This is a genomic window from Streptomyces sp. NPDC001530 (assembly GCF_042894545.1).
In the GTDB taxonomy this organism is placed as follows: domain Bacteria; phylum Actinomycetota; class Actinomycetes; order Streptomycetales; family Streptomycetaceae; genus Streptomyces.
In genome coordinates, this window is the sequence record NZ_JBIAVS010000011.1 from 224,961 (window position 1) to 282,631 (window position 57,671).

The 57,671-nt window shown below is 68.5% G+C and carries 40 protein-coding genes and 8 pseudogenes (2 of these 48 cut by a window edge); 23 read left to right on the forward strand and 25 right to left on the reverse strand.

The features are described from left to right. Positions 1 to 1,122: the 3' portion of an XRE family transcriptional regulator gene (locus ACFY0T_RS23940; RefSeq protein ID WP_388874024.1), read on the forward strand. The gene continues 42 nt to the left of window position 1, outside the view; the window shows 1,122 of its 1,164 coding nt (coding positions 43-1,164); its start codon lies beyond the left edge, outside the window; the stop codon is at positions 1,120 to 1,122. 609 nt (positions 1,123 to 1,731) lie between these two features. Here ACFY0T_RS23940 and ACFY0T_RS23945 read toward each other — a convergent pair. Together ACFY0T_RS23945 and ACFY0T_RS23950 are read right to left on the reverse strand one after the other, a co-directional pair. Then, positions 1,732 to 2,685: pseudogene (locus ACFY0T_RS23945) on the reverse strand (IS481 family transposase). 150 nt (positions 2,686 to 2,835) lie between these two features. Then, entirely contained in the window at positions 2,836 to 4,044 is a 1,209-nt protein-coding gene (locus tag ACFY0T_RS23950) for a serine hydrolase domain-containing protein (RefSeq protein ID WP_388874027.1), read from the reverse strand. A gap of 530 nt (positions 4,045 to 4,574) precedes the next feature. On the opposite strand from ACFY0T_RS23950, the pseudogene ACFY0T_RS23955 reads away from it, so the two are divergent. Beyond that, positions 4,575 to 5,402: pseudogene (locus ACFY0T_RS23955) on the forward strand (MFS transporter); the annotation flags it as partial. Positions 5,403 to 5,532: 130 nt separating this feature from the next. Next, entirely contained in the window at positions 5,533 to 6,234 is a 702-nt protein-coding gene (locus ACFY0T_RS23960) for an SDR family oxidoreductase (RefSeq protein ID WP_388874030.1), read from the forward strand. A gap of 6 nt (positions 6,235 to 6,240) precedes the next feature. Here the strand turns inward: ACFY0T_RS23960 and ACFY0T_RS23965 are convergent, their stop codons facing one another. Next, positions 6,241 to 7,611, reverse strand: coding sequence for a VWA domain-containing protein (locus ACFY0T_RS23965; protein ID WP_388874033.1), 1,371 nt, complete (start codon positions 7,609 to 7,611; stop codon positions 6,241 to 6,243). Continuing rightward, complete coding sequence (locus tag ACFY0T_RS23970) at positions 7,608 to 8,468, reverse strand: AAA family ATPase (protein WP_388874036.1); 861 nt, start codon at positions 8,466 to 8,468, stop codon at positions 7,608 to 7,610. The genes ACFY0T_RS23965 and ACFY0T_RS23970 overlap by 4 nt, the downstream gene beginning before the upstream one ends. 141 nt (positions 8,469 to 8,609) lie before the next feature. Here ACFY0T_RS23970 and ACFY0T_RS23975 point away from each other — a divergent pair, with 141 nt between their 5' ends. The 3 genes from ACFY0T_RS23975 (at position 8,610) to ACFY0T_RS23985 (ending at position 11,775) form a co-directional block, all read left to right on the forward strand. Continuing rightward, positions 8,610 to 9,179, forward strand: a complete 570-nt coding sequence (locus ACFY0T_RS23975; RefSeq protein WP_388874039.1) for a TetR/AcrR family transcriptional regulator — start codon at positions 8,610 to 8,612, stop codon at positions 9,177 to 9,179. Between the two features lie 173 nt (positions 9,180 to 9,352). After that, positions 9,353 to 10,138 (forward strand): cyclase family protein, encoded by a 786-nt coding sequence (locus ACFY0T_RS23980; protein WP_388874042.1) that lies wholly within the window; start codon positions 9,353 to 9,355, stop codon positions 10,136 to 10,138. After that, the gene (locus ACFY0T_RS23985) at positions 10,135 to 11,775 is read left to right on the forward strand and encodes a thiamine pyrophosphate-binding protein (RefSeq protein WP_388874044.1); all 1,641 of its coding nucleotides are present in this window, start codon (positions 10,135 to 10,137) and stop codon (positions 11,773 to 11,775) included. Before ACFY0T_RS23980 ends, ACFY0T_RS23985 begins: the two co-directional genes overlap by 4 nt. 80 nt (positions 11,776 to 11,855) lie before the next feature. Here the strand turns inward: ACFY0T_RS23985 and ACFY0T_RS23990 are convergent, their stop codons facing one another. From ACFY0T_RS23990 to ACFY0T_RS24000, 3 genes are all read right to left on the reverse strand, one after another. Continuing rightward, positions 11,856 to 12,881, reverse strand: coding sequence for an alcohol dehydrogenase (locus ACFY0T_RS23990; protein WP_388874047.1), 1,026 nt, complete (start codon positions 12,879 to 12,881; stop codon positions 11,856 to 11,858). 695 nt (positions 12,882 to 13,576) lie between these two features. Next, entirely contained in the window at positions 13,577 to 14,068 is a 492-nt protein-coding gene (locus ACFY0T_RS23995; RefSeq protein WP_388874050.1) for a cupin domain-containing protein, read from the reverse strand. Between the two features lie 304 nt (positions 14,069 to 14,372). Beyond that, the gene (locus ACFY0T_RS24000; protein ID WP_388874053.1) at positions 14,373 to 14,804 is read right to left on the reverse strand and encodes a MarR family winged helix-turn-helix transcriptional regulator; all 432 of its coding nucleotides are present in this window, start codon (positions 14,802 to 14,804) and stop codon (positions 14,373 to 14,375) included. Positions 14,805 to 14,909: 105 nt separating this feature from the next. Between ACFY0T_RS24000 and ACFY0T_RS24005 the strand changes: the two genes are divergently transcribed. After that, the gene (locus ACFY0T_RS24005; RefSeq protein WP_388874056.1) at positions 14,910 to 15,770 is read left to right on the forward strand and encodes an SDR family NAD(P)-dependent oxidoreductase; all 861 of its coding nucleotides are present in this window, start codon (positions 14,910 to 14,912) and stop codon (positions 15,768 to 15,770) included. A 27-nt stretch (positions 15,771 to 15,797) separates the two neighbouring features. Beyond that, positions 15,798 to 16,589 carry a maleylpyruvate isomerase family mycothiol-dependent enzyme gene (locus ACFY0T_RS24010; RefSeq protein WP_388874059.1) on the forward strand — a complete coding sequence of 264 codons (792 nt, stop codon included), beginning with the start codon at positions 15,798 to 15,800 and terminating at the stop codon, positions 16,587 to 16,589. Positions 16,590 to 17,053: 464 nt separating this feature from the next. Here ACFY0T_RS24010 and ACFY0T_RS24015 read toward each other — a convergent pair whose 3' ends face one another. Both ACFY0T_RS24015 and ligA read right to left on the reverse strand, forming a co-directional pair. After that, the gene (locus tag ACFY0T_RS24015) at positions 17,054 to 18,532 is read right to left on the reverse strand and encodes a glutamate--cysteine ligase (RefSeq protein WP_388874062.1); all 1,479 of its coding nucleotides are present in this window, start codon (positions 18,530 to 18,532) and stop codon (positions 17,054 to 17,056) included. Between the two features lie 628 nt (positions 18,533 to 19,160). Next, positions 19,161 to 21,248, reverse strand: a complete 2,088-nt coding sequence (gene ligA, locus ACFY0T_RS24020) for an NAD-dependent DNA ligase LigA (RefSeq protein WP_388874065.1) — start codon at positions 21,246 to 21,248, stop codon at positions 19,161 to 19,163. Positions 21,249 to 22,040: 792 nt separating this feature from the next. On the opposite strand from ligA, the gene ACFY0T_RS24025 reads away from it, so the two are divergent. Continuing rightward, a complete protein-coding gene (locus ACFY0T_RS24025; RefSeq protein WP_388874068.1) occupies positions 22,041 to 22,787 on the forward strand; it encodes a phosphotransferase family protein in 747 nt (248 codons plus the stop codon). 75 nt (positions 22,788 to 22,862) lie between these two features. Here ACFY0T_RS24025 and ACFY0T_RS24030 read toward each other — a convergent pair. After that, positions 22,863 to 23,048 (reverse strand): annotated as a pseudogene (locus ACFY0T_RS24030) (IS5/IS1182 family transposase); the annotation flags it as partial. Between the two features lie 75 nt (positions 23,049 to 23,123). Here ACFY0T_RS24030 and ACFY0T_RS24035 point away from each other — a divergent pair. After that, a complete protein-coding gene (locus tag ACFY0T_RS24035) occupies positions 23,124 to 24,239 on the forward strand; it encodes a hypothetical protein (protein ID WP_388874071.1) in 1,116 nt (371 codons plus the stop codon). A gap of 14 nt (positions 24,240 to 24,253) precedes the next feature. Here the strand turns inward: ACFY0T_RS24035 and ACFY0T_RS24040 are convergent. The 6 genes and pseudogenes from ACFY0T_RS24040 to ACFY0T_RS24065 form a co-directional block, all read right to left on the reverse strand. Next, positions 24,254 to 24,532: pseudogene (locus ACFY0T_RS24040) on the reverse strand (transposase); the annotation flags it as partial. A 196-nt stretch (positions 24,533 to 24,728) separates the two neighbouring features. After that, positions 24,729 to 25,517, reverse strand: coding sequence for an ABC transporter ATP-binding protein (locus tag ACFY0T_RS24045; RefSeq protein ID WP_388874074.1), 789 nt, complete (start codon positions 25,515 to 25,517; stop codon positions 24,729 to 24,731). Beyond that, positions 25,514 to 26,410 (reverse strand): nitrate ABC transporter permease, encoded by an 897-nt coding sequence (gene ntrB / locus ACFY0T_RS24050; protein WP_388874077.1) that lies wholly within the window; start codon positions 26,408 to 26,410, stop codon positions 25,514 to 25,516. Before ntrB ends, ACFY0T_RS24045 begins: the two co-directional genes overlap by 4 nt. After that, complete coding sequence (locus tag ACFY0T_RS24055; RefSeq protein WP_388874080.1) at positions 26,407 to 27,642, reverse strand: ABC transporter substrate-binding protein; 1,236 nt, start codon at positions 27,640 to 27,642, stop codon at positions 26,407 to 26,409. The genes ntrB and ACFY0T_RS24055 overlap by 4 nt, the downstream gene beginning before the upstream one ends. A 1,368-nt stretch (positions 27,643 to 29,010) precedes the next feature. Next, entirely contained in the window at positions 29,011 to 31,980 is a 2,970-nt protein-coding gene (locus ACFY0T_RS24060; RefSeq protein ID WP_388874083.1) for a hypothetical protein, read from the reverse strand. Continuing rightward, positions 31,977 to 32,861 (reverse strand): hypothetical protein, encoded by an 885-nt coding sequence (locus ACFY0T_RS24065; protein WP_388874086.1) that lies wholly within the window; start codon positions 32,859 to 32,861, stop codon positions 31,977 to 31,979. The genes ACFY0T_RS24060 and ACFY0T_RS24065 overlap by 4 nt, the downstream gene beginning before the upstream one ends. 488 nt (positions 32,862 to 33,349) lie before the next feature. Here ACFY0T_RS24065 and ACFY0T_RS24070 point away from each other — a divergent pair, with 488 nt between their 5' ends. Together ACFY0T_RS24070 and ACFY0T_RS24075 are read left to right on the forward strand one after the other, a co-directional pair. Beyond that, a complete protein-coding gene (locus tag ACFY0T_RS24070) occupies positions 33,350 to 33,499 on the forward strand; it encodes a hypothetical protein (RefSeq protein WP_388874089.1) in 150 nt (49 codons plus the stop codon). A gap of 1,297 nt (positions 33,500 to 34,796) precedes the next feature. Further along, positions 34,797 to 35,147, forward strand: a pseudogene (locus ACFY0T_RS24075) (long-chain fatty acid--CoA ligase); the annotation flags it as partial. A gap of 111 nt (positions 35,148 to 35,258) precedes the next feature. Here the strand turns inward: ACFY0T_RS24075 and ACFY0T_RS24080 are convergent. From ACFY0T_RS24080 to ACFY0T_RS24090, 3 genes are all read right to left on the reverse strand, one after another. Beyond that, complete coding sequence (locus ACFY0T_RS24080; protein WP_388874368.1) at positions 35,259 to 35,681, reverse strand: hypothetical protein; 423 nt, start codon at positions 35,679 to 35,681, stop codon at positions 35,259 to 35,261. Between the two features lie 724 nt (positions 35,682 to 36,405). Next, positions 36,406 to 37,443 carry a chitinase gene (locus ACFY0T_RS24085; protein ID WP_388874092.1) on the reverse strand — a complete coding sequence of 346 codons (1,038 nt, stop codon included), beginning with the start codon at positions 37,441 to 37,443 and terminating at the stop codon, positions 36,406 to 36,408. 743 nt (positions 37,444 to 38,186) lie between these two features. Then, complete coding sequence (locus ACFY0T_RS24090) at positions 38,187 to 38,666, reverse strand: DUF6194 family protein (protein ID WP_388874349.1); 480 nt, start codon at positions 38,664 to 38,666, stop codon at positions 38,187 to 38,189. A gap of 47 nt (positions 38,667 to 38,713) precedes the next feature. Between ACFY0T_RS24090 and ACFY0T_RS24095 the strand changes: the two genes are divergently transcribed. Next, the gene (locus ACFY0T_RS24095) at positions 38,714 to 39,463 is read left to right on the forward strand and encodes a MerR family transcriptional regulator (protein WP_388874095.1); all 750 of its coding nucleotides are present in this window, start codon (positions 38,714 to 38,716) and stop codon (positions 39,461 to 39,463) included. Between the two features lie 27 nt (positions 39,464 to 39,490). On the opposite strand, the pseudogene ACFY0T_RS24100 reads toward ACFY0T_RS24095, so the two are convergent. Beyond that, positions 39,491 to 40,309, reverse strand: a pseudogene (locus ACFY0T_RS24100) (helix-turn-helix domain-containing protein); the annotation flags it as partial. A gap of 182 nt (positions 40,310 to 40,491) precedes the next feature. On the opposite strand from ACFY0T_RS24100, the gene ACFY0T_RS24105 reads away from it, so the two are divergent. Further along, positions 40,492 to 41,229: a VOC family protein gene (locus tag ACFY0T_RS24105; protein ID WP_388874098.1), complete on the forward strand. Its 738-nt coding sequence runs from the start codon at positions 40,492 to 40,494 to the stop codon at positions 41,227 to 41,229. Positions 41,230 to 41,448: 219 nt separating this feature from the next. Here ACFY0T_RS24105 and ACFY0T_RS24110 read toward each other — a convergent pair whose 3' ends face one another. Continuing rightward, complete coding sequence (locus tag ACFY0T_RS24110) at positions 41,449 to 41,715, reverse strand: hypothetical protein (protein ID WP_388874101.1); 267 nt, start codon at positions 41,713 to 41,715, stop codon at positions 41,449 to 41,451. Further along, positions 41,712 to 41,870 carry a hypothetical protein gene (locus ACFY0T_RS24115; RefSeq protein ID WP_388874104.1) on the reverse strand — a complete coding sequence of 53 codons (159 nt, stop codon included), beginning with the start codon at positions 41,868 to 41,870 and terminating at the stop codon, positions 41,712 to 41,714. The genes ACFY0T_RS24110 and ACFY0T_RS24115 overlap by 4 nt, the downstream gene beginning before the upstream one ends. 639 nt (positions 41,871 to 42,509) lie before the next feature. Between ACFY0T_RS24115 and ACFY0T_RS24120 the strand changes: the two are divergent. Continuing rightward, positions 42,510 to 42,665, forward strand: a pseudogene (locus ACFY0T_RS24120) (DUF4291 family protein); the annotation flags it as partial. A gap of 259 nt (positions 42,666 to 42,924) precedes the next feature. Here ACFY0T_RS24120 and ACFY0T_RS24125 read toward each other — a convergent pair. Next, entirely contained in the window at positions 42,925 to 44,238 is a 1,314-nt protein-coding gene (locus ACFY0T_RS24125) for a vanadium-dependent haloperoxidase (RefSeq protein ID WP_388874107.1), read from the reverse strand. 816 nt (positions 44,239 to 45,054) lie between these two features. On the opposite strand from ACFY0T_RS24125, the gene ACFY0T_RS24130 reads away from it, so the two are divergent. Together ACFY0T_RS24130 and ACFY0T_RS24135 are read left to right on the forward strand one after the other, a co-directional pair. Then, a complete protein-coding gene (locus ACFY0T_RS24130; RefSeq protein ID WP_388874352.1) occupies positions 45,055 to 45,570 on the forward strand; it encodes a DUF4291 domain-containing protein in 516 nt (171 codons plus the stop codon). A gap of 228 nt (positions 45,571 to 45,798) precedes the next feature. Beyond that, the gene (locus ACFY0T_RS24135) at positions 45,799 to 46,905 is read left to right on the forward strand and encodes a serine hydrolase domain-containing protein (protein WP_388874109.1); all 1,107 of its coding nucleotides are present in this window, start codon (positions 45,799 to 45,801) and stop codon (positions 46,903 to 46,905) included. Here ACFY0T_RS24135 and ACFY0T_RS24140 read toward each other — a convergent pair. Then, entirely contained in the window at positions 46,886 to 47,335 is a 450-nt protein-coding gene (locus ACFY0T_RS24140) for a hypothetical protein (protein WP_388874112.1), read from the reverse strand. The two genes, ACFY0T_RS24135 and ACFY0T_RS24140, sit on opposite strands and share 20 nt — an antisense overlap. A gap of 311 nt (positions 47,336 to 47,646) precedes the next feature. Between ACFY0T_RS24140 and ACFY0T_RS24145 the strand changes: the two are divergent. From ACFY0T_RS24145 to ACFY0T_RS24160, 4 genes and pseudogenes are all read left to right on the forward strand, one after another. After that, positions 47,647 to 47,703: pseudogene (locus ACFY0T_RS24145) on the forward strand (hypothetical protein); the annotation flags it as partial. Between the two features lie 9 nt (positions 47,704 to 47,712). Then, positions 47,713 to 47,943 carry a hypothetical protein gene (locus ACFY0T_RS24150; protein WP_388874371.1) on the forward strand — a complete coding sequence of 77 codons (231 nt, stop codon included), beginning with the start codon at positions 47,713 to 47,715 and terminating at the stop codon, positions 47,941 to 47,943. Between the two features lie 887 nt (positions 47,944 to 48,830). Next, a complete protein-coding gene (locus tag ACFY0T_RS24155; RefSeq protein WP_388874115.1) occupies positions 48,831 to 52,589 on the forward strand; it encodes a HAMP domain-containing protein in 3,759 nt (1,252 codons plus the stop codon). A 65-nt stretch (positions 52,590 to 52,654) separates the two neighbouring features. Further along, on the forward strand, positions 52,655 to 55,063 hold the full coding sequence (locus tag ACFY0T_RS24160; RefSeq protein ID WP_388874118.1) for a SpoIIE family protein phosphatase: 2,409 nt from the start codon (positions 52,655 to 52,657) through the stop codon (positions 55,061 to 55,063). Positions 55,064 to 55,388: 325 nt separating this feature from the next. Here the strand turns inward: ACFY0T_RS24160 and ACFY0T_RS24165 are convergent, their stop codons facing one another. Beyond that, complete coding sequence (locus tag ACFY0T_RS24165; RefSeq protein ID WP_388874121.1) at positions 55,389 to 56,288, reverse strand: trypsin-like serine protease; 900 nt, start codon at positions 56,286 to 56,288, stop codon at positions 55,389 to 55,391. Between the two features lie 298 nt (positions 56,289 to 56,586). Between ACFY0T_RS24165 and ACFY0T_RS24170 the strand changes: the two genes are divergently transcribed. Beyond that, positions 56,587 to 57,456 carry a helix-turn-helix domain-containing protein gene (locus tag ACFY0T_RS24170; RefSeq protein ID WP_388874124.1) on the forward strand — a complete coding sequence of 290 codons (870 nt, stop codon included), beginning with the start codon at positions 56,587 to 56,589 and terminating at the stop codon, positions 57,454 to 57,456. A gap of 205 nt (positions 57,457 to 57,661) precedes the next feature. Then, on the forward strand, positions 57,662 to 57,671 hold the 5' portion of the coding sequence (locus ACFY0T_RS24175; protein ID WP_388874127.1) for a maleylacetate reductase and hydroxyquinol 1,2-dioxygenase domain-containing protein. Its footprint extends 1,931 nt past the window's final position; the window shows 10 of its 1,941 coding nt (coding positions 1-10); its start codon is at positions 57,662 to 57,664; its stop codon lies beyond the right edge, outside the window.

The following is a 57,671-nucleotide window of genomic DNA, read 5'->3' on the forward strand; positions in this document are numbered from 1 at the left end:
GCCCTCCGCCACAGCATGATCATCGCCGGATGTGCGGTCGCGGACATTGCCGTCGAGATGCGCGCTCGCTTCCGGATGCGCCCGCGGGAGGCCTGGCGGCACGCCCACGGTTGGACGCTCCAGGAGACGGCGGATCGCATCACCGAGGCGAGCAACGGACGCCCCGGCGAAGCGGTCGCTGCCGACGCGTCCCTCGTCGGCAAATGGGAGAAGTGGCCGGGCCCTTCTTCCCGTCGGCCGGGCCTGTCCGCGCTGTTCGCGATGGCCGATGCCTTCGAATGCCGAGTCGAGGACCTCCTGGATCTCGATGACCGGAGCGCTCTTCCCGATGCCGACTTACGTGTAGTGAGCCGCCGGCCGACGGATGCTGAACATGTCCCGCACGCCGTCACAGCTTCGCCGGTCGCCCCGGTACCCGAGCCAACGGGTACCGATCTGGTGCGTCGTGCCGCCGACGAGTCCGCCACGTGGGCGCAGTGGGCAGAAGCCTCGAACGTCGGCGACATCGCGCTCGAACAGCTGATGGCGGAGACACGGGCTCTTGCTTCCGACTACCTCACCTTGGATCCCGTTGAACTCTTCGTCCGGACGCGGTCCTTGCGCGATCGCGTGTTCAAGCTGCTCGAAGGCCGTCAGTACCCGCGCCAATCGACTGACCTCTTTGTCTCTGCCGGCTACTTGTGCGGACTGCTGGCGTGGATGTCTTCGGACTTGGGCCAGCTGCGGGATGCAGACACGCAGGGGCGCGCCGCGTGGCTATGCGCGGAACTTGCAGGGCACAACGTCTTGGGTGCCTGGGTTCTCTCCACTCGGTCCAAGGTGGCGATCTGGGACCGGCGCTTCCGTGACGCGATCAACTACGCACGGCGTGGCGCCTCTTATCGGACTACGGGTACGGTCGCAGTGCTCCTGGCCTGTCAGGAGGCCGATGGCTGGTCCGAGCTTGGCGCTCGGGACGAGGCTTTGGCGGCCCTAGCGCGCGCTGCGGAGGCGCGGGACGCCATCACCGGCGAAGACGACATCGGAGGCATCTTCGCGTGCCAGCCGGCCCGGCAAGAGAACTACGCATCGGCCGCCCCGCCGATGCATTGCGAGCGGCGGACGATGCGCTCTCCCTTCTGACGGCTCAGCCCGTGCGTGCGTACGGCACCGAAGCGCAGATCCACATCAGCAAGGCAGCGGCCCATCTCGCTGGCGGCGAGGCCGAAGGTGCGCTGGAAGCGCTTGCGCCGGTGCTCGCGCTCCCGCCCGACCACCGTCTCGCGCCCGTCACCCGGCGCCTGGGCGAACTGCCCGTCGACGCCGCCCGCACATACTCCGGTTGTTGCTTGTCGTCTGGCTTGTCGCTTGTCGGCTCGCAGGTCAGAGCCAGTATTAAGCGGTCCGTGCAAGGTGCTGGCTCTGTATGGGTGGGAAGGCGACAAGCGACAAGCACCGGATGTTGCCAGGGCTCAGGTCCGGCGGGTTCATATGGCGTCAGGTCTGTCAGACGCGTCTGACGCGTCAGGGCCGTCAACCGGACGGTCCACGGCGCGCCTGAGGGCGGCAATCCAGGGCGGGGGACTCATGCCGCACGGCCTGGAATGCCGTCCTGAGGGCCTTCCAAGGAGCAGACGGCCGCAGCGGGCAAGCCCCGCCGGGCTGCTCCGGGCCGTGAGGGCATCCCAAGGCTTTTCAGCAGGGGGCGGACCGGCTGAGCGCACCCGCATCCTGCCCGCCTGAACAGCCGTCCTAGATGTATTGCCCAGTGAGGTTGGGGACGCGGCTGGCGGGTGGTTGGCCTTTCAGCGCAGTGTGTCCGCGGTGGTGATTGTAGGTGTGCGGCCACTGCGGGAAGGCGTCGCGTCGTTCCTGTTCCCTGTGGTAGATGCGGGCGTAGGCTCATTCGTCGAGCAGGGTGCGGTTGAGGCGTTCGACCTTGCCATTGGTCTGGGGCCGGTAGGGCCGGGTTCGCTTATGGGCGATCCCGGCCGCCTCGAGCGTGGCATGCCAGTCGAATGAGCGGTAGCAGGAGCCGTTGTCGGTCAGCACGCGTTCGACGGTGATCCCCGCGCTGGTGAAGAACGCCTGGGCCCGTGTCCAGAAGGCGGTGGCGGTCTCCTTCTTCTCGTCCGCGTGGATCTCGCTGTAGGCGAGGCGGGAGTGGTCGTCGACGGCGGTGTGGATGTAGCTGTAGCTGGCGTGCGGCCGCTTCTTGCGGCCTGCCTGTCGGCCGAGGACCTTGTGTCCGCCGCCGTCGGGGATGTTGCCGAGCTTCTTGATGTCGACGTGCACCAGTTCGCCTGGCCGGTCGCGTTCGTAGCGGCGTATCGGGTGGCCGGTGGCGCGGTCCAGGTGGGACAGACGGGCCAGACCGTAGCGGGCGAGGACGCGGTGCACGGTGGACGGCGCGAGCCGCAGCAGGCCTGCGATGCGGGCTGGGCCCCACCGGCGCAGGACACGGACTTTGATGATCCGTCGTTCGGTGCGGGTCGCGGTCCGCCGTGGGCTGGCGTGCGGGCGGGAGGAGAGATCCCTCATCCCGGCCCCGCCGAAAGCCCGGTAGCGGGTGGCCCACCGCTGGGCAGTGGTGGGAGAGACCTGGAAACGCTCAACCGCGCGACGCAGGGTCCAGCCGTCATCGACGACGCAGCGGGCCAGACGCAGACGGCCGGTCTCGGTCAGGGGTGCATTACGGTGTGGCACGAGGGCCTCTCTGGTCGCCGGTGCAGATGTCGCAATCCACACCAGGCCAGAAGGCCCTCACTCATTTCAAGATCCCTCAGCCGAGACCTGTATCATCCGTCCACAACCTCCTTGGACAGAACACCTAGCCCGCGCGTCGTCCGCCGCTCATTACAGGATCAGTGGCTTCTCCGGGGCGAGATGATTGGCGATCGACACCAGGAGCGCGGTGCTGAAGTTCTTGGCGGTGTCGCTGCCCATTCCCTGCGTCGCGGCCGTCGCGATCGCGATCTTCCTGGAGGGCAGATAGGCGACCGATCCCTGGTAGCCGGCGAACGACGGATTCTGCAGGAGCCAGGTGTTCTGCACGGCCAGCCCCAGGGCGTAGGACGTCCTCGGCGTCACCTTGGCGACGGGGGTGATCTGCACCTTGTGCGACTCGGGCGTGAGCAGCTTCCCCTCGCCCCACGCTGCCACCGACTTCCCCATGTCCTCCAGCGTGCCCGTCATGACCGCTCCCGGGGCCAGCGTCCATGACGGGTCCCAGTAGGTGGCGTCCTCGAACACATCCCGCTCGTTGTCGAAGGAGTGCAGCACCGGGGCGGGGATCTCGGCCGTGGACGGGTTGTCGGTTCCGGTCAGACCGAGGGGCTTCAGGATTCCCTCGCGCATCACTTCCGCAAGGGGCCTCTTCCTGACCTTGGAGATGATGTCGCCCAGGATCACCCAGTTGGCATGCGAGTAGGCGAACCCCGACCCGGGCGGTTTCTGGAGGGGTTTGGAGAAGGAGAAGCCCAGCAGTGCCTCCGGCGTCCAGTGCCGGAAGGGATTCTTGTAGAGCGCGGCGATGAACTCGGGGTTCTGGACGTAGTCCGCGTAGCCGGAAGTGCTGGAGGCCACCATCTTCAGGGTGATGTCCTTCGCGTGCGGCAGGTCGGGTAGCCACCGGGAGATCTTGTCGTCGAGCCGGACCGCGCCCTCGTCGACGAGCTTGAGCAGTTCGGTCGTCAGATACGGAATGGCGACCGCGCCGATCCGCAGGTGCATGTCGGTCGTCGCGGGGATGCCCGTCATCGTCTCTCCGGAAGCGACGCTCGTGACCTTCTCCCCGTCGATCCAGACCCCGGCCATGGCTGCGGTGAGCTTGTACTTCTTCAGGGAGTCGGCGACCTGCTTCTTGATGAAGGCCTCGCTGTCGGCGGGAATGCAGCTGCCGCCCTTGGAGATCTGGTCGGGCGTGCAGGCCTTCGGCGCGCTCTCGGCCTTCGTGGCCACCGTGGCGACACAGCCCGTGAGCGAAGCGCCCAGAAGCCCCAGGGTCAGCGGCAGGCATATGAGGGCGGTTCTTGCGGTTTGACGCGTGGCTTCGGGTCGACGCACGGCGGAGCCTCCATACGGGTCGAAGGCTGCGATTCCCCCACGTCGCACCTGCGGGCTTCGTTCCGGATGCTAGCCGCCGGTACCGGCCGTCGCGCTCCGGGCGACCCCGTTCGGGTGAGGCGGCTTCGCGGGATCGTGAGGCCGCCCCGGCCGTGGCAGTGCCCTGTCCCGGGACGCGTGTCGGGATTCGACCGGCCTTCTTCACGTCGAGGTGTGCCATTCCGCTACGGCGAGACCGCCGAGTCCCACCAAGAAGCCGTCACCCACGCGTCGCTCCCGATGTGGGCGTGACAGTTTGACGACAACTCCTAGGCCTGTCCTAGAGAGTTGAGGGAAAACAGCGTCCGCAGCGTCCGGTGGGCGAGCATCACCCCGCCTCACCTGCACCATTCGTGCGGACGCTAAACAAAACGTTTAGCGTCCGCCAGCGTCCGGCCACCCTAAGCTACTAAGAGCCGCTTTCCGCAGGTCAGGGCGGCTCTTAGTAGAGGCGGGGTTGCGGACGCTGCGGACGCTGGCACACGAGCCGGGTGACGCTCGCCGCATTGCTCGTCCTGCTCCTGCTGCCGATCTCGCAGGGGCACGAGTGGGGCTGGTCCTCCGGGCGCACCATCGGCCTGTTCGCCCACCGGCCCGTCCTCTTCACGAACCTCGCCGGTCTGTTCCTCGGCTTCGCGATGTTCGCCCAGTTCATCGGCGTGGCGTACTTGGTGCAGATGCCGAAGGAACTCGCCGGGTACGGGTTCGGGGCCTCGGTGCTGCGTGCCTGCGTCGAGTACCTGCTGCCGACCACGGTCGTATCGCTGTTCGCCGCGCAGTTCGGCGGGCTTCTGGTCGGGCGGATCGGGGCACGGTTCACCCTCGCGACAGGTGCCGTGTTCGGTGTGCTCGGCTTCGTCTGGCAGACCGCGGCGCACGACTCGTCCGCCTCGGTGATCCTCGCGGGCCTGATCGGTGTGGCCATCAGCTTCGGGTACGCGGCCATGCCCGCGCTCACCGTGGCGAGCGTTCCCCACCATCAGACCGGCATCGCCAACGGCCTCAACTCCATCTCCCGCTCCGTCGGCAGCGCGATCGCCAGCGCGGTGATCACTTCGTTGCTGGCGTCCAAGACCATGGAGAACTTGCCGGTGGGCGCGCCCGCGCTGCCCGCCGAGAGCCAGTTCACCCTCAGTTTCGGGATCGCCGGTGTCGCGTTCGTGCTGATCGTGGCCGTAGCGCTGTGGGGCCTGACCAGGGGTGCGACTCACGAGTACACGTTCGAGGGGAAGGGTGTGGCGGAAGCGGAACCGGTGGTCGAAGAAGCGGGGGAGACGCAAGCCGTCACGACCGGGAAGGTGCAAGCCGCCACGAGCTGACCTGCCCTCCTGAATCTGGCGCTCGCCTTGCTCGATGAGGATCTGGCGCTCGCCTTGCTCGATGGAAACCGATCGGTTTACTCTTGTGGAGACAGGTAAACCGATCGGTTTCTATCTCGGGAGAAGTCCCATGACATCCATCGAAGGCTCAGTCGCCTTGGTCACCGGCGGCAGCCGCGGCATCGGGCGGGCGCTGGTGCAGGCCCTGTACGAGCGCGGCGCGAAGAAGGTGTACGCCACCGCGCGCGACCCGCGGACCGTCACGCACCCCGACGCGGTGCCGCTGGCGCTGGAAGTGAGTGACCCTGCCTCCGTAGCCGCGGCCGCCGAGCAGGCACAGGACGTCACCGTCCTGATCAACAACGCGGGCGCGTCCGTGAACGCGAACTTCCTGGACTCACCCGTGGAGGACGTCCGCCGCGAGTTCGAGACGAACTTCTACGGCCCGCTCCTCGTCACCCGCGCCTTCGTCCCGATCATCGAGCGCAACGGCGGCGGCCACATCCTCAACGTCCACTCGGTGCTGTCGTGGATCGGCATCCTGGGCTCCTACAGCGCCTCCAAGGCCGCCTTCTGGTCGCAGACCAACTCCCTGCGCCTCGACCTGAAGCCGCGCGGCATCGAGGTCACCGGACTCCATGTCGGCTATGTCGACACGGACATGGCCGCACACGTCGACGCGCCGAAGTCCACGCCCGAAAGCGTGGCCGCCCAGGCCCTCGACGGCATCCAGTCCGGCGCTTTCGAGGTACTGGCCGACGACCTCACCCGGCAGGTCAAGGCCTCACTGTCCCAGGACCTGGCCGTGATGTATCCGCAGCTGGTCGCATAAGCCCGCTCAGACCGGCAGCAGGCGGCCGATCAACTCGCCAAGCTGCCGGGCGTTGCGGCACTCGTGCATCTCGACGAGTTCGGCGTACGAGGGTGCGGCGGAGTCGCCCGTGCCCCACTGGGAGTACGACTCGGGGTTCAACCAGTAGACGCGGCGGGCCCGTTCGGCAAGGCTCCGCACGGCCGGCAGATTCGGGTCGCTCATGTTCGTACGGGCGTCGCCGAGGACGAACACGGTCGTACGCGCACCCACCGCGTCGGCGTACCGCTCGGCGAACTCGCCGAACGCCACGCCATAGTCACTGCTGCCGTGCCAGCCCGTCAGCGTCGCCTCCGACCGGATCCGGGCGCCGAGTCCCTCCGGGTCGGCCGCGCCGTGCACCAGCAGCCCGGTCACCTCGTCGATCCGGTTGACGAAGGCGAACACCCGCACCTTGCTGAACTGGTCGTGCAGCGCCTGCACCAGCAGCATCGTGAAGTCCGAGAAACCGGACACCGAGCCCGACACATCGCACAGCAGCACCAGTTCGGGCCGGACCGGGCGGCGCCGGCGCAGCACGGGCCGCATCGGCACCCCGCCCGTCGACAGCGACCCGCGCAGGGTCCGCCGCAGGTCGATGGTGCCGCGCGCCGCACGCCGGCGGCGCGCGGCCAGGCGGGTGGCCAGCTTGCGCGCGAGCGGCTGAACCACCCTGCGCAGCTCGGCGAGTTGGTCGCGTCCGGCGAACAGGAAGTCCACTCGGTCGGCGGCCGGGGCCACCGCCCGCCGTGCGATCTCGTCCCGGCCGCGCCGCTCGGCGACCCGGCGCCGCGCCTCCGTGGCGACCAGCGCACGGAAGGCCTCGATACGCTGCCGGATTTCGTCCTCGAGCAGCCGGTCGGTGAACCCGGTCGTCCCGCCCTGTGCGCGGACGGTGTCGCGCACGCGCGCCATCAGCGTCTGCGGACGGAGCCGGTCGAGCGTCTGGTACGACGACCAGCCGTCCGAGCCCGGCGACGACCCGTATCCGCCGAAGCCGTCCACCGCCTCGACCGCCAACTGGGCCAACATCTGCTGGTCGCCCGCGGTGAGCGCGGCCGCGAGCCGGTCCCGCAGATCCTCCCGGTCGGCGGGCGCTTCGCTGTCCGGCGCCCCGACGCGGCGCGGAAAGTACACGTCGAAGACCGGATCGAACACACGTCGCTGCCCCGTGCTGTGCAGCAGCGTGGCGGCCAGCCCCTCGCGCAGCCGCTCCCGGTCCGCCAGGCCGAGCGCCTCCAGCGCCTGCGCGGCGTCCACGGTCTCGCCCGTGCCGATCCGGACGCCGTGCGAGCGCAGCGCCCCGACCAGGCCCGTCAGCCGCTCCGCGACACTCGCAGCCGGCGCGGGAGCGCTCACAGAGCGTCCAGGTCGAGCTTGGCCGCCGCCTTGAGGACGTCGTCCTGATGCTTGAGGATCACGCCGAGGCTGTCGCGTATGACTGTCTCGTCGAGGGTGTCGGCCCCGAGTGCGAGCAGCGTGCGCGCCCAGTCGATGGTCTCGGCGACCGACGGGACCTTCCGCAGATCCATCTCGCGCAGCGCACCCACCACCCGCACCACGGACTGCGTGAGTGCTTCGTCCAGGCCCGGCACCTTCAGCCGTACGATGCGACGCTCCAACTCCTCCTCCGGGAAGCCGATGTGGAGGAAGAGGCAGCGCCGGCGCAGCGCCTCGGACAGCTCGCGGCTGGCGTTCGAGGTGAGCACCACGAAGGGGCGGCTGGTCGCGGTGATCGTACCCAACTCGGGGACGGTGACCTGGAAGTCGCTGAGCACTTCGAGCAGCAGGCCCTCCACCTCGACGTCTGCCTTGTCGGTCTCGTCGATCAGCAGCACCTTCGGGTCGTCGCCGCGGATGGCGGTCAGCAGCGGCCGCGCGAGCAGGAACTCCTCACTGAAGATGTCCGTGCGCGCCTCGTCCCACGTCTCGTCCCGGCCCGCGCTGATGCGCAGCAGTTGCTTGGCGTGGTTCCACTCGTACAACGCCCGTGACTCGTCGACCCCTTCGTAGCACTGCAGCCTGACCAGCCGTGCTCCGGCGACCTGCGCGACGGCCTTGGCGAGTTCCGTCTTGCCGACCCCTGCGGGGCCCTCCACCAGGAGCGGCTTGCCGAGGCGGTCGGCCAGGAAGATCGTCGTGGCGACCGCGGGCGACGCCAGATAACCCGTCTCGGCGAGGCGTACGGAGACATCGTCGACGGATGTGAAGAGCAACGGAGCCTCCAGCGCGGCGCAGGCGAGATCGGACACACTATCTAAGCGCTTGTTCACTCTGCCTGTCACGTGTGACGACGCCCACCCAAGACGGTATACCGATCGGTTTCCTTGCCTCTTCCTGCGAGGTAACCTGACCCCATGGCCACGACAGACAAGGCGTCCACGAGGGACCGGCTGCTGGACGCGGCGGCCGAACTCACCTACCGCCAAGGCGTCTCCATCGGCATCGACGCGCTGTGCCGGTCGGCCGGCGTCTCGAAGCGGTCGATGTACCAGCTCTTCGACAGCAAGGACGACCTCCTGGCGGCGAGCCTGGAGCGACGGATCCCGTTGTACGAGGAGCAGCTCACGCCCGGTCCGCAGGATCCCGCCACGCCGCGCGAGCGCATCCTGGGCGTCTTCGAGCGGCTGGAGAAGTTCTCGGCGCAGCCCGAGTACCGCGGCTGCCCCTTCCTCGCGGCGCTGGTCGAACTCAAGGACCCCGAGCACCCGGCGAGCGCGGTCGCCGGTGGCGCCAAGCAGCGCCTGAAAGAGATGTTCCGCACCGAGGCCGAGCTCGGTGGTGCGCGTGACCCGGAGTTCCTCGCCCGGCAGTTGATGCTGCTCTTCGACGGCGCGAGTGCCCGCGCCGGCGCCCGGATCGAGACGCTGGACGGGCTTACCACGACGACCGCGACAGTGCTGCTGGACGCGGCGGGCGTCGAGTAGTCCCTCGAAGTGGTCGAGTAGTCCCGCGAATTGGTCGCGCAGTCGGCGAATTGGTCGCGCAGGGTGCGGCCCCACGCCCACCGGATTGCTCACCGCGCGCATGGCGGACACCTGTTCACGACACGGGCCCGGAGGGAGACTGACCCCGCAGCCCGCCGTCGCAGGAGGCCGTCATGCCCGACCTGTCCGTCCTCGCCGCTTTGATGTCCGGCCTACGCAGTGGTGCGATCGAAGTCGTCGACCTCACCTCCCCGTTGTCGCCGTCCACTCCGGTGATCCAACTGCCGGCCGAGTTCGGTCAGACGGCGGTGTTCGAACTGGAGGAGATCAGCAGGTACGACGACCGGGGTCCGGCCTGGTACTGGAACAACTTCCGCAGCGGTGAGCACACCGGCACGCACTTCGACGCCCCGAACCACTGGGTGACCGGGAAGGACCTCGCGGACGTCGCGTCCGTGCCGGCGCGCCGCCTGATCGCACCCGCCGCCGTGCTGGACTTCACCGCCGAAGCGCAGGAGGACCCGGACTTCCTCGTCGAGGTGGACCACGTGAAGGCGTGGGAGGCGGAGCACGGGCCGTTGCCCGACGGCGGCTGGCTGCTGTTGCGCACCGGCTGGGACGCCCGCTCGCACACGCAGGAGGAGTTCCTCAACGCCGACGAGAACGGCCCGCACACCCCTGGTCTGTCACCGGAATGCGCGCGGTGGCTGGGGGAGGAGTCGCCGGTGATCGGCCTCGGCGTGGAGACGGTGGGCACCGACGCCGGACGTGCGCATTCCTTCGACCCGGCCTTCCCGTGTCACTCGTATCTCATGGGCAGTGACAAGTACGGGCTGACGCAGTTGCAGAACCTTGCGGCGCTGCCGCCGACGGGCTCCGTCGTCATCGCGGGGCCGCTGCCCATCGTCACCGGGTCCGGGGCTCCCGCCCGGGTGCTCGCCCTGGTGGAGCGGTCGTGAAGGTCGCCGAAGCCGTCGGCCGGGCGCTGTCCGCGGCCGGGGTCGACCATGTATTCGGCGTGGTCGGGTCGGGCAACTTCCACCTGACCAACGCCATGGTGGCGGCGGGTTCACGGTTCGTCGCCGCACGCCACGAGGGCGGTGCGGCGACGATGGCCGACGCCTACGCCCGGATGAGCGGCAAGGTGGCCGCGCTGAGCGTGCATCAGGGACCGGGCCTGACGAACGCGATGACCGGTATCGCCGAGGCGGCCAAGAGCCGTACGCCGCTGCTCGTACTGGCCGCCGAGGTGACCGAGCCGAGGTCCAACTTCCACATCGACCAAGAGGCATTGGCGCGAGCGGTGGGCGCGGTCACGGCACGCGTGACGGCGGCGGAGGACGCCCTCGAGCAGGCCTGCGCGGCCGTACGAAGGGCCCTGCACGAACGGCGGACCGTGCTGCTGAACCTGCCGTTGGACGTGCAGGCCCTGGAGGTGGGAGACGATGCTCCGGTCCTGGCCGCGCCGCCGCCCGCACGGGCCGCGGCCGAGCCGAAGGCGGCCGAAGCGGCAGCGTTGGTAGGGATGTTGGAGGAGTCACGGCGGCCGGTCTTCGTGGCGGGCAGGGGATCGAGGACGCCCGGCAGCCGGGACGCGCTCGCGGCGCTCGCCGATCGTTACGGTGCGCTGCTGGCGACCTCGGCCGTCGCCCGCGGACTGTTCCGGGGCGATCCCTGGTCGCTCGATGTGTCCGGAGGGTTCGCCTCGCCCCTGGCGGCTGAGCTGATCCAGGGGGCCGACCTGATCGTAGGCTGGGGCTGCGCGCTGAACATGTGGACCATGCGGCACGGCCGGCTGATCGGTCCGGACGCGACCGTCGTACAGGTCGATGACGACGCGTCGGCACTCGGCGCGCACCGAGAGCTGCACCTCGGCGTCACCGGCGACGTGGAGCTGACGGCGCGCCGCGCCCTCGAGATGGCCGGTGGGCACCGCGACGGCTACCGGACCGCCGACATCGCAGCGGCCATCGCCGCACGGGTGCGCTGGCGGGACGAACCGTACGAGGACGAGAGCAGCCGTGAGCGGATCGACCCGCGGACGCTGAGCATCGTCCTCGACGACATCCTCCCCGCCGAGCGGGTGGTCGGCGTGGACTCCGGCAACTTCATGGGCTACCCGAGCATGTACCTGTCGGTGCCGGACCAGGACGGGTTCTGCTTCACCCAGGCGTTCCAGTCGATCGGCCTGGGGCTGGCGACCGCGATCGGTGCGGCGCTGGCGCAGCCGCAACGGCTTCCCGTGGCCGCGCTCGGTGACGGCGGTGCGCTGATGAGCGCCGTCGAACTCGACACGGTACGCCGGCTCGGGCTGCCGATGGCGGTCGTCGTCTACAACGACGACGCGTACGGCGCGGAGGTGCACCACTTCGGGCCCGACGGACATCCCCTCGATTCGGTCACGTTCCCGCCGACGGACATCGCCGCCGTGGCCCGCGGCTACGGCTTCGAGGCGGTGACCGTGCGCACGCGCGCGGATCTGAAGGCCGTGGAGGACTGGGTCGCCGGACCGCGGTCCGTGCCGTTGCTCATCGACGCCAAGGTCGCCGGTGACCGCGGTGCCTGGTGGCTGGAGGAGGCGTTCCGTGGTCACTGAGTCCCTGGGGGGAGGGGCGTAGGACCGGCGGGATCTGCTTCTGAGCCCAGAAGTGCGAGAGGCGGCAAGGTTCGGGCAGGTCACTGGGTGGTGAGGACCATCCGGAAGCGGGCGGTGCCGGAGAGCATTTTTTGGTAGGCCTCGCCGGCTTGGTTGAGGGGCATGATCTCGGTCATGGGGCGGATGTTGTGCAGGGCGCTGAACGCCATGGTGTCCTGAACGTCCTGTGCGGTGCCGGAAGGGTGGCCGTAGACGGTTCTGCCGCGCATGAGCAGCTGGACCGGGCTGATGCCCAGGGGTTCGGGAGCCGCTCCGATGGCCACCAGCTCGCCGCGGTGGGAAAGCCCGTCCACGGTTGCTGTGATGGCGTCGGAGTTGCCCGCGGTGGCCAGTACGACCTTGGCGCCGCCGAGGGATTGCAGTGCGTCCGCGACGGGAGTGCCGGCCGTGCTGTCGATGTAGTGGTGGGCGCCGAGCTGCTTGACGAAGTCGGCTTTGTCGGCTCCGCGGGCGATCGCCACGGTTTCGAAGCCCATCGCGGCCGCGTACTGAACTCCCAGGTGGCCGAGGCCGCCGATGCCGAGCACGGCGACGAGGTCGCCGGGCCGGGCGACACTGCGCCGCAGTCCGTTGTACGTGGTCACACCCGCGCAGGCCATGGGCCCGGCGTCACTTGCCGCCAGTGCGTCGGGAATGCGGGCCAGGGCGTCTACCGGCGCGATCATTGTTTCGGCGAAGCCCCCGTCGTATGCCCATCCGGGCACCTTCAGGTTCTCGCAGACGATGAAGTCGCCCTGCCGGCAGGGCGTGCAGTAGCCGCAGCTGCCTCCGAACCAGCCGACCGCCACCCGGTCGCCCACCTGCCAGCCTTGGTCGCGTGCTCCCTCGCCGAGTTCATCGATCCGCCCGGCGATCTCGTGGCCGGGGACCAGCGGGAATTGGACGCCTGGCAGTCCGGCGTTGACGAAGAAGGCGTCGCTGTGGCAGATCCCGCAGGCTTCCACGGCGATCCGTACGTGGCCGGGGCCCGGCTGCGGCACCTCACGCTCGGCGATCTCGAACGGCCCGCCGGCCGTGACCACCTGCGCGACTCGATAGGTATTCATCTGTGTCTCCGGGATGAGTACGAAAGCCCTTGAACCAGCACATCAGCTCTGGGCCGATCACGCGCGCCGAGCGGAAGGGCCGAGCACGCGCGCGGAGCGGACGAGATGAGGGATGAGCTCGGTCGTCCAGTGAGGGGAGGACGTCGCGCGTGACGCCGCAGTCGCTCGTTGGCCTGCGTTGTTGCTGTCCTGCGCGGCACGGCAACGAGGTGTGCCCCGCCGCAGGCGCGGCGGGGCACAGGGTCGGGATCTTCACAGGCCTTGACGGGCCTTCTCCCTCCGGTGTTCTTTCCCAGCACTCAGTTGACGATGACGTCTCCGCCCGGGTCGGGTCCGGGTCCGGAGTGGAGGTCTTGCTACCGGTACTGTCGGTGTCCGGGTCGATGCTGTCCGTGCCGGGGTCGCGGTAAGTGGGGTGTCCGGCGTGAAGGGCTCGCTACCGGTGCTGTCCGTGCCCGTCCCGCCCCAGGAACTTGTCTGTGGGGGAGTCCGTCGACCGGGTTCGGCGGCTCGGTGAGGCCGGGATGGCCGTGGTGGGCGCCGGACCGGCTGCGTGAGTCGGATCGACGGGCGCTGCCAGCTCGGAAACGGCGGACCGATCGACGTGGTTGGTGATTGCCGCCTATGCCCAGCTCACCAGGCTGCCTGCCGCTGCCATCGGCCGTCGCTTCCCATGCCGTTGACCATGCTGTCCACTAGGGCCTGTCCGAGGGAACCGGGTAGGAGCTGGTCCGGTGACGGCTGCGGAATTCGGCCAGCAGCTCGTCGGTCGCCTCGGCCCCGGCGCTCACGGCGGCGTGGACGTCGCGGAAGTAGTTTTCGTAGCCGGCGGGGGTGTAGAGGCACAGGGCGCGTGCGGGGACCGGGCCCGCGTTGCGGAAGCCGTGCGGGGTGCCGCGGGTGGCGGCGAGCAGATGTCCTGGTCCGGCCGTCACCTCGCCGTCTCCGGTGTGCAGCGTCAAATCGCCCTCAAGAACGTAGAAGTACTCGTCGTGTCCGTCGTGCACGTGTGGCCTGGCACCGATGGTGCCGGGGGCGAGGCTGAACTCCTCGAAGGCGAAGTGCCCGCCCGTGTGCTCGCCGGTGAGCCGGAAGAAGTGCGCGACACCGGCGACGTCGATGAGTTCACCGTCCTGGGGGCGGCGCAGCAGCGGACGGGCGGGAGTGTGGGCCTGATGATCGGTCATGGGGGCATTGTGGCCTAGAGACTGACCGGCGAGTCATGAGCGGAGCCAGAGGCGGGGCCGCGTGCGGGGGTGGCCTGCGCACGGATTCCAACTCAGGTTGAGGTTCGGTCTTGGAGGACGAGACGCTGCTGACCGATGTATCGGATCCGGTCTATCGGATTCGGTCGCGGACTTCCCGAACTTCGGCGAGGCCACTCGGCCAGGGCAGGAACAAGAGTGCGGCCGTGGGCTCCTCGTCGTCCGATGCCTCGGCGGCCCACACATCAGCGGGGAGCGGGCGCATCCTCCGCGTCGCCGGGCGGTGTCAGTTCGGCGACGCGGAACCTGCCACGAGTTGGAGCAGGTCGCGCAGCGTCTCGCGCTGTCGGTCGTCCAGGGCGTGGAGCGGCTGGGTGGCGAACGGCATCCGGGTGCGCAGGTCGGCAGCCACGCGCAGGCCGGTCTCAGTGGCGGCGACCAGCTTGACCCGGCGGTCATCGGGCGCGGGGTGCCGTTCGACCAGTCCGCGGCCTTCCAGTCGGTCAATGATCGTGGTGACGTTGGACGGCTCGGCATGCAGGTACTCGGCGATCCGGCGCATGGGCACCGGCTCCTCTGCCGCGAGCAGCGCCTTGGCCTGCAGCGGGGTGAGCTCGTGCTCGGCCGCCGCCTGTTCCGACTCCCGGGCGTACCGGCGGTTGATCGCGGCGAATAGGGCGACGATCTGGCGGGTGATGTCATCGGGTCGGTGGGCCATCGCTCCACTCTAGTGATTGGCTTGACAGTGACAGATATGGGTCACCATAGTTATGGAGAATATTAGTCATTGACCATAACTATTTGCTCGGGAGCGAGACCGACGATGGCCACCGGAACCCCGGCTCCAGAGAAAACCGTCCTGATCACCGGCACCTCCTCGGGCATCGGCCTGGCCGCTGCCATTGCCGCGGCCCAGGCCGGCTGGAACACTGTCGCGACCATGCGCGACACCTCCCGGGCCGATGCCCTGCTCGCCGCCGCCGACGCGGCCGGAGTGGCCGGACGGATCCAGGTACGGCAGCTGGACGTCACCGACCCGGACTCCGTGGAGGCCGCCGTCGCAGGCATGATCGCCGAGCACGGGCGCCTGGACGCCGTGGTCAACAACGCGGGGGCCGGGCACCTGGGCACCCTCGAACAGGAGACGATCGCCGACGTCCGCCAGGTACTGGAGGTCAACTTCTTCGGCGTACTGCATGTCACCAAGGCCGCACTGCTGCACCTGCGCGCGACCGGTGGGCGGGTGGTGACCGTCACCAGCGTCGGCGGCGTCGTCGGCCAGCCGTTCAATGAGGCGTACTGCGCCGCCAAGTTCGCGGTCGAGGGCTTCATGGAGTCGCTCGCGCCGGTCGCCGCGACCACCGGAGTGAGCGTCACCGTGGTCGAACCGGGCGCGGTGGCGAGCGAGTTCGTCAGCAACGTCGGCTTCGATCCGGCCGTGATCGATGCCGCAGGCCCGTACGCGCCCGCTCTGCGTGCCTACATCGAGCGGACCCGGAACACTTTCGCCAACGCCGCACAGTCCCCGGCGGACGCCGCCGCACCGATCATCGAGGCGCTCAGCGGGGACCGGCCCGCCTTCCGGATCCAGACCTCGGAGGCGGCCCGCGCCTTCGTCGGCACCAAGCTCGGCGACCTCGACGGCTCGTCCGTCCTGGCCCTGACTCGCAGCTGGGTCGCCTGACCCCGCAACCCAGGAGGACGACCCATCATGAGTACACACCGACCGGCACATCCCACGACGGCGCTCGACCATCGGGAGTCCGTCGCGGCCGAGACCGCCGCGTTCGTGGCAGCGGTCCAGGGCGCCGATCCGACGACCCCGGTCCCGTCCTGTCCCGGATGGAACCTGGCCGATCTGGTAAGGCACACCGGCAGTGTGCAGCGCTGGTTCGCCGTGCTGTTGCGAAAGGAGATCCAGCAGCCGCCGACGAGCAGGGACGTTGACCTGCAGCTCCCGCCGCGGCCGGAGGACTATCCCGCCTGGCTGGCCGCGAGCGCGGTCGAGGCCGCCGGGGCGTTCGCGGCCACCGCCCCGGACACCCCGATGTGGGCCTGGGGAGCCGACCAGCACGCCCGGTTCTGGGCCCGCCGGATGTTGTACGAGACGCTGGTGCACCGGGTGGACGCCGAACTCGCCCTCGGACGGCGGCCGATGGTCGACCGCGCGCTGGCGGTGGACGGTGTGGACGAGTTCTTGGTCAACCTGCCTTTTGCGGCCTTCTTCGCACCGGACACGGCACAGCTGCGCGGGACCGGCCAGACCATCCGCTTCCGCTGCATCGACGGCGGAGACGACTGGCTGGTCCGTCTTGAGCCGGACCGCTTCGGCATCGCAACGGATGGCCCTGCCCGGGAGACCGCCGCCGACGCCACCCTCCGCGGCGCCGCGGCCGACCTCCTGCTCTTGCTCTACGGCCGACTGGACCCTATGGACGACCGCTTCGAACGCCACGGGAACCCCGCCCTGCTGGACCGCTGGTTCGCCAACTCCGCGTTCTGAGCCGACCCTGCCGGAGCGGTCAGAAGCACGTGGTGCCACCGGCCCGCCCGGCCATGCCCGATGAGGACGACAAGGAGTGGTGAACTGTGAGGTCTGGTTGCCCAGGCTGCCGATGCCCAGGTAGATGACGTCGGCGCGGTGGCCGCGCAGGGCGCCGGGGCGGCAGTTGGCACTGGCGTGCAGCAGCAGACGACCGCGGGGGTGGCTGATGAGAACGGAGTAGGCGGTGCCGGTCTTCCACGCACGAGCACGGGCTGGAGGGACCAGCGGCTCATCGACGGTGCCGGGCAGCGATCGCCAAGGCTGTGCACTGAGTCCAGAAACGTCAGCGCGAAGCTGCCGTAGGTGAGGGTGTCGCCGTGGCCGACCACTCGCAGCTGCGGCTCGGGCGCTGCTGGTGCCCGCCCCGGCCACGCGAGACCGGGCCGTGAGACGTACCGGGGACCTCCGTCGGATGACCTCCGTCAGTCGACCGGCCATGTGTGGACCGGGGCGTTGAGGTGCATGTAGTCGATGTACTGCTGCGTCATCCGCCGTAGGGCCTCGTGACGGCCGGCATGGGTGGAGTCGTCGATGTGGTGGAACATCTCCTTCTGCCAGACCGCTCCGTTGCGTCCGGTGACGCACCGCTGCTCGATGATGCCGAGCAGCGGCTCCCGCCAGGCTTCGTCCATGCCGGAGTGCTCCAGGCCCTGGTGCGCCAGCGGCAGCAGACGCCGCAGGACGAGTTCGGGCACCGGCACCTCGCCCATCCCCGGCCAGTACAGCCGCGCATCGATGCCGTGCCGCGCCGCCGTGTGCAGGTTGTCCTCGGCGGCCGAGAAGGACATCCGTGACCACACGGGCCGGTCTTCCCCCACCAGGGCTCGGGTGAGCCCGTAATAGAAGGCGCCGTTGGCGAGGGTGTCGGCGACGGTCGGGCCGGCGGGCAGCACACGGTTTTCCACCCGCAGGTGAGGTCTGTCGTGGGCGATGGCGTAGACCGGGCGGTTCCAGCGGTAGATGGTGCCGTTGTGCAGGGTGAGCTCGGCCAGCTCGGGGATGTCGCCGCGGTCCAGCGTCTCCGCGGGATCCTGCTTGTCGCACAGGGGCAGCAGCGCGGGGAAGTAGCGCACGTTCTCCTCGAAGAGGTCGAAGACGCTGTTGATCCACCGCTCTCCGAACCACACTCTGGGCCGCACCCCCTGCACCTTGATCTCCTGTGGGCGGGTGTCGGTGGCCTGCTCGAACAGCGGGATCCGGGTTTCGTGCGACAGCTCCTTGCCGAACAGGAACGGCGAATTGGCCGCCAGCGCGACCTGGACCCCGGCGATCGCCTGCGCGGCGTTCCAGTAATCGGCGAACTCCTCCGGGGACACCTGGAGGTGGAACTGAGTGCTGGTGCACGCGGCCTCGGGAGTGATCGTGTCCGCGTAGGTCCGCAACCGATCGACCCCGTCCACCTCGATGAGCAGGTCTTCGCCCCGAGCCGCGAAGACCTGCTCGTTGATCAGGCGGTAGCGCGAGTTCTCCGACAGCGCCGTCTCGCCGACGTCCTCCTCCCGCAGGGTAGGCAGAATTCCGATCATGATCAGATGTGTGTCGACCGACCTGGCGCGTTGCTCCGCGTGATTCAGCGCGGCGCGTATCTCGGACTCCCAGGCGTCGGGGCCGCCCGCCGTCAGACGTCGGGGCGGAATGTTGATCTCGAGGTTGAACCGGCCCAGCTCGGTGGACCAGGCCGGGTCCGCGATCGCCTCGAGCACATCGTTGTTGCGCATCGTCGGCTCTGCCGCGGCGTCGACCAGGTTCAGCTCGATCTCCAGCCCCACCTGGGGCCGCTCCGACTCGAACCGTGACTCGCGCAGCATCAGCGCGAAGGCGTCGAGGCACCCCTGCATCTTGATCCGGTACCGGCGGCGGTCCTCGCGGGTGAAGACCAGCGCCGGGACGTCCCGTCCCATCGGCCCTCCCGGATTTCCCTCCTCGGACACCCCTCAACCCCAGCGTCGCACCACCGGGCGGCCCTGACCAGGCGGGACGGGGATCGCCGTACGGGCTGATCGCCAGGGCCATGGCCGGGCGACGGGACCTGAACGGCTGTTGCACCAGGTCCGACGCCGCCGCCGAAAACGACCGGTGAGATCGACGGGGACATCACGGTCGACTCCACCAGCGTGCGTGCGTACCAACATGCGGGCGGCACGCGCACTGATCCGCCGCCGGCCCCGGCGTCGAACGCTTTTTGCGAGAAGCCACGGCCGTGCTCCACGTCCTGAGCGGAGAAGCTGCGACCTTCGGGACTCCGGGACGAGAAACCGTGTATGCGGCTCGGCTCGGAGAACGCGGAACCCCGGCTGGACGGGGGAGGCCAGCCGGGGCCGCGGGTAGTGACGGGCGGAGCGGTGGTCGTCTCTCGGCGAAGGGCCCACAGGGCTTCCGCCGGACGACTGTCCCCATGGGGCTAGGGGGAGGCCTGGGGATACTGTCCCCTCCGCAGCCACGTATAGGTGAACGGTCAACCGACATCGGTTGTTCCCTGCCTACGCGCCGGCCGTTGTGAGGTGGGGCATGCCGCCTTGTGGCATGGGATCAGTCGATGAAGTCGGCGACGAGGGTGGCGAATTCGTCGGGGGTGGCCAGGCGGATGCCGAGGTCTTCGGCCTTGGCGCGCTTGGATCCGGCGCCCTCTCCGGCGACGACCAGGGTGGTCTTCTTGGAGACGCTGGAGGAGGCGCGGCCGCCCGCGCGTTCGATGAGTTCGTTCATCTGGTTGCGGCTGAGCTTTTCCAGTGTTCCGGTCATCGCGCCGGTGACGACGACCGTCATCCCGGCGAGCGGCCCACCCATCGGCTCTGCGGTTTCTCCGCTGCTGTCGGCGTCGCCCGCAGTAGTGACTGGCGGGGTGGCGCCGGGTTCGGTCATGTTCACCCCGGCCGCGGCGAGTTTGTCGATGAGCGGGGCGAGTTCGGCGAGTTCGGCGACGATGGACGGCGCCTTCTCGGTGCCGATGCCCTCGACCTGCTGCATCGCTTCGGCATTGGCCGCGCGGATGGTGTCCATGGTCGCGAAGTGCCGGGCGATGCGGCGGGACATGGAGCGGCCGGTGCCACGGACGCCGAGCGCGCACAGCACCCGCGACAGCGGCTGCGCCTTGGCGGTGGTGATGGCGCTGAGGAGGTTGTCGGTGCTGGTTTCCCCCATGCGTTCCAGGCCCAGGAGTTGGTCGCGGGTGAGGGTGAACAGGTCGGCGAGATCGGCGACCAGACCGGCCTCGACGAGCTGGACGACGCGGGTGTGGCCGAGGCCCTCGATGTCGAGTTGGTCGCGGCCGGTGGCGTAGGAGAGGGCGGCGACCAGGTGGCAGTTGCGGCCGTTCTCGCAGCGCCAGCGCTGCTCGCTGGTGTCGATGTCGGAGCCGCAGCGCGGGCACACGTCGGGGAAGGCGATCGGCTGCTCGTCGCCGGCGCGCAGGTGGGCGACGGGGGCTTCGATGCGGGGGATGACGTCGCCGGCGCGGTGGACCATGACGTGGTCGCCCAGACGCAGGTCGCGGCGGGTGATGTCGGCCGGGTTGTGGAGGGTGGCGTAGGTGATGGTGGAGCCGTCGATCTCGACGGGTTCGAGGACGGCGCGCGGGGCGATGATGCCGGTGCGGCCGACGTTCCACTCCACCTCCAGTAGCCGGGTGATCTTCTCCACGGCGGGCAGCTTGTAGGCGATCGCCCAGCGCGGGGCGCGCGATCCGGATCCGGCGGCCTGCTGGTCGGCGGCCAGGTCGGCCTTGATGACGATCCCGTCGATCCCGAACGGCAACTGGGCCCGCAGCGCGGCGATCTCCTGCACGCGCGCGAGGACCTGCTCGGCCGTGCCGGCGGTGCTGCCGGGTACGGCGGTGGTGGCGGTGGTGTGCACGCCGAGCTCGGCGGCCTGCGCCATCAGGTCGCTGTGCGCGCTCTCGCCCAGCCGGGCCGCGAGCACTGTCTCCGTGTCGGGCAGGGGGAGCAGGCCATAACCGAAGAACGTCATCGGCACTGTGTAGGCGCGGTCCTTGGCGCGCAGCGTGCCCGCCGCGGCGTTACGCGCGTTGGCGAACGGCTGCCCACCGTGCGCGGTGCGGACCTCGTTGGCATGCTCGAACTGGGCGGTGGTCATCAGGACTTCGCCGCGCACCTCCACCGTGACCGGCTCGGCCAGCTCCCGCGGCAGGCCCTCGACGGTGCCGATCGCATGCGAGACGTCCTCCCCGGCCGTCCCGTCGCCACGCGTGACCAGCCGGGTGAGGCGGCCGCGGGTGTAGCGGGCGGCGATCGCAAGTCCGTCCAACTTCGGCTCCACGCTGAATCGTTCCGCCTCGTGGCCGATGCGGCGGGCCAGGGAGGCGGTCCAGGCGGTGAACTCCTCGGGCGAGAACACGTTGTCCAGGCTCAGCATCGCCACCGTGTGCGGGACATCGCCCTCGACGGCGCCGCCGGCGACCTTCCCGGTCGGCGAGTCGGGCAGCACCTCGTCGGGGTGATCGGCCTCCCACACCGCAATCCCTCGTATCAGCCGGTCGTAGGAGTCGTCATCCAGCACCGACGTGCCGCCCGCGTAGTAGGCGGCCGACGCCTTCACCGCATCTTCGACCGCCTGCGCGTAGGCGGCGGCATCCACGATCACTGCAGCAGGTGTTGTCATGCCCGCCATCCTGCCTGCCACCACTGACAACGCCCCGGCGCGAGCGAGCGGTTGTCCTCGCCGGGTCGCAGGTGTCGGAGGCGCCTCGCACCGCTCGTTCGACGCGCGGGCTTTGGTGGCGGTTCAGCTCATGCCTCGTCAGGGCCTGCTCCAGGACTACCTCAGGGCCTTCGGCCTCGCGGGGGAGCTACTCCAAGCGGACCTTCCTGCGCGACGCCGTCGCTGCCCGGCCGCGTCCCGCCGCACTGATCCCGTACCCCGTCCCCGGCCGCCTGCAGCGACGGCCCAAGCGGCGGCGATCACCACCCTCTCGCCCGGCGGCCGAAACCCCACCCGCCTCACAGGTATCAACCTCGGCGTTTCGGCCATCGACCGCTGCGGAGATGTCCTGGCGGCGCAAGGTCGATGGCTTCTGCATGAGCCGTGGATCGCTCCGCCATGCGGATCAACTCCGGTCTCAAACACGTGTGTTCGATATCGAGGCATAGGTCGTTGACGTCGATGCCACCCCGGCAATACCCAACGCGATCGACGATGGAGCTCAGTTGACCTCTGCAGACACCCAGGAGCCGACTTCAGGATCGGTTCCCCCACCTCCGACCCGCTGAGACCAGGTACTCGGGCGAATACTCCGTGAATCCGCTAAGGACTCCTAACAAAAGTGGTGGGCTTGACCTGGTCAGAGGTCGGTGTCGTGCACGAGGCCGCCGGGTAGCGGGACGCGGTCAGCCGCGTAATCGCACGCGATAAACCTGGCGACGTCGGCGATCATCCCCGGGATACTGGTCGCCCATGGATGAGGTCAAAGTCGTCGTCGCCCATTCCGAGCGCGCGACTCTGCGCGTCGGTGACGTGTTCTTGAAGGTGGACGCCGATCAGGCGCGCATCGACGTCGAGGTCGAGGCGATGTCCCTCGCGCCGGTCCCGACCCCGGAGGTCCTGTGGCGCAAGCCGCCCGTGCTCGCGATCGCCGCACTCCCGGGGACGACGCTTGGGCGCCTCGGCGGGCCGTCGACCGGGTCGCCGGCGGCGTGGGCCGCGGCGGGCGCCGCCATCCGGAAGCTGCACGAAGCGCCCCTGCCGCCCCTGCCGGGCCGGGCCGGCCGGAGCATCGTCGCGCTGGTGGCGGAACTCGACGACGAGTGCGATTTGCTCGTGACGAACGGTGTCCTGCCCGCTGACCTGGTCACCCGCAACCGCCAGGTCGCCGAGGCCGCGCTCCGGCCGTGGACTCCGGCGTTCACACACGGCGACCTGCAGATCGCGCACGTCTTCGTCGACGGCGACGAGGTCACCGGCATCATCGACTGGTCCGAGGCGGGCCAGGGTGATGCCCTGTACGACCTCGCCACCTTCACGCTCGGACACGAGGAGCACCTCGACGACGTCGTCGCCGGCTATGGCACCGACATCGACCTCGACGTGATCCACGCGTGGTGGTCGTTGCGAAGCCTGCTGGTGGTTCGCTGGCTGATCGAGCACGGCTTCGACCCGTTCGCGCCAGGCTGTGAGGTCGACGTGCTGAGATCCCGGATGTGAGGCTGCGCGGGCCCGACTGCTACGTATGCGTTCTGACGCATCGAGCAGGCCATCCCCTGGGGCGATCGCCCGCCCTCACTCTCGACAAAGTGCGGTGCGCAGTCCTCGCCAGCAGATGACGGCGCAGCCAAGGGTGACGAACGCGTGGTGGATGTCGTCGCGGATCTCCCAGCGGATACGCAGGCGGCGGAACCAGTGCAGCAGCGCGATCGCTCCTTCCACGACCCAGCGGTACACGCCCAGGCCGGAGCCGTGCCCGGTGCCGCTCCACTCGAAGCCGGGGCCGCTTCGCCTTCGACAACCCGATCAACCGGATCGTCATCGAGTGGCAGTGAGGTGGACGCCAGCCAGATAGTTCGGCGGTTCCCGCTGGTCGCCCGTCCCCGGCCCGCCTGTCTGCCGCTGGTCGAGCGGGTCCGGGAGATCGGCGCCCTAGCACGAGATGCTGAACGCGATGGCCGCTTGGCGCTGGCCACTGCGGCGTTCAACAAAGCCGCGCTGCTCGCGAGCGACTGCGACCTGCCCGAGCTGGCCCGCACCCTGTGCTGGCGACTTTCCGAGGCGTACCTGCGCACCCAGCCACTGGGTGCGCAGGTCGCTCGATACGGGCTGGAACCCCTCGTCAACTTAGCTCGGCTGCTGTGTATCCGTTCCGGCAACGGGGAAGCCGCATACGACCTCCTGGACACTCTGTTCCAAGCGGTGAAGTCCCGGTCGGATGCTGTGATCGACGGGCTAACGGTGTCTTTCGAGCACATCAGCGGGTCAGAGGACGATCACCGAGAGCTGCAGCAGTGGCTTTGGGCCGTACTGCTGGCCGATGGTGCCCGCGCCCTAGCCAGCGCCGGCCGCTGGACGGATGCGCTCGCCCAGCTCCAGCGGCACAAAGGGATTGGCAAGCGGATGCTCGACGGCCGCCAGGTCGCGGTGATCGCCATGGTCACGGCAGGCCATGCCTTCGAAGCCGTCACCTTCCTGGCGGAGACCGTCGCTGGCGAACCGTGGGAGAATGCCGTGACGGCCTGCCTGAACGTGATGTCCCGACGGCAGGCCGCCATGTCGGTCGGTGGGGATCTCGCCACTATGCTGGACTGCTATCAACAACTCGACCGCACAGCGGAGTTGGCCGTCTTTCACACCCGGTTGGGCCTCTCCGTCATCGACGTTGCCGACGGTGTCGACCAGTCGGCTGCGCATCGAGTCGCGGCGGAACTCGTTGGTCAGACGGTGGCTTCGGGAGATGGGTACGCGGCCCGCGACGTGCTGGCCCACACAGGCTGCTCCACGCTTCTGACGAGTCTCCAGGCCCAACAGCTCGGTCGGGCGGTGGAAGCCAGCGCGCTCGGCCGAGGCGGCATACCCGCACAACTGCGAACTGACTTGATGACTGCACTCGACACCAGCGAGGGAGTGCTCGGGCGCACGTTGGCCGCCACATCCGGTACCTCATAGTGTCCTGCGCCGGAGATCCGTCGGCAGAACCGGGCGAGGCAGCCGAGGATTTCTTCGGCTGTCTTGGTCCAGATGAAGGGCTTGGGGTCTTCGTTCCAGTTCTTGACCCATGCGCGGATGTCGGCTTCGAGGGCCTGGACGTTCTTGTGTGCGCCGCGGCGGATCATCTGGTCAGCGAGGAAGTCGAACCACCGCTCGACCTGGTTGATCCAGGAGGAGCTGGTCGGGGTGAAGTGCATGTGGAACCTGGGGAGTTTGGCCAGCCACGTCTTGATCGCGGGGGTCTTGTGCGTGCCAAGAGGGATCGACGAGCCGGAGCAGCACCCCAGCCGGCTGCCGGGCTCCGTAGGATTGACGGGCCCGGCCAGCGGGATCGGAACGGTGGGTGTGAGGTGGCCACAGGAGGTGATCTCGGCCCACGAGGAGGCGTCAGGTCACCGCAGACCGAGACCACCACCTGCAACCACCTCACACCCCGGCTATCCCTGGTTATGCGACAGCCGCCTGGTCGCCGAGCAGCAGGCCGGCCAACTCCTCCTGGATACCGGCGTATGCCGGGTGGCTGCTGATCGTCGCGCGGTCCCGAGGGCGCGGGATCGGCACCGGGATGATCGTTTGCACCGACGGCTGCGGCGGATTGGACATGACCACGACCCGGTCGGCGAGCAGAATCGCCTCGTCGAGCCCGTGCGTGACCATGAGCACCTTCTCGGTCTCCGACTCGTTGCCCCACAACTCGACAAGCTGCTGCTGCAGGCGCGAGCGTGTGAGCGCGTCCAGCGCTCCGAACGGCTCGTCAAGCAGCAGGGTGCGGGGTCCCACGGCGAAGGCCCTGGCGACCGCGGCGCGTTGGGCCATGCCACCCGAGACCTGACCGGGGCGCTTGTCGCGGTGCTCCCACAACCCGACCGCGGTCAGATACCGCTCCACCATCTCGTCGGCCTTGGCGCGTGACCAGTCCGGCCGTGCCGCCCGGACGGCCTCGCGCACATTGGCGAGCAGGCTCAACCGGGGCAGCAGGGAGTAGTTCTGGAACACCATCGCCCGCTCGGGCCCCGGCCTCGTGACCGGCTTGCCGTCCACGACGATCTCACCCTCATCGGGACGGACCAGGCCGCCGACCATGTTGAGCAGCGTGGACTTGCCGCAGCCCGAGTGCCCGATGAAGGAGACGAACTCCCCTTCCTTAACGGTCAGGTCCACACCCCGCAGAACGTGCTGCGCGGGCGCTCCCCTCCGCTTGAACGTCTTGTGCAGTCCGCGGATCTCGACTGTCACGACTGAACCTCCTCGATGGCGACCTTGCGCGAGAGCCGTACGAGGATCGCGTCAAGGATCAGGCCGACAAGACCGATGAGGACGATCGCGGCGACGACCGAGCTGAGGTCCCCGGCGTTGTACGAGTCCCAGACGAAGAACCCGATGCCCGAGTTGCCGGACAGCATCTCCACCGCAACGATGACCATCCAGGCGATGCCCATCGACAGCCGCAGACCCGTGATGATCGACGGCAGGGCGTTGGGTATGAGCACATGCCTCATATAGGCAAGGCGGCCGAAGCGGAAGACCCGAGCGACGTTGCGGTGATCCTGCGGGATCTGTGCCGCGCCGGCCGCGGTGTTGATCAGCGTGGGCCACAGCGCCGTAATGAAGATGACGAACACCGAGGCCTGGGACGCGTCCTTGAACACGGCCAGCCAGATCGGGAACCAGGCCAGCGGCGATACGGGTCGCAGGACTTGGATCACCGGGTTGAAAGCGAGCCAGGCCCGGCGGCTCGCGCCGATCAGCACGCCCGCCAGCACACCGACCACGGCGGCCAGCGCGAAGCCGGTGAACACGCGCTGCAGCGACGTGCCCAGATGGAGGCCGACACCCTTGTCGTTCGGGCCGTTGTCGTAGAACGGATCGGACAGCAGGTCGATCAGGGTCCGGGCCCCGTCGAGCGGGGCCGGGACGTCGGTCGAGCGGGATGCGGCCAGCTGCCAGAGCAGCACGACGGCCGTGGTACCGAGCACGGCCCATCCGAAGCCGCGGGCCAGCTCGGCGAGTCGGCCACCCCAGGCGCCTGTTGCGGGCGCCCGGGAGGTAGGGGGGCCAGGCGGCCCCGGCTGGGCGTCGGTCGCCACAGCCGGTTCCGACTGATCCGTAGGCGTCAGGGAACGGGTCACTTTCGCTTCGCCTCCTCCTTCGGCTTTGTGGGGTCGAAGGTCGTGCCGTCGAGCTTCACGTGGAACGGGCTCATGTCGTCTCCCGGGACGTCGATGCCCTCCTTCTTCGCGACCTCCTCGTACAGGTCGCGCAGGATGATCTCGTCAGCGATCTTGGTGTAGGGCAGGTCGCCCTTCACGAGCCCGAAACGCTGGTACTGGCTCAGGAACCAGATCGCGTGCCCGCGCCGCGGCGCGGAGGTCTTGCCGTCGCGGAAGAACATCATCTGGTCGCCGCTGAACTTCTTCTCGCCCAGGTCTGCGCCCAGCTCGTAGGTGCCGAGCAGTCGGCCCTCGATGTCCTTCGGCGGTGCCTTGACATACTGCGGGGAGCCGATCGTCTTGGCGGCCTTGGCGCGGTTGTCCAGGTCGTCGAGCCACTTGGCGGCCTTGAGGACCGCCGCCATGACGTCGGCCAGGACGTCCTTCTTCTGCGTGGCGAACTTGGCGTTCGTCACCAGGGCCTTCTCGGGGTGGTGCTGCCAGATGTCCTGGGTGGTGATGTGGGTGAAGCCGATGTCCTGCTGGACGGCGACGGCGTTCCAGGGCTCGCCGACGCAGTAGCCGTCCATGTTGCCGACCTTCATATTGGCGACCATCTGCGGCGGCGGGATCGGAACGATCTTCACTTTCGACTGATCGGCCTTGGTGGCCTTGAGCCAGTACCGCAGCCAGGTGTCGTGAGTACCGCCGGGGAAGGTCATGGCCAGGGTCGGCGCCTTCTTCTCCAGCAGCGCCTTGGCGGCCTTCAGGTCCGCGTAACCGGCGTCGGCGAAGTCCTTCTTGAGGGTGATGGCCTGGCCGTTGTTGTTGAGCACCATGGCGATCTTGAGGTCGGTGGAACCCGTACCCGCGATCTTTGAGGCGACGGACAAGGGGAGGCTGAAGAGGGCATGGGCGGCGTCGATCTGCCCGTTGAGCAGATTGTCCCGAGTTGCGGGCCACGAGGCCTGCTTGATCAGTTCGACATCGAGGTCACGCTCTGCGAAGTAACCGAGTTCTTTCGCCATCACCAGGGGCGCACAGTCGGTCAGCGCGATGAACCCAAGGCGCACTTTTCGGCCGGGCTTGGCTGAGGGGGACTTCTTGTCGGCCGAGCCGCAGGCGGTGAGGGCGGCGGTGCCGAGCGATGCGGTAAGGGCGGCTGTTCCAGAGAGGCGAAGGAAGCCTCTGCGCCCGAGGTTGTTCTCCATGGCGAGGAACGTATGGCTGCATGGAGACAACGAAATTGCGCGTGTGTCAAGGGTGTAAATCACGCTACTCGCTTGAGGATGTGAAGGCGATGTGAGTGACGCGAAACAAGTCGGGCATCTGGCATCTGGCGTGTGGCTGGGCGACATGAACGGTGTTTGTGACCGGAGGCCGCGAGCCCCGCCTCCATCTCGGCGCCACCGGCTCCCGATCAGCTCACCCCCCCACTCCAAGCCGACTCACCCACCGGCTCTCCGCCGCAAGAATCCGGCCGTGCTGCGTGCCCGCGCCCTGGCAGACCGTGAAAGCCCATCTCGTGCTCGCAGGCAGACTGCGCAACTCCTCCTCCTGCTCCTCGGCGTTACGCGTACCGCTCGGGCAGGACTTCCAGTAGGTGCCTCCACTGACGCTGGCCCGCGCGCACGCACGTGCACCCGCAGTTGGAATCCGACGGGTTCCTGGATTCTGGAAGGGCTCATCTAGCGAACCCGTAGGCTGCTGACGGCCAGCGAGCCCATCGGCCGTCGGGTTCAAGGTTGAGGAGTGCCCTCCCCGCCCCCTCCAGCCAGGCCGGCGCTGGCAGCTGCGGGCGCACGGCCGCCCACTCCGCGTCCGTCATGTCCGAGGGATACCGCTGTACCCGGTCCGGGTGATCAGCCGCGTTCCCGTACGCATGCGCGAGACAATCGCACGACCCGACGGACGAGTTGAATCTGGGCAGGCGCGGGCGAGTGCAACAACGACAACAGATCCTCCTGGAAGTGCTCCGATCGGTTCGCACCCCCGAGCTGCCAAGAGGCCCTGCCTTCATGCACCCGGTCCCAGAAGATCACCCGACCAGGAACCCTGTTCGACCCTCACGTTCCAAGATCGGTTGAGATACGGCTTCTTACGGCAGGTCGCCTGTCTTGGGAGCCACCAAGAAGCGCCTGGTGACGTAGCCTTCAGCGCCTGTCACGGGGTCGTGCTGATGACGGCCCTGGGAAAGCTGAGCCGGAAGATTTACAGCGGGCTGGTTACGCACCCTCTGACCAGCCAATCCGCCGACCGTAGTTCCCTCCGGGGGAGGCATGGGGGACTCGGTGATCTGGACGCTCCTGAGCGGCGAGCACCGCTTTAGGAGAGCAGCTGAATCCGTGGGCCATGGCTCCTACCTGCTTCTTTCGTCTCCAGGATGCCATCTGCAGCTCCTGTGAGTGCAGGTTTCGTCTTTGGTTCACGGCCAGATTCACGGCCACTGAGCTTTTCGGTTCGGGGTGACGTCATGCGAGCGGATTGTGGCCGTTCGCGTCGCGCTCCGCCTGGCACGGGGACCGGTATGGCCGCATTGCCTCAGCCGCCTGGCGGCGGGATACATTTCTGGCGACCTGTCAGGCGATGATCACGTGGTCCTTTACCTGGCCGGGGAAGACGGTGCCGCGCCCTGGTTGTGGCCGGTCAACGATGATGACGATGTGATCGGCAGCCATGCGCTGCACGGTACCCAGGAGATGCTGGCTGAACTCGTTGGTCTCGACCGGAGCGATCACCTGACGCGCGCCCTGATGACGCGCCCAGACAAGTCCCTGGATGAGCCAGGACACGTGACCTTGGCCGCCGGGCCCGAGTACCTTCACCGACAGCAGCCTGATCCGGGGCTCTGCCGCGTGGACGGATTCGAGCAGGTTGAGGGCCCGTGCCGTACCGTCGGCCGTGTCACCTGCGTCGCCCTCTCCGGTGAAGTCTGCGGCGTTGGCGAGGTGCGCGGCGATCCTCGGGTGGTTGAGGTCCAGTCCGGTGCCGAGCACCGCCACCAGGAGACCAGTGGCCGTCGCGGCCGGGAAGCCGACCGATGCCGAGGCAGGGGTTGTGCGGCGAGTGGCTGTCGGTCGAGGGAGCGTGCTCGGGGTGAGCCGCACGGCGGCCGCTTTGAGGCGTTGCAGTAGGTCGATGACGTGCTCGTGGAGGCCACAGCCGTCTGGCAAGGAAACGTCCAGGAATGGCAGGTCCACAAATCTGTGGGCCAGCATCAGCCCCCTGTGCTCGTCCTCGCTCGCTACACGCAGTAGGGGCCCAAGGGCCCCATCCACGCTGTCCTGCTGGCCGTTGCGTGCTCGTACGGCCGCGACCGTGAGAAGAGTGTCAACATTTGCTAGCCAGTCTGCTCGGTCGCGGCCCGCGATGCCTTCGTCATTGACCCCGCCTTGGCGGTCGAGCGCCTGCTGTGCTTGCTCCTGTGCCCTCTCGATGTCGTCCCGCAACAGGCCAAGGAAGGCACGTCCGACGGCGATCTGAGGTGTTTTGAGCGTCGTGACCGTCTGACCAGACCGTGGGTGCTGCCGGATATGCACCGAGAACTCTGCCGCTGAGTTCAGCAGTGTCTCTGCACCATCCAGATCGTGCATGGTGATGCGGGCGTAGGCCTGGTACGCCAGCGCGGCCTCGCGGCGGCGCCGGTCCCATCTCTCCCACTGCGCTGCCGCCGCGGCGAAGTACTCACCGGCTCGGGCGTGCTCGCCGGTGCGCAGGCGGAGCAGGGCCGAGATCTCGTGCGCTTCGGCTGCGGCGGAGCCGCTCACCGCGCGCAGGCGTGCCGTGAGCGGGGCGATGCGGTCGGCCAGTCGTCCAGCCTCCTGCGCCTGGGCGAACAGCAGTACGCGTTCGACCGCATCGCGCACGCCCAGTGCGAGTCGAACAGCCTCTTGCTCTGTTACTGGCGGGCACTTGCCGGAACGCAACACGTTCCGCAGCGCAGTGTGGGCGGGGGCTGCGTTGCGCTGCTGGTCGGTTGAAAACCCTAGCAGCGCTTCCCTCATCACGGTGTCGCCCTCGTCCATTAGCGCGAGGACACCGGCCGCCGAGAACCGCTCGCCGCTGGTGTCCAGCTGGTTCGAGGCCGCGGCGTACCTGCGTACCAATCGCCGTGCATGTCGCGGTCGGCCGGCGAAGTACGCGCAGATCGCCTGGTTGTACCAGGACGCCGTATAGGCCGGGTCGAGGCTTGCGGCATACGCGCTGGCCTTCTCCGCGATGGCGAAGTTGTTCCGGTAGAAGGCGCGGACAGCACATGCCTGGAGGGATAGGAAGTGACGGTTGGAGGTGCGGGCGGCCGCGACGAAATCCTCCAGTGCACGGGGATCTCCTTGCCTCTCCCGCAATACGCCGCGCAGCACCAAGGCGTCCGCGTCGCGAGGCCGTTGCGCGAGTAGCGCCGCCAGGTGTGTGCCGGCCTCGTCCTCCCGACCTGCACTGAGGAGCAGCAGCCGGGCCAGTTGCAGTCGGAGATCGATGTCCTCGGGGTCCTCGGGATCGTCCGCCAGTGCGCCTGTCGCCAGTTCCTCGGCACGGTCGTACGCCTGGAGCTGTGTCGCGATGCGGATGCGCAAGGCGATGGCTCGCAGGGCCGTTTCCGGGTGGGCCTGGGCCTGTTCGGCGTATTCATCGGCGAGTTCCACGGATCCGGCGGCCATGAAGTGCTCGGCGTAGGTGAGCCGGAACTGCGGGATTGTCAGTGGGGTGAGGTCGGGAAAGCTCGCCAGCGGCCCGCGCTGGGCAATGTTCAGTGCGCCTGGCGAGCGAGTGGCCGAGACATACGTATTGATGTCAACGGTACCTATCGATATGACTGAGGGCGACTCAGCTGGCCACCACCGGGCCGTGCGCCCCCTGTTGCCCGCAGTGGCGACGAAGTTGCCATGAAGGTGCTTGACGTCTATGAACGACTCAATGGCCTCTTCGACCCTGCGTGCCAGGTCCGGATGGCCGGTCAGATCCACGCCCCCGGCCATGAAGACGAAGCCGATATCGACCGGGAGCAGGCTCTCCAAAGCGGCGAGCAGATCGGGAGGGCTGATGAGCCCCTGGGGACCGCGGAATGCCTTGACCACGACGAGCTGACAGCCGGGGTCGTACAGAACCTGCCGGATAGCCTGCACGGTTCCGTGACCACAGATGTCTTCGGCCCCTTCCCCGGTGACGTCGCGGGGATCCTCCGCGAGGCGTCCGGCCAGGAGCGGATGGTCACGCAATACGCCTGAGTCGATCACAGCCACGCGGACGGATTGGACATGGTGAATCGGCATGATCGGACAGGGATACGGCGTGCACGCGGCTGCCCGTTGCATGTCGGGGGAGTCCGGCCACTCGCTTCGAGCGCTTCGCCATCGCGCGTCACCCTCCTGAATCTGCTGTGCCAGGGTGGAGTAGGTGGGCACGAGGTACCCGCCGTTCTCATCGCGCACGTAGTGCAGCGCCAGGTCGGTACTGTGCAGGCCCGGCGAAGCTGGCGGTGCCCCGGGGGCCTGCTGGAGCTCCGCCCGCAGGTGGGCCAGGAGTTGAGCGGTCTCCTTCAGTCCGGTCACTGTCCACTCCTGTGCGACTGATCGTCGTTGCCCTCCTGAAGTACGCCGATCTGCGCGGGAGGCGCGAGCCGGAGCCGGAGTTGCGCGATGTCCCGCGTCTGCCTTCCGTCGAGCAGGAGGCGGACGACCGCGGTACCGGCCAGCGGTGTTTCCGAGCCGATGGTGATCGGGATGGTCAGCGACTCCCGGGCGGCGAGCGTGTGCCCCACGAAGTACTGGTAGCGGGACTTCGCCTGATCAAAACGCAGTTGAACGAGCTCCAAGGTCACCCAAGGGGAGTGAGGTTCTCCTTCGACGGCGGGGATCGCATCAGCCACGACTTCTTCTCGGGCGATCTGGCGAACGAGGGCTTCCACGGAGGCGGGAGGCACGGGTTGCCGGAGCCGGTAGTACACCGTCCGGTCGTGCACGCGCTCGATGATTAACTCGAAGTCGGCGGCCACCGTCCGATGGGCCTCGTCTCCTGCCCCCTCACGGAAGGAGACGGCAATGCGAGGCGAGGGCTGTGCCCGTGGGGGCGCACCGGACCGAGTGCCCGCGTTTGTGCCTTCCTCAAGCGCGCCGAATACCCATTCCACCTCGTTGATGGAAATACTTCGGTCAAGGGTGTTTGTGACGTCGATGCGCAGAGAAGGCTGTGTCGAGGCACCAGGGAGAGCGCCAGCCGGATAGGCCTCCAACGCCTCGGTCGGCTCCAGCACGTATTCGCGCCTGCGGTGTCTCTTCAACCGGTAGTACGGCGTTTCGGCCAGCCACAGCCGACCCGCCACCCTCGGGCTGCGGTCACGGTGTAGTTTCACCCATGCGGACACACCAGTGCCCGCAGCCAGCACGGTGATAACGATGCCCACCACGATGGTTACAGTGCTGTCCGACGTCATGACTCCCCCGCATTGCCCGACCCCCGCCCGGACGACCGAAACGGCGTCCGTTGTCCTCCGGAAATTCGTGTCCCGTTGATACCGGGTGGACTGCCGAATTATCTCGAGTAGACCAGCTCACGACCAGGGGTCTGCTGGTGCTCGCCCGATGCAGATCAGCAAACTCTGCATGACAATTTTCTCACTGTTGCACTGGTTGCTCAATTTATGCCAGGCGGATTCCACCGGTCATCGCAACACGTGATCGTTTCGAGCCTGGACGCTGGGCAGGACTTGACCGTCGGTAATCTGGACGCGAGCGGCCATCGCGTGGCCGTCGCACACCACGTACCGGTAGCCGCCCGTTGCCTGGACGGTGTGGGTGGCCGGCTCTGGGCAGGGCGCGTCCAGCCGGTCGTACGGCCAGGAGCTGACCGCCATCGTCGACGCCGCGCTGCCCGTCGCCCGCATACCGCCGACGTCCTCGCCCAGGACAGCAAGAAGATCCCGTGCTCGGCGAGTTCGTCCTGCGGCTGGTCGGCTCCAACGTGTGCACCGAGGACTCCATCACCGGCTTGGTCAGTACCGGATGGAAGAAGACACACTCGTCCGCAACCGGAGCGTGGCCCAGGCCCGGTACGACCGGTATCTGGAACTGATCTCCTAGGAGCGCACGTAGGTAGGCCCAGGTGGTTGATGCTCGGCTTTCCAGCTCCTGACCCCTGAGCTACGAAGTCACAGTGACGATCGCAAGTGATCCCGCCCGGCGCTGCCGACGGCAGCTTGGGTGCGAGAGCGCCCCACGGCCGTCCTGATCTGTCAGACGCGACGCCATGGCCATGCACCTCGAACGGTGATCGCCTCGTCGTGCGGCCTCACGGAGGCAACGTCGGAACGCCCGCCATGGACGCGCCAGTGGCTACCCCATCACCCTCACTGCGCATCACGACGTCCTGATCTTCCGCGTTCCCCACGAGACAGCCGCGACTGCAATCGTCCGGCCGCCACAATTGCCGCCGCGCGACCGCGCAGTTGGCCGGCCAGACCGCCACGCGCTGTCGGGGGAGGCGGCGTAAATCAGTAGCGGCGACGGCATTGCAGCCCCGTACCGCGGTAAACGAGTGGCCAACTCGTATCCCCCTCATAGTGTTCGCACCCTTTTCCCGCATGCACGGCACCAGAGTCTTGGAGGTTTCCGATGACGGAGTGACCGGGAACCGGCCGTCGGCCGACGCAGTAGAGACGGCCGATCCCCTCAGTGCGAAACGCAAGACGCTCTACGACTGGGCCAGCACGTGGGACGTGGAGCACCGAGGCCCGGAGCCGCACTGAAAGGGCGGCCGGACGCTGCGCTACCGGGAGTCGGATGTCGACCAGTACATCGAATCTCAGCCGCGCGCTGACTGACGCACAAGAAGTCCAGATGCCAGGAGGCCGACGCGTTGGCGAAGGAGGAAGCGTACGACCACTGGAACAGGTCTGGACCGATGCAAGGAGAACTGGACTTCGGAGTACCCCGGGCCTGTCCCAAGGGCTGATCACAGTGGTGGGACTCGTCGGTGCAACGTGAGCAGCGGGCAAATAGAGCCCGGAAATGTGAAGAGGGGCGGTTTGGCCGATGGGTGATGTGTTCTCTCTTCAGAGGCCCGCCGCGAGTCGGCTCTTCGACCTCGACGCGCGGATTCGTACCCTGTGTGCTCTCTTGTTCGACGCCGCCTTCTGCCGCTGTGCGTATCGCGGCTGTCCCTGCACTGCGAGCCGGGCGACGCTCACCAGCGAGGTCCTCCGGCCCGGTGCCGGCGCCGCAGCGCCCTGGAGTTGCCACGACTTCCGGTGGGTTGCGCGCGACCTTGAAGCTTGACCGCTGGGATCCTCCAAGTATCGACCGCCTGATCATCATGAGGCGGCCGTCTGCAGCGCGCAGGGCATATTGACGTGAGGTGGATACCGCGCGCCGTGCGCACGCATGCCGTGATCCTGTACCACATGGTCCCAGGTGACGGTCGCCCCGCCGTCACCACTCTGATCACCCTCGACCTCGACGGCATCACCGACTGGCGCCAGATGACCGGCAAGCAGCCGGTTCCGGCCGAACTCCTCGTCAACGACGAGGAGTTGCGCCAGATCCTCCAACGAGCAGTGGACGAAACGAACAGACTCTTCTCCCGGCCGGAGCCAATCCGCCGCTTCGCCATCCTGCCGGTGGACTTCACGGAGGAGGCGGGCCACCTGACCCCGTCGATGAAGCTGCGCCGGGAGGCGGTTCATGCGGGACTTCGGGCAGAAGGGGAGGAGCCGTACGACCGGCGAGCCGCGCGGGGCAACGGGGACACGCCGGGTGGGCTGTGCGGGCTCAGGCGTGTCCCCGCCGCGCGCTCGGCTCAGGCGCGAGGTCGCATCAGAACCGCTTGTTCACCGTCAGCCGCAGTGGACGTCCGTCCACTGGTCGCCCACCGCTCTGCCGTTGTTGGGAGCCGTCACCCAGCCGCTGACCGTGACGCAGTGCCCGTCCATGCTGGTCAGGCTGACCGGGCCGGCGTATTCGTAGAAGTAGTCTTCCTGCTTCTTGAATCGGTCGCCCTGCCGGATGGTGACCTTGAGCAGGTGTCTCTGCCCGTAGTACTTCCGCGCGACGTTGACCACACAGTTGGTGCCACCGTTGGCGCTCGAGTAGAACAGGTGGAGCGTGCCCCACACGGCCCCGTCGGTGTCCTTGATGTTGTACGTGTCGATCTCGGAGCCGGCGCATCCATAGGCACCCTGCGCCGCTGCCGAAGCGGTGGGCGCGGCAGCCAGGCCCAGTCCTGCGGTCGCGGCGAGCGAAACCAGGCCGATCAGCAATTTCCGCGCAGTGCGTCCTTTCGATGGGGTAATGCAAGCGAGCGCGCCAAATGAATCATGCGGTGCGGAGCGCGTGCATCTGATCCCCGGGAACTGGCGTCATCGCGCCACGCCGCTGTCGAGGCAAGCACTCCGCAGGCGCTCAGCCGGTGACGTCTTCAGCCCGGGGCGTGGACTGTGCGGGCTCCAGGGCAGCCGGCAGCGGTGTAGAAGGCGGACGAGCCCTGCCTGGTGCGATGAACGCGTTTCTTGGCGACCAGCACTTCTTGGCGCGTGCGCACGAGTTCGACTTTGATGCTGCGGTCGGTGTGAGCCTCCGCGAGCGCGGAAGGAAAATGGGTGATGAGCCTGGCGTCTACGTACGGGTGGTTCCGGGTGGCTCTCCGCCGACCGGAACTGCAGCCGCGGCCGTCACACGTCTCGCTGTCGCCGATGCGCTTGCCGCTGTCGCCCTTGGCACCACTCAGCTTCGGAAACCGGAGCCGCCGCGGGTGGTGCACGTGAACGAGCCGCCGGACCCACAAATGCGGTGGGGAATGCCCGAAGATGATCAGTGAGCGGGTGCGCGAGCATCCGCCTGATTGCCTGGGCATTCCCCGCCGACTGGAACATCGCCGCCCGCCTGCGGCGGCACAATGTCCGCGCCGACCCGAAGTCCGACTTCGCCTGCGACTCACCGATCCGTCAGGGGACGGCATGCCCGGTCGAAGCAGACTGACGGGCCCTAGCTGATGCCGACGCCGCGCGTGAACGGCGCGAAGGTGTGGCTGAAGTACCAGGTGTCCTGGGCGATCCCGGAGCAGGAGTTGGCGCCGGCGGTGCCTACGCAGCCGCCGTTGTCGCGCTGGAGTGCCCAGAAGGAGAGTGTGTTGATCCCCTTGGCGACGGCCCAGTTTTTCACCGTGACGGCGTCCTCGGTGGTGAAGGTCTCCTCGGGGCCGTAGTCGTCGATGCCGGGCATCTCGGTGATTCCGATCATGCTCCACAGCTTCGACGGGCTCTTCTTCGGGTAGAGGGTCGCCAGTTGAGCGTGCAGGCCCGCGGCGGCCGTCTCGGTGTCGGCTGCCATGTCATGGGTGGCGCCGTCCCAGTAGTCGAACGTCATGATGTTGACGACGTCCACGCGTGCGCCGTTGTCCACGGCGTTCTGCAGCAGGGCCACACCACTCGGCGCGAGGCCGGTGGCGGTCGTCGGCAAGGTGTAGGAGAACTGCACGCAGTGGCCAGTGCGTTGGGCCCAGCGCTGGACCTTGGCGATGGCCTTGTTACGGCGGTCTGTCCCAGCGGTGTTGTTGATGGAGTCGGCCTCGATGTCGAGGTCGATCCGGGTGACGCCGTAGGTGGTGACGAGGCTTTCGTACACCTTGGCGATGGAGTCGACGCTGGTGCAGCTGTCGGCCAGCTCGGTGCCGGTGGTGTCGGCGCTGTAGCCGCCGAAGGACGGGACGACGTTGCCGCCGCGTGCCTGGATCGTGGCGATGTCGCTGCCGAAGGTCGTCTTGGCGATCGGCTGGGTGGATTCGCCATTCCAGTAGGCGGTGCACGAGCCTGCTGCGGCTGTCTGGAGAAACGCCATGGTGAGGTACTTGTTGCCCGACTCGGCGGCGAGCGTGGCCGGGCTTTCGCCGGTCCATGCCTCGAAGTACGGCGCCGCCACGTGGGCGGGCATGGGCTTCGCGGAGTACGAGGGTGTCGACTGCACGGCGAGCGCGTCACCTCCCCCGAGGGCAACCAGCCCGGCTGACAGGGCGGTCGCGGTCATGCAGGACAGAAAGGCGCGAAAAGGATCAGGTCGTCTCATTGACGCTCCCATGGTGAAAAGAGCAGGCAGGGACAGAGGAAAGACAGAACGGAGGGATGTCCGCCGGGTCGGTACGCGTGGGCGAACTCCCCCTGACCAGGGGCGAACAGCGACCATCGTTGGACTAGACCAATCATCTGTCAAGGTTCTTTACAATTAACTGACTCGAGTTGATGTCGGAGGCCTGCCCGTGCGGTTGTGGTTCCGGGGCGGTCCAGCGGCCGCGCAGCCCGTCCGTGCCCGGTGCGGCGTGGCGGATCTCGATCGCACCGACGCAAGGGGCTACGGGTATCGCCCGACGATTTGCCGCTAGGCCTGAGGTCCACTGCCTCGAAGTCCCGCTCGCCGGAGGAAACTTGAGTAGTCGCCGACTCATGACACTCGACAACGCCGTTGGCTCCGCCGCCGGAACGGCAAGCCGAGGGCTTTCGCGTGTGACCACGCCGAGTCGGCCTGACCGCGACCGCCAACTGCGTGGCTCAGAGCGCGGTCTCACCGCCCAGGGGCTCCGGCCCGACTAACCCGGAGAGTCCGCATAGTCGCGCCCATGGTCATCAGATGCGTCCGACGGATCCGGTGCTCCTGGCCTGGCTCTATTCCGCCCCCCGCCGGGCGTGGTGCTCTCGCAGTCTTCTCGACCGCGACCAGGAGTAGTGCCACATCAGGCAACGTTCGCCCTCAAGTCCGCTTGATCTGGAACCGTGTCAGTCATTCTCCAGCGACCTTCGCGGTTCGTGTCGCCGCGCGAACCTGGCACAAGCAGCGTCGTGGGCGCTGCGCAGAAGCTGCACGACCGTGTCCGTTGTCCTCTCACCAGGATTGACGACAGTGATCCAGCCGAGTGCCCCGTATACCGGGTGCGGCATCACGCTGTCGGCGGCTGCGTAGTCGCGAGGTCGGGTGAGGCTGCGCGGTTCCTCCCCCGTGAGCTCCCGGAACGTCGCACGGTCGGCGTGGATGTTCACGCGCCAGCGGCCCGGAGGGTCAAGGTCGGAAGCGGCGTCGTCGGGGTAGTTCTTGATGACGATCGTCCCGTAAGGCTGGACGTTCTGAGGCAGCTGACCGTCGGGGGCGTAGTAGAAGAACGCATCCCCCCACGCGAACTCGGGGAAGTCGCCGCCCGGCTCCGGGACAACCACGAGCGCGCCGGCGAAGCCTCGCACGGTCGCGATGATCTGTTCCATACTCATGGTTCAAGCATCACCTTCAAGTGCTTATGTGGGGTTGGCCGATGGGCGAGCTGGTGAGCGGTTCGCAACGGGTACCGCTCCGAACCGCCGATGTCGCCATAGAGTCGGGGTACTCGGTGCAACAGGTTCGCGACCTGGAGCGGCTGGGAGTCATTCCCCCAGCCGTTCGATCGAGCAACGGTTACCGTTCCTACACACCGCTGCACGTACACGCCCTTCGCGCCTACCGAGGACTCGCAGGTGCTGTTGGCCCTGTCACAGCCCGGCAGATGCTCGCAGAACTGCGTACAAAGACGATCGCGGAGGCAGCCTCAGCGATCAACACGGTCCATGTTCGGCTCGCGCAGGAACGAGAGGAGGCCCTGCGCGCTCAACAAGCGTTGCGTGCGATCCAGGCCGAAGCGAACACACCCGAGTTCGAGCAAGAGAGTGACGCGATGACGATCACAGAGCTCGGCGGAGCGCTCAATGTACGTCCCTCCACCCTGCGGTTCTGGGAGGAGGAAGGGCTCGTCACCCCCGAGCGAGTGACGTCACTGCAGGCACGCCGGTACGGACTTTCAGCCGCCAGAGCGGCCCGAATCGTTGCGGCCCTCCGCGGCACCGGTTACAGCATTCCCGCAGTGCGCGAGATCATGGGCTCCCTGCACCAACTCGACGGCCTGGGAGAGACCCAACGCATCCTGCAACAACGTCTTGACCAGATCGCCACACGGACCGTGGCGCTACTCCGAGCGGGCGCAGACCTGGCAGCCGTCGTTACGGCCGCCCAGGAACCGACGACCACCTAGTCCGTATCAGGCAACGTTTGCCCTGGCGGTGCGCAGGTAGCGGCAGAACTCCAGGAACTTCGACCGGTTCTTGGTCTTCTTGATGTGGCCGTAGAGCTGGTCCTTGGCCAGGTCAAAGGCGGCGAGCAGGTGCCCGACCCCGTGCGGGCGGTTGTAGGTCGCGCGCCGCCCGGGCCTGGGCTCGCGGTCGGGATCCTTGCCCTTGCTGCCACGCTCGGCCCACTGCCGGCCCGGATGCGGCTGGAGGTTGAGCGGGCCGAACTCGTCCAGGCACAACACCACTTCCGGCTCGTCTTCGTCGGGTATGACTTCGCCGTCAGCGATCGCGTACAGGTGCTCGACCCGTGCCTTCTTGGCCGCGTAGTCCGGGTCGCGGGAGGTCTTTCAGGTCTTCACGCGTTGAAAGGAGACGCCTTCCTCGCGGAGCAGGATGCGCAGACCCTCGTGGCTAATGTCGTCGACCACCCCCTCGACAACCAGGAAGCCCGCCAGCTTGACCAGGCTCCAGGTCGAAAACGGCACGCCGTGTTCGGCCGGCTTGGACTTGACGATCTTCTTGATCTCGCGGCGTTCGGGCAGCGTGAAGATCCTCGGACGGCCGCCTTTGTATTTTGGGTGGAGCGAATCGAAGCCGTCGGTATTGAAGTTGTGGATCACGTCCCGGACCCGGTCCGTGCTGGTGAACGTCACCTCGGCGAATTTCGTCACGGCCATGCCCTGTGCAGGCAGCAGCACCATCTGCGCCCGCGGCCAGGTCACCACCGACCCGGTACCACGACGGATGATCCGCAGTAGCCGTCTGCCCTCGTCATCGTCGATCTCACGGATGCGTACTCGTTCTGCCACCCGCACAGCCTCACGGCCAAGCGCCACCCGCGACGGAACCCGGGCGGCGCGTCACATCACATGAGGGCAAACGTTGCCTGATACGGCACTGGTTGGCGAGGTGAGCATTGCGGCTGGTGAGTTGATCTCTGTTTGGCGACGGTACCTGCGGATGTCGTTGCAGCGTGCATAGGATCCCCGGCATGGCACTGCGACCTGTTCTGGTGAACATAAAGGCTCTTGATGACTCGGCGGTCGGCGGGTTCTGGGCGGAGGCGCTCGGCTGGAGTGTTTCCGGCTCGGAACCCGGCGCGACCGCCGTCAAACCCGCTGGCTTCGACTGGCTGGACCCGGTCGGCGTCTGCGTCGACGTCATCGCCGTCCCGGAACCCAAGACAGCAGCAAAGAACCGTGTGCACGTCGATCTCGCCACTACCTCTGCGGCCCATCAGGCGGAGTTGGTCGAGCGTCTCCAGGCTCTCGGTGCGACGCCCGCCCACGTGGGCCAGGGCGACGTGCCGTGGACGGTCCTCGCCGACCCGGAGGGCAACGAGTTCTGCGTGCTCGAGCCGCGGGAGATCTACCGGGACACCGGGCCGATCGCCCGGGTGGTGGTCGACTGCGCGGATCCGCAGGCCATGGCCCGGTTCTGGGACGAGGCGCTGGACTGGCCCCTGCACGAGGTGACTGACGATCATGCGGTGTTGCGCTCCGCCAAGGGTGTCGGCCCGTATCTCGAGTACCTCCGCACCGGCGTGAAGACCGTGCCGGACCGCGTCCATCTTGACCTGGTGCCGGACCCCGGTGACGACAAAGCAGCGGAGGTGGCCCGGCTGCGGGCCCTCGGCGCCACCGATCTCGACCTCGGCCAGGGCGACGTCCCATGGACGTGCCTGGCCGACCCGGAGGGCCACGAGTTCTGCGTCCTTGCCCGGTCCTGATGCGGGGCCTTAACGACACCCCGACATGTGAGCCCTGTCTGCTTATGCGCCATGACGCCGGGTGGGTTGGGCTGCGGCATCTGGGTCGATTCGGGCGGCGAGAGCTTGCGTGTACGGGGCGAGATCAGGTCGCTCGCCAACCACAACGCTCAACTCGCCGACTGAAGTGCCCAGTCACAGCTCATGACCGCCCGGAATGAGGATGGTTCAAGGCACGGGTCAACTCCCTTTGGCGGTTCGAGCTGCTTCGAGTTCCTCCGTCCGTTCCTCAAGCTCACCGCGTTTCTCGGCAAGCTCCTGTTCCAACATGACGACGCGCCGCTGAAGTTGGTCGATGTCCGGTGAGGCCCCGAGCCCGGACTCGCTCCATGCCTGCTCGCCAAGCTGCTCAGAGAGCCGCTTCTCCAACTGACGTACTCGCGCGGCGAGACGGGTGTTCCGCTCCAGCGCGTTGGCGAGGTCGGCCTGCAAGGAGGCTCGACTCACGGCAGCAAGTCGTCCTTCCTCGACGGGCGTGTTGGCAGCGGCGTGAATGCGTTCGAGCAGGTCACGGTGACGGTGATGGCCTGCTGGATCTGGGCCCGGTCCTCGTCGGTGAGGTCGCCGAGCTCCTCTCGGACCCGTTTGACCAGGCGACGCACTCAGCTGATCTCGTCGTCCGAGGGCAGCGTCTCGCCCTTGGCCCAGCCATCCAAGCGATTCCGTGCCCGTCCAACCCGCCTTGCGGTCGCCGACCAGGGGCCACCGCGAGGAGCACACCGACCCGTTGCCCCCCTCCGCGCCGGTGGCCTTATCCGGAGAGCCCTACTCCCACACACGGCTACCGCGACGTCGACGGCACGGGCTCAAGCAACCGGGTCACCGGCGTCGCCAAGACCCCGATCGCCCGCGAGACGCACTCATTCATCAGCGGCGACGACCTCGGCTCAGCAATCCGGCTACGCCCCCAAGAGCGCCCCTACCCCGCCGCGGACGAAACACCGGCCAACCCGCGCTCATGACCGGACAGGATCGCCGAACACTCAACCGTCGTTCCGGGGAGGGTGCGTCACAGGGCATCACAGACCCGCCCGGACGGGGGGTCAGGAGACCCGTTCGAGACGACCTCGGGGGCGTCTTGCCCGGCGGGTACCGCTCCGGCGCCGGAGACCCCGGCCAAGTAGGCCGTAGGTACTGAGAGCCGTGGCACCGGCTATCCGCACGGTGCTGCGGTCGACGCTCTCCGTCGCAGCGAACGGCACGTCGAAAATCAGGGGCCGCCTGAACCGGCCGACTCCACGCTGTACGCCATGGAAGAACCGCAACGCAGGATCCGTGCGGCCCACTCGGAATCCACGATCACCGTCTACCAGGCGTGCTCCCCGGAAATGGGCCTGCCCACCGTCCGCGACGACCGTTTCCCCGCCGCATGGAAGCGGGACAGGATGACGTGGGTCATCAAGGCGCGTTCACAGCCTTTTCCCTGGAGTGCGCCCGCTGAGCTGCCGGGCGCGCTGCTCCAGTTCGAGTCGTAGCCCCCAAGCAGCCACTCTGGGCCGCCCCAGTCGCACTTGCCGCGGAGGAGGCACTCCCAGTCCCCGCTCGGTCTCTGTCAGAAGTGGCCGACCCCTGCAAGGGAAAGGTCTACCCGTGAACCAGTACTCAAGGCAGGATCTGAAACCCGGCTCGACGCCGGGTTCTCTTCGGCTCTGTGGTTCAGTCGGTGTCGTCGCCGCACTTCGGCTCGGCGAGCCTGTCCTGCCGAGCCGTTCGTGTCGGCGGGGACGGCTGGGTGCCGTCCTTGGCGACCGGCTGGAAGTAGTGGTCCAGCGCCCAGGCGGCCACGTGGGTGCCGGCCCGGCAGCCGGCTACGTCCGCCGTGCGGGAGTGGACGCCGCCCCACACACGGGCGTCGACGACATCCCGGTTGAGGTCGTCGGCGGACCCGTAGAACCGCGTGGTGCCGGTGACCTCGGAGGAGAAGTAGAGGTCGATGCGCGAGGTGCCGAGGGCGCCGGTCAGGGCGCGTGCCACGGCAGCGGCGACGGTCGTATGGCCGGCGATGTAGTCCGGGTGCGGTGGGGTGAGGAGCAGCGGCTCCCAGGCCGGGTCTGCCGTCGTCGCGGGGTTGCCGTCGGTGTCGGCGAGGCGGATGGCGGTGATCGGCCGCCAGGCGCCGTAGTGGAGCTTGGCGTCCCATGCGGTGACGACGGCGTCGGTCGCCGACGCGTTCACCGCGGCGAACAGCCGGGCCGTCTCGGCGATGCCGAGCCGGTGCCGGGCGGCGTGGTCTCGTACGGCTGTCTGGACCTGTGCGACCAGGTTGCCGCTGAAGAAGAGGACGGTCTCGGTCTGCTGCGCGCTCCTGCCCGAGCCGGTCTTCGCGCCCATGGCCTTCAGCTCCTGAAAATCCTCGGCGTAAGCGGTCGAGGAGAGGGCGGGTGGTCCGCCGGGACGGAACTGCTGCGGGGAGGCGAGCAGGAGCGGGCGGAGCCTTGCGAGCCAGGTGTCGATGAAGGGCTGGAACGCGGGCGGGGTGGGCCGCCAGACCCCCGGTGCCGGGGAAGCGGTGAAAGGAACGTCCGCGAACCGGCCGTCCCCTTCCCGGAGTTCGATGATGCGGGCGGCAGCGCGCCTTCCGTAGTCCACGCCCCGGTCTCTGGCCTGACCGGCCGGAAGAGCGGCGAGCGAGTCCGCGTAGGCAGCGTCGAGCCGCTCCTTGAACGCAGGGAAGCAGGTGAGCAGCACGTGGTGGGCCGCAGTGGCGGCGGCCGCCGCGGAGGATGCCTTGGCCGGACCGCGCTCGCGCCATTTGTACAGGGCGTAGCCGCCTTCGATCCCCACCACGGCGTTGTACACGGCGACGGAGACGAACCCCTCCCAGATCGCTACCTGCCCGGAGGGGCGTGGGCCAAGGCTGGTCTTGATCGTGTCGGTGGCGATGGCGTTCCACTCGCGGACCACGGCTGCCGGGACCGCCGCCGTCCGGGTGTCCGCGTCGGGGGGACTTGTCGCGGCGGTGAGCGTCACGAGAGCGATGGCCGTGACTGCGCAGATGAATCCCCGGACACGTGAACGCGGAGGAACGGGAAGAGGGGGCTCTTGATACACAGCGTCCTCCATGGAGTTGAGTGCCCAAGGCTTAGCAACGGCCCACTGCGCGAGCAAGACAACTCGCCGCGAACCGGGCAGGCCTAGGGCTCCCTCGAACGCCTCACCGCCCGCTACGAGGAGATCACCGCCGGACGGACCCTGCACCCACCCCGGGCCCCGGCGAACCGCGCTGCAAGGGGCAGGGTCGCGAACCTGCTCGCCGGCCTCGACACCGAACGCGACCAGGTGCTCCCGTTCGCCTTCGACTGGCGGGTGCCCTTCGACAACAACAGCGAACAGGCTATCCGGATGGCCAAGGTCCAGCAGAAGGCCGCCTGGCAGCATCCGGTCAAGCGATCATGCTTGGTCGGGCAGCTGGATCACGCGGTCGTGGAACCCGGCTGCGTTGAGGGCTCAACAGCGCCAGGTTCACGGACTGACACGCCATCACACGCCAACGAGCCCCCTCCCGGGCGGGAAGGGGCTGAGAGGCCACGCGGTCACGCGGTCACGCACAAGCCTGGAACGGACCTCAGACCCACTCCACCTCGGAGACGATGTGCGGGGAGCGCCAGGGCCCGGCAGCGGCGTCCGAGAGGACACCATCGGCGTCGGCGGGCGAGGGCTAGACTCACCGACCGCAGCCAGCGCAGCCGCCACCTCCTCGCTCACCCCCGCCAGCGCCTCAATTACGCGATCGGGTGCCTCGCCCACATCTGCCGAAGAGCTGCGCGCTGCCGCAGGAGGTCCCCGATCCGTTGGACGTGCTCCGGGTCGATGGGTTGGTGTCGAAGGGTCTGTGAGCAAGGCTTGACATGGATCAAGCCGTCGTTCCTGTGGATGATGTACCGCTGCGGCTGGGGCACGAAGCCGGGGCAGGAGACGGTTCTTGCTGTCGAGATCGCTCGCGACGGCTTCGAGTGGGCGCTGCGCAACGCGTGCCTGTCGAGTTACGCACGTGGGTTGCACTCCGACCGCAGCACCTGGCAAGGCCAGTTGAAGCGTTCGCCGGCCCGCGTCCAGTGGGACCCTGAGCGCGATCTGCACCTGCAGCCCCTGCCCTACCGCTCGCTGCAACTCGGGCTCTCCGGTGAGGCCGTAGAGCGTTACGCGGACGAGTGGACGGTCTCGATCAGCGACGTGACTCCGCTCGCCCGCGAGATCCACGCACTTTTCAGCAGCGGCGACCTGGACTCCGCGACCCGACTGCTGCCCAAGGAGCAGTCTTACCCCGTCGAGGACGAACTGATCGCCCACCTACGCCCGTGACCGGGCACGCTCGTCGAAAGGCCGGCATCGCTCCGGCTCCCGAGGCCGAGAAGGATGAGATCCCGTCCTTCCGCCCGACGGGTGTGGCGCAGTCGCCCGATCGGCGTCCACACGCGCTCTCGTGCCGGTCGCTCCGCCGGCCGAGGTGACCGACAGGAGCGCCCAACAGACCTGCCGGGCTGAGAAATTCGATTGCCCCTGACGGGCCGATACGCGCTAATACGGCGCATGGTCGATATTCAGGGCTCATACGATGATCTGTTCACCGCAGTGCCGAGTGCGCTGGCCGGATTGCTGGACGACGGAGACGCGGGTGCCTCGGTTGCGGTCTTCGTGGACGGCGAGCCGGTGGTGGACGTCTGGGGTGGGTTCACCGACGCGGACCGCACGATCCCGTGGCAGCGGGACACGATCACCAATGTCTGGTCCGTCACCAAGACGATGACGGCGCTGTGCGCGCTGGTCCTGGCCGACCGTGGCGACCTCGATCTGGCCGCACCGGTCGGCCGGTACTGGCCTGAGTTCGCCACGACAGGCAAGGAAAACGTGCTGGTGCGACACCTGCTCGCGCACACCGCGGGCCTGCCCGACTGGGACGGGCCGGTCGAGGAGCTCTACGACTGGCCGTCCGCCACGGCACGTCTGGCCGCGCAGGCTCCGCAATGGGAACCGGGAAGCGCGGCCGGATACCACTCGCTCACTCAGGGGTTTCTCGTGGGCGAGGTCGTACGCCGGATCACCGGCCGAAGCCTGGGCGAGTTCTTCGCAGAGGAGGTGGCCGGACTGCTGGGTGCCGACTTCCACATCGGACTGCCTGCCGAGCACGACCACCGGGTGGCGCTCACGGTCCCGCCGCCGTCCCTGGACGAGGACTATGCCGCGAGCGCGCCCGGCAGCAGCGCGTCCCCTTCCGCCGGCACCGCGGTACGGGTCCGTGACGGGAACAACGTGGCCTGGCGTCGCGCACAGATCCCCGCGGCGAGCGGCTTCGGCAACGCCCGCTCGGTCGCCCTCGTGCAGTCGGTGATGGCCTGCGGAGGAACAGTGCGTGGGGTGCGACTGCTGTCGCAGGCGGGCTGTGACCGTGCAAGGGAGGAGCAGTTCAGCGGCGAGGACCGCATCCTGGGCATGCCGGTCCGTTACGGGCTGGGCTACGGGCTGTTCGGCAACGCCTTTGGGTGGGGCGGTTGGGGCGGATCAATCGTCATGATCGATCCCGAGGGCCGTATGGCGGTGGCGTACGTGACCAATCAGATGCGCGAACCCGCGGACGACAACCGGGGATTGGAGCTTGTGATGGCCGCCTACGACGGGCTCAAGGGCCTGCGGGCTTGATCCAACGGGTCACATAGCAGTACAGGCTCGCCGGTGCGAAAGGCGCAGCCCGGTGGCCGTAGAAGTCATAGCCGCGCAAGCCAATGTCTCGCCACTGCTCCAACGCAGACCGCGGCAGCCACTTCATCTGCCGCCGAGTCGAGCCGGCTGGCCGCAGGGGGTCCCTGCGGGTCGGGCCGTATCCCGAGGGCCGCGGCGTGTCCTTGTCGGCCCGGATCGTCGCGATCGGATTGACGATCCCGAAGCGCCCGTTGGCCCACTTGTAGAACGTGTTCAGACCGGCGCGGTCGGTGTCGAAGGACGTGGCCCTGATGCGTTCCTCGTTGCGCTGGTCGGCGATCCGCCGGTCCTTGAAGGCGTTTACGTGCCGTACGGTGGCGTGATCCCACGCGACGCCGATCGCTTCCAAGAAGTCCAGCCAGACGATCAACGGGTACGCGTAACGGCGCCAGGTACCCGGCTCTTCGTCCGCCATGGTGCCCTCGCGGAAGAAGAGATTGATTCGCCAGTCTGGCCACCCCGAAGGCGGAAGAATTACCGGGTTCCATGCCTGGCTCCATTCGCTATCGCTCGGGAACGTATGTCCCCGAACCGACCTATGTCAGGGTCATCCGTGACAGGAGATGGGATGGTCAGATCGTGGAAGTCGACGGTCCAGCGCTCCAGGTCGTTCACTTGCCAGCTCCGCGAAGGACATGATCAATCCGACACGTGCCGACAGCTTGGAGAACTGGCGGAACCGTGGAGCCCGGTGAATCCCTCACTCGCACCGTCGTGCGCGAGGTGCGCGAGGAGACTGGCTGCACCGTGCGCGAGGAAGACGTTGGCGCCTGGAACGGGGAAGCTGACGATCAGCCTGGCGAGCCCGTGGGCAACTGGCGGTGGTGGCCGCTCGACCGGCTCCCGAACGGGCTGTTCATCCCGAGCGCCCAGTGCCTGACCGCCTGGCGCCCCGACCTGCCGATCGACCATCCGCGCGCCCTGTTCTACCCGCTCAACGCGGGCAGGAGCACGCCGGCCCGTGCCGAACGCGGGTAATGCGTGAGGTGTTCTATGTCGTGATCTGCGCGACCTACGGACATCGTCTCGCGGCTCGAGATCCCACGACGCGCGGCGATCATGTGCGGATCGCGCTGGAGAAGGGGGTGCAAGAACGCGACGGTGTTGCCGGTCGCGCGCCCGACACGGCTGGCCAAGCGCCACGCGGTCACTGCGACGAGCGCCGCGTCGAATACATCGCGGTGCTGCGGGCGAAGGCATGCTGCCGTCGGCTCCGAGCGATCCTCTCAGCCAACACCTCCGGTCCGGCCGGCGCCGTCTTCGGCGGCACACTTCCACGGGAACTCCCGCGAACTCCCAGTCAGGAGCGGGAGGTTCCACCGCACGACACAGGGCCCCGACCAGGGCATACGCCCATGTCAGAGCCCCAGCGGCAGACGAGTCGGGCTGAACGCCGGGTATTGCCCCGCTCAGGGAGTGATCACGCTCTGACCTGTATGTTTACGGGTATCCGGCGGCTGGTCTTGCCCGCTGGGACTTCTCAGGGTCTTTCGGCCGAGGTCCGTGAACCACGCCTCGATGGCGGACAAGCCGCGAGCGCCGGCCTGCGGCATGAAGTGCGTGGCCTGTGCCGCACCGTCCGCTCACGCATTGCTCACGCAAGGGCACCTGTTGATCACGGTTTCCCTCTGCCACGAGCCTGGACTGACTTCACGACGAAATAGGGCCGCGGCGAGGCGCTGGGCTGCGACCCACGGGGGCCGCAATGGCATCTCCAGCGTGCGCTGTCCGACATGCCTCGTCGGCGGCACACTGGAGACGACGGGGCGGCCGCCGGGCAGCCTCCGGGCGGGCCGAGGGGCCGCAACCTCCAGTCAGCCTTCCGGCCGGTCGGCCGGTGGCGGATCAGTACGGCGGGAGCGGAGATGGCTGAGGCTTCCGGAGCGGCCACGCGGGACGGACCTACGAGCGTGGCCTGCCAGATGGACGAGACCGGGTTGCGCCGCCTGCTCGCCGGTCTCACTGCGGTCCGGGACGGCGATTTCCGCACCCGGATTCCCGAAGACGGCGACGGGCTGCTCGGCGAGATCGCCACCGTCTTCAACGGCATGCTGGACCAGCTGTCACGGTTCACCTCCGAGGTGACCAGGGTGGCCCGCGAGGTCGGCAGCGAGGGCCGCCTCGGCGGGCAGGCCCGGGTGCCGGACGTGTCGGGGTCGTGGAAGGACCTCACCGAGTCGGTGAACGCCATGGCGGGGAACCTCACCACTCAGGTGCGGAACATCGCGCAGGTGGCCACCGCCGTGGCATGCGGCGACCTCTCCCAGAAAATCACCGTGGACGCTCGCGGGGAGATCCTGGAGCTCAAGGAGACCATCAACACGATGGTCGACCAGCTTTCGGCGTTTGCCGACGAGGTGACCAGGGTGGCCCGCGAGGTGGGCACCGAGGGCAACCTCGGCGGTCAGGCCACCGTCCGCGGGGTCTCCGGCACCTGGAAGGACCTCACCGACAACGTCAATGTCATGGCGTCCAATCTCACCGGCCAGGTGCGGAACATCGCGCAGGTGGCCACCGCCGTTGCCCGGGGCGACCTCTCCCAGCGGATCGTCGTCGAGGCCAAGGGGGAGGTCGCCGCCCTCGCCGGGGTCATCAACACCATGGTCGACACCCTGTCCGCGTTCGCCGACGAGGTGACCAGGGTGGCCTCCGAGGTGGGCACCGACGGCAACCTCGGCGGCCAGGCCCGGGTGCCACATGTGGCGGGTACCTGGAAGGACCTCACGGACAGCGTCAACTCCATGGCGAACAACCTGACCGGCCAGGTCCGCAACATCGCCCAGGTCACCACCGCCGTCGCGGGCGGCGACCTCACCCGCAAGATAGACGTGGACGCCCGCGGGGAGATCCTGGAACTCAAGACCACCATCAACACCATGGTCGACCAGCTGTCCTCCTTCGCCGCGGAGGTGACCCGGGTGGCCCGCGAGGTCGGCAGCGAGGGCCGCCTCGGCGGGCAGGCCGAAGTGGAGGGCGTCTCGGGCACCTGGAAGCGGCTCACCGAGAACGTCAACGAGCTGGCCGGCAACCTCACCCTGCAGGTCCGCGCGATCGCCGAGGTCACCAGTGCAGTGGCCGAGGGCGACCTCACCCGCTCCATCACCGTGGACGCCTCCGGAGAGGTCGCCGAGCTCAAGGACAACATCAACGCCATGGTGAAGTCGCTGCGTCAGACCACCCAGGCCAACCAGGAGCAGGACTGGCTCAAGACCAACCTGGCCCGGATCTCCGGCCTGATACAGGGCCGCCGTGATCTCGCCGACGTCGCCAGGCTGATCTTGGACGAGCTGGTGCCGCTGGTCTCCGCCCAGTACGGCGCCTTCTTCCTCGCCGAGGACACCCACGAGGGCGTGCAGCTGTGCCTCATCGACTCCTACGGGCGTCCCGAGGGCTCCCGCCGCCCCACGCGGTTCCGGCTCGGCGAGTCGCTGGTGGGTCAGGCCGCCCGCAGCCGACGCACCATTGCGGTGGACGACGTCCCAGCCGATTACGTCACCGTCTCCTGCGGTCTCGGCGGTGCGGCCCCCGCCAGCCTGGTCGTGCTGCCCGTCATGGCGGAAGAGCAGGTGCTCGGCGTCATCGAGCTGGCCTCCACCGGCCGCTTCACCCCGGTGCACCGGGACTTCCTGGACCAGCTGATGGAGACCGTCGGCGTCAACGTCAACATCATCATCGCCAACGCCCGCACCGACGAGCTCCTGGTCGAGTCCCAGCGCCTCGCGGGCGAGCTTCAGGCCCGTTCGGAGGAACTCCAGGTCCGCCAGGAGGAATTGCAGCACTCCAACGCCGAGCTGGAGGAGAAGGCCGCGCTGCTGGCCAGTCAGAACCGCGACATCGAGACGAAGAACCTGGAGATCGAGCAGGCGCGGCAGGAGCTCGAGGCCCGGGCCCGGGAGCTCGCCCGTGCCTCCAAGTACAAGTCGGAGTTCCTGGCCAACATGAGCCACGAGCTGCGGACACCGCTCAACAGCCTGCTCATCCTCGCCCAGTTGCTGGCCCAGAACCCCAGCCGCAATCTCACCCCGAAGCAGGTGGAGTACGCGGAAGTCATCCACTCCGCCGGCTCCGACCTGCTCCAGCTGATCAACGACATCCTCGACCTGTCCAAGGTCGAGGCGGGGAAGATGGACATCAGCCCCGAGCGCTTCCGGCTGCGTCAGCTGCTGGACTACCTGGAGGCCGCCTTCCGCCCCCTGACCTCCCAGAAAGGACTGGAGTTCCGGGTCGTCACGGCACCCGGAGTCCCGTCCGAACTGGTCACCGACGAGGCCCGGCTGCACCAGGTGCTCCGCAACCTGCTCTCCAACGCGGTGAAGTTCACCGAGGCAGGCCATGTCGAGCTGCGGATCGAACCCGTCGACACGGCTGCCGCCGACCTGCCCGACTCCGTCCGTCGCGGCAGCCCCGCCCTGGCCTTCCGGGTCAGCGACACCGGCATCGGCATCTCGGACCAGCACCTGGAGAGCATCTTCGGGGCCTTCCAGCAGGCCGATGGCACCACCAGCCGCAAGTACGGAGGATCCGGCCTGGGCCTGTCCATCTGCCGGGAGATCGCCTACCTGCTCGGCGGCTCCATCCATGCCCGGAGCACCCAGGGCGAGGGCAGCTGCTTCACCCTGTACCTGCCGACCGTGCACCCCGCCGTCCAGAACACCGCGGCCTCACCGGCACCCGCCGCAGCCCCTGCGGCGGCAGTGCCCCGCGACCGCCGCGGCATCGCACCCGGCGGCCTGGGACACCCCGGCGAAGCCGGCCTCGCCGCGGACACCCACAGCGTGCCACCCGCAGGGCGCCGCGTGCTGGTCGTCGAGGCCAGGCCGCGAGGGCTGCTGTCCCTGCTGACCGAGAGCGCCGTCGCCGACCTGCCCGGGGTCCTCTCGCCTGTTCGGGTGGACACCGCCGCCGATCCCGGGGAGGCGGCGGCCGCACTGGCCGGCTGGACCCACCACTGCGCAGTGGTGGACTGCGGCCTGCCCTGCGAGGGTGCGGGCGAACTGCTGCATCTCCTCGACGCCGACCCGGCCCTGCGCCACGTCCCCGTCCTGGTCCACTGCGGCCACCCGGCGCCCTCGGCCGAGGAGCACCGACTCCGGGTCCGGGCCGGAGCCCAGCCGCTCGAAGTGCTCACCAGTCTGGACGAGCTGCGCGAACGCATCGTGCTGCACCTGACCGCCGAGCGCCCCGGTGAGGCCCTGCCACTGGTCCACACCCCGGAGACCGAGCCGGAGGCCGCTCCCCAGGAGGCCGATCCGCTGGCCGACCGCACCGTACTGATCGTCGACGACGATGCCCGGAACGTCTTCGCCCTTACCGGCATCCTGGAGCTGCACGGCATGCGCGTCGTGCACGCCGAGAACGGCCGCGAAGGCCTGGAGGCACTGGCCGACGAGGACATCGACCTGATCCTGATGGACGTGATGATGCCGGCGATGGACGGCTACGCAGCCACCGCGGCGATCCGCGCCATGCCCGGGCGTCGCCGTATGCCGATCATCGCGGTCACCGCCAAGGCCATGGCCGGTGACCGGGAGAAGTGTCTGGCCGCCGGGGCCGACGACTACGTGCCCAAGCCGGTCGAAGCGCAGCAGCTGGTGCACTGTATGCGCCGCTGGCTCGACCTGTGATGTGCTTGGGGTGGGGACCGGGCGAGCAGCCGCCCGCCGGATCCCCGGGCCGAGGAGCAACCCTCATGGTGGAGCAGCAGCGCGAGCCCACGCGGCAGCGGCCCCCTTCCGAACCGGCCGTGCGTCCTGCACGCCATGGTGAGGCCGGAGCGCCCGGGCTGGCGGCCACGGTTGACCGGCTGAGCACCGAGATTCGAGCCCTGCGGGAGGACCGCGAGGCCCAGGTGCTGGTGGCGCTCGCCGAGGGTGTCCTGGTGGAACGGCTGAACTGCGCTCCCGCCGAAGCCGCGCGGCAGCTGCAAAGGCTCGCCTCCGACGCCCGGATGGCCCTGCCCGAGCTGGCCGCCGACATTGTCAACGAGGCCGCCTCGGACGCCACCGCCGACGCGGTCGTGGAAGCCCGTGCCGCGCAGTCCACGCCCGGCACCGGCCGGACGGCAGACGGAGCTGCGGGCCCGCAGCACGGAGGGGCCGCCCTGCGGCTGCGTACGGCGGAGGCCGCCGCCATCCTGGCCGGTGACGACACCCAGGCACTCGCGCGCGCCCTCCTCGACCGGGCCTTGGGGCCATTGGGCGCCACCGCCGCCGCCGTGTGGTCGGCCGCTCCCGACGGCTCCCTCACCCTGGCGGGAGAAGCAGGGTTCGGCCCCGCCGAGGCCGCCCGCTGGCGCTATGTCCCGCCCGGGCTCGGCACCCCGGCCCAGCAGGCCATCACCGAGGACCGAACGCTGTGGATCACCGAGTCCGGCGACGCGCTGCCGCCCACCATCGGCGGCGGCAGCGTCGGCACGCGGGCCGTCGTGCCTACTCAAGGCGGCGGTCAGCGGGTGGGAGTACTGGAGGTCCACTGGCCAGGCCCCCACCCCGCGCTCGCCCTTCAGCGGCAGCTGGACGCCCTGGCCCAGCTGTGCGCCCTGTCTCTCTCCGACCACGGCGTGGAGTCGGGCAGCCCGCCCGGCGGTGCTGCCGCCTGGCTCGTCGGACTGCTCGACGGCCTGCTGGACTCCGCCGCCCTGCTGCGGCCGTTGCGGGACCGCGACGGCCGGATCGCCGACTTCATGATCGAGCACACCAACGAGCGCTTCACTGACCCGGCCGGTCGTCCCCGTGGCTCGATGACCGGGCTGCCACTCCTGGAGGCGTACCCGCTGTTCGCTGCGGAAGGCGGGCTGTTCGAGCGGATCAAGCAGGTGCACAGCACCGGGGCCCCGTATCGCAGCCAGAGCACGGTGCTCAGGTTCCCCGACAGCCCGGCGCCACGGGCCGTGGTCGCTGCCGTGGGGCTGGCCCGCTTCGGCGATGTGGTGCTGCTCAGCTGGCGGCTCCCAGAGCGCGACGCCTGGCTGGCCGACCTGCTGAAACACGCCCAGCGGCTCAGCCAGATCGGCGCCTTCGAAGAGAACCTGACCACCGGTGAGATCACCTGGACCGAGCAGCTGTCCGCACTGTACGGGCTGCCGCCCGGCGCGGCCCCGGTGCCGCTGCACCAGCTCTCCGGACATGCGCACCCCGACGACACCAGCGCCGTGGGGCGCTTCCTGCGCACCGTGCTGCACCAGCGGGAGGAGAGCGCGATCACCTTCCGGCTGCGGCGCGCCGACGGGGTGGTCCGCCACCTGCGGGTGGTCGCCGAACCCCTCTGCGACGCCTCCGGGCTCCTGGTCGCAGTACGCGGCGCCTACCAGGACATCTCTCCCCACCGCTGGACCGAGGTCGCGCTGGCCGCCACCCGGGACCGGCTGGCTGGTGCCGAGCAGCAGGCCGCGGAGCGTCACCGCCTGGCCCGGCAGCTGCAGCGGGCGATCATGCCCCCGATGGAACACCCGGTGTACAGGGCGGGACTGCGGGTCGCCGTGCGCTACCGCCCGGCGGAGGAGGACCAGCGGGTCGGCGGAGACTGGTACGACGCCGTCGTACTGCCCGATGGCCGGGTGCTGCTCACGGTCGGCGACATCGCCGGCCACGGCATCGGTGCCGCGACGGGCATGGTCGTCCTGCGCAACGCCCTGCGCGGCCTGGCCATCACCGGTGCGGGGCCGGGTCGGCTGCTCTCCTGGCTGAACAGCGTCGCCTGCTGCCTCACCGAGCAGGTCACCGCGACAGTCGTCTGCGGCCTGTTCGATCCCGCTGCCCGAACCCTGTGCTGGGCCAATGCAGGACACATGCCCCCGATCCTCGTAAGCCGCGGGAAGGCCGAAGCGCTCACGCCGCCGGACGGCGTGCTGCTGGGCGCTGTCAACGCCGCCTCGTACGTGGAGACCAGGCACGAGCTGCAGCGGCAGGACATCCTGCTGATGTACACCGACGGCCTGATCGAGCGCCGCGACAGCAGCATGGAGCAAGCCCTCGGACAGCTCCTCGCCGCCGCCAGCCGCCCGGTGGACGATCTCGAGGACTATCTGGACCATCTGCTGTCCTGTGACATCGCTGACACCGACGACGACACCTGCCTGATCGCCGTTCAACCGACCTGAGCGCCGTGCTACCAGCGACCGACAGCCCGGCCCGGCGCCCGGCGGTGCCGCGTCCGCTGAGCAAAAAGCCCACTCAAACACCATCTGAGCTGGGCTTCGGTGGAGCCGCCGTCGCCTCGGGCTTGGTCGCCCGCAAGGCGACCGACGGTCAACCGATGAGGGCACATGGCGACGCACTCGCGCATGACGGAGTGCGTCGCCGCTGCCGTACTCAGGGCCCGGCCACCGTTCTCGTCGGCGGAGCAGGGCGTGTGCCGCGCTCGCCTCAAAGTGGCCCGTCTGATGTCTCGGGGGAGGATTGCAGGGGGACCTGCGGGTGGCTTCGCTAGGGCAGTGTCACGAAGGGCGACAGGAAGGCCCGCGCTCCGGGGGTGTCCAGGCGGTAGGAGACGTTCGTGGCATAGCAGGGTGTGTCGCCGGTGATGGTGGTGGCGGCGAGGATGTTCTTGCCGCCGATGACGGCGAAGTTGGGCCCGCCCGAGTCGCCGTAGCAGGCGCCGCCGTTGCCCTGCGGTGCGGTCATGGCGAGACGTACCCAGGCGTCGTTGAGGGCGTCGAATGTGACGGGTGCCTTCATGCGGACGCCGCCGCCGGGGTGGGTCTGGCCGCCGGGTCCGTTGACGGCTTCCTGAGTGCCGTATCCGGCGACGAACCAGTCCGTGGAGTTGAGTCCTTGAGGGCCGAGTGCGCCGAACTGGTTGGCGGTCGGCAGGGTAGCCGGGGTGAAGGTCCAGCGGGCCTTGACCTTGGCCGCCGGCAGTTCGATCACGGAGATGTCGTGCGGGTCGGAGGCGGGGCCAGGGTAGTCGGGGTGGCTGTGGGCGGTGCCTTGGACGGCGACGGCGTCGGCGATGGCGGCCGGGTCGCCGGGGTGCTTCTTGGCGGCGGCGTCGAGCCCGGCCTGCACGTCCTGGTCGAGCGAGACGTAGAACTTGACGTTGTCCGGCCAGTCGGTGGTGCAGTGCGCGGCCGTCAGGAAGGTGTTCGTGTCGATCATGGTGCCGGAGCAGACCCAGTCGACGCGGTCCGGGGTTGCCGGGTTGTCGTCGCTGTCCCAGGTGGCAACGAGGGCGCCGACCTCGGTGCGCTCGGGCGCGGGTGTCGCGTTGTAGGAGTTGATCGCGGACGAGGGCACTGCGGTGGCGAGCACGGCGGCGCAGGCGGCTGCGGTGACGGCGGTGGCGCGGGCCACGGTGGTGGCGCGTACGGCACGTACGGTGGTCAAGAGAACCCCTTCGGTGGGTGGGACGGGTGTTCCCCTGTGGGGGTGGAGAGCAGCGCTCAGTGAAGCGTGTGGGGCGGGCCTCGGCAAGAGTGCCGACTGATCCTCGCGGGGGGTGGGACGGGGTGCCTCGCGGCAAGCACGCGCTCCTCGTCACTGCTGGGCTGCGGGCGGAAAACCCGGTCTGACGGAGCAGGCCGGGGTCGGGGCGTTCCTCGCTGACTTCTCCGGGTTGCCCGCCGAGGCCTACCCGTGTGGTTCAATATTGAATTATGTTGCTGGTGCACAAGGAGGTCGCACCATGGCGGAGCTCGGCCTGACGGAGACGGTTGGGATCCTGCGGCAGCCGGGTGTGCGGCCGCGCCGAAGCAGTTTTGGCCTGGGCTGGGAGCAGCTGTATCTCTCGGCGCAGGAGGAGCAGCCCTACCGCGCGGAGTTCGGCCCGGCTCCCACGCATCTGCTGATCCTGCACCTCAGCGGGCCCGTCACCGTGCGCCGGGGAAAGGGCAGCGGCGTACGGTCGCGGGCCGTGCCCGCCGGTGGGCTCTTCCTGCAGCCGGCCGGCCGCACCCTGGACGTCGAGCTCGGCGACCGGCTCGACACGATCCATGCGTACCTCACGGACGAGGCGCTGCGCGACGCCAACGACGGCCGGTCGGTCGAGCTCTCCGAGGAGCTCGGCGCCACGGATCCGCTCGTCGAGCAGCTCGTCCTGGCGTTGGAGGGCGCGGTGCGGCACTGGGAGCCGTCCGCGCGCACGTACACCGACCACCTGACCGGGATGCTCGCCGCGCAGCTCGCCCGGCGGCACCGCGCCGGGGCGCTCGAGCCGGAGCCGACGGGGGGCGGGCTCTCCACCCGGCAGCTGAACGCCGTACGCGACCTCATGGAGCAGCGTCTGGCCGAACCGCTGCCGATCGCGGACCTTGCCGCGGCGGCCGCGCTGAGCGTCAGTCAGTTCACGCGGCAGTTCCGGGCGAGTACCGGTCAGTCGCCGCACCAGTTCCTGCTCGGGCTGCGGCTGGAGCAGGCCTGCCGGCTGCTGCGCACCCAGACCTCTCCGATCGCCGAGATCGCGGTCGAGTGCGGTTTCTCTCACCAGGAACACCTCACGCGCGTGATGCGCAACCGCCTGGGCACGACCCCGGCGGCCCTGCGCCGCGCGGGCTGACGCGCCCGCCGCTGGGCGGCTGCTCGTGCGGTGACTCCTGTGCCGCGGTGAGGCATGGGCGCTCGCGCTCTCCGCTCGCGCGTTTTGTGCAGCAAAGCGACCCGAACGTGCAGGCGTTCACGCGTACGTAACTTCCATACTCGGTGGCCAAGCAGCCCGGACAACACGGCTGACATGAACCACCGACATGCGAAGGCGGAACGCGATGCGGACTT

Excerpts from the sequence above, each read along its gene's own strand:
- ACFY0T_RS24005 (WP_388874056.1), top strand. The coding sequence starts at position 14,910 with ATGGCCACCGGAACCCCGGCTCCAGAGAAAACCGTCCTGATCACCGGC.
- ACFY0T_RS24105 (WP_388874098.1), top strand. The coding sequence starts at position 40,492 with ATGGCACTGCGACCTGTTCTGGTGAACATAAAGGCTCTTGATGACTCG.
- ACFY0T_RS23960 (WP_388874030.1), top strand. The coding sequence starts at position 5,533 with ATGACATCCATCGAAGGCTCAGTCGCCTTGGTCACCGGCGGCAGCCGC.
- ACFY0T_RS24160 (WP_388874118.1), top strand. The coding sequence starts at position 52,655 with ATGGTGGAGCAGCAGCGCGAGCCCACGCGGCAGCGGCCCCCTTCCGAA.
- ACFY0T_RS24010 (WP_388874059.1), top strand. The coding sequence starts at position 15,798 with ATGAGTACACACCGACCGGCACATCCCACGACGGCGCTCGACCATCGG.
- ligA (WP_388874065.1), bottom strand. The coding sequence starts at position 21,248 with ATGACAACACCTGCTGCAGTGATCGTGGATGCCGCCGCCTACGCGCAG.
- ACFY0T_RS24135 (WP_388874109.1), top strand. The coding sequence starts at position 45,799 with ATGGTCGATATTCAGGGCTCATACGATGATCTGTTCACCGCAGTGCCG.
- ACFY0T_RS24170 (WP_388874124.1), top strand. The coding sequence starts at position 56,587 with ATGGCGGAGCTCGGCCTGACGGAGACGGTTGGGATCCTGCGGCAGCCG.
- ACFY0T_RS24065 (WP_388874086.1), bottom strand. The coding sequence starts at position 32,861 with ATGACGTCGGACAGCACTGTAACCATCGTGGTGGGCATCGTTATCACC.
- ACFY0T_RS24000 (WP_388874053.1), bottom strand. The coding sequence starts at position 14,804 with ATGGCCCACCGACCCGATGACATCACCCGCCAGATCGTCGCCCTATTC.
- ACFY0T_RS23980 (WP_388874042.1), top strand. The coding sequence starts at position 9,353 with ATGCCCGACCTGTCCGTCCTCGCCGCTTTGATGTCCGGCCTACGCAGT.
- ACFY0T_RS24090 (WP_388874349.1), bottom strand. The coding sequence starts at position 38,666 with ATGGAACAGATCATCGCGACCGTGCGAGGCTTCGCCGGCGCGCTCGTG.
- ACFY0T_RS24085 (WP_388874092.1), bottom strand. The coding sequence starts at position 37,443 with ATGACCGCGACCGCCCTGTCAGCCGGGCTGGTTGCCCTCGGGGGAGGT.
- ACFY0T_RS24015 (WP_388874062.1), bottom strand. The coding sequence starts at position 18,532 with ATGGGACGGGACGTCCCGGCGCTGGTCTTCACCCGCGAGGACCGCCGC.
- ACFY0T_RS23990 (WP_388874047.1), bottom strand. The coding sequence starts at position 12,881 with ATGAATACCTATCGAGTCGCGCAGGTGGTCACGGCCGGCGGGCCGTTC.
- ACFY0T_RS24055 (WP_388874080.1), bottom strand. The coding sequence starts at position 27,642 with ATGGAGAACAACCTCGGGCGCAGAGGCTTCCTTCGCCTCTCTGGAACA.
- ACFY0T_RS24095 (WP_388874095.1), top strand. The coding sequence starts at position 38,714 with ATGGGCGAGCTGGTGAGCGGTTCGCAACGGGTACCGCTCCGAACCGCC.
- ACFY0T_RS24155 (WP_388874115.1), top strand. The coding sequence starts at position 48,831 with ATGGCTGAGGCTTCCGGAGCGGCCACGCGGGACGGACCTACGAGCGTG.
- ACFY0T_RS23975 (WP_388874039.1), top strand. The coding sequence starts at position 8,610 with ATGGCCACGACAGACAAGGCGTCCACGAGGGACCGGCTGCTGGACGCG.
- ACFY0T_RS24025 (WP_388874068.1), top strand. The coding sequence starts at position 22,041 with ATGGATGAGGTCAAAGTCGTCGTCGCCCATTCCGAGCGCGCGACTCTG.
- ACFY0T_RS23995 (WP_388874050.1), bottom strand. The coding sequence starts at position 14,068 with ATGACCGATCATCAGGCCCACACTCCCGCCCGTCCGCTGCTGCGCCGC.